This window comes from Thermopolyspora sp. NPDC052614 (genome assembly GCF_040678635.1).
Taxonomy (GTDB): domain Bacteria; phylum Actinomycetota; class Actinomycetes; order Streptosporangiales; family Streptosporangiaceae; genus Thermopolyspora.
This window is the reverse complement of record NZ_JBFATZ010000032.1, coordinates 1-54,733: the sequence shown is the minus strand read 5'-3', so window position 1 is coordinate 54,733 and position 54,733 is coordinate 1. Positions and strand designations below refer to the sequence as shown.

The 54,733-nt window shown below is 71.8% G+C and carries 39 protein-coding genes and 2 pseudogenes; 16 read left to right on the top strand and 25 right to left on the bottom strand.

Annotated features, from left to right (window positions below; translation table 11 throughout):
• A pseudogene (locus tag AB0K60_RS36650) lies at positions 1-438 on the top strand (hypothetical protein); the annotation flags it as partial.
• Between the two features lie 386 nt (positions 439-824).
• Here AB0K60_RS36650 and AB0K60_RS36645 read toward each other — a convergent pair.
• Positions 825-2,771 (bottom strand): serine/threonine-protein kinase, encoded by a 1,947-nt coding sequence (locus AB0K60_RS36645; protein WP_364066134.1) that lies wholly within the window; start codon positions 2,769-2,771, stop codon positions 825-827.
• A gap of 401 nt (positions 2,772-3,172) precedes the next feature.
• Between AB0K60_RS36645 and AB0K60_RS36640 the strand changes: the two genes are divergently transcribed.
• Positions 3,173-5,449 (top strand): CehA/McbA family metallohydrolase, encoded by a 2,277-nt coding sequence (locus tag AB0K60_RS36640; protein WP_364066132.1) that lies wholly within the window; start codon positions 3,173-3,175, stop codon positions 5,447-5,449.
• Between the two features lie 54 nt (positions 5,450-5,503).
• On the opposite strand, the gene AB0K60_RS36635 is transcribed toward AB0K60_RS36640, so the two are convergent.
• The 7 genes from AB0K60_RS36635 to efeU all read right to left on the bottom strand — a co-directional run bounded on the left by AB0K60_RS36635 (position 5,504) and on the right by efeU (position 14,098).
• On the bottom strand, positions 5,504-6,169 hold the full coding sequence (locus tag AB0K60_RS36635; protein ID WP_364066130.1) for a hypothetical protein: 666 nt from the start codon (positions 6,167-6,169) through the stop codon (positions 5,504-5,506).
• Between the two features lie 132 nt (positions 6,170-6,301).
• The gene (locus tag AB0K60_RS36630; protein ID WP_364066127.1) at positions 6,302-8,008 is read right to left on the bottom strand and encodes a VWA domain-containing protein; all 1,707 of its coding nucleotides are present in this window, start codon (positions 8,006-8,008) and stop codon (positions 6,302-6,304) included.
• Complete coding sequence (locus AB0K60_RS36625; protein ID WP_364066125.1) at positions 8,005-9,171, bottom strand: toxic anion resistance protein; 1,167 nt, start codon at positions 9,169-9,171, stop codon at positions 8,005-8,007. Before AB0K60_RS36625 ends, AB0K60_RS36630 begins: the two co-directional genes overlap by 4 nt.
• Before the next feature lie 109 nt (positions 9,172-9,280).
• Complete coding sequence (locus tag AB0K60_RS36620) at positions 9,281-10,372, bottom strand: hypothetical protein (RefSeq protein ID WP_364066123.1); 1,092 nt, start codon at positions 10,370-10,372, stop codon at positions 9,281-9,283.
• Positions 10,373-10,600: 228 nt separating this feature from the next.
• Positions 10,601-11,872, bottom strand: a complete 1,272-nt coding sequence (gene efeB / locus AB0K60_RS36615) for an iron uptake transporter deferrochelatase/peroxidase subunit (protein ID WP_364066121.1) — start codon at positions 11,870-11,872, stop codon at positions 10,601-10,603.
• Between the two features lie 107 nt (positions 11,873-11,979).
• Positions 11,980-13,143, bottom strand: coding sequence for an iron uptake system protein EfeO (efeO, locus tag AB0K60_RS36610; RefSeq protein WP_364066118.1), 1,164 nt, complete (start codon positions 13,141-13,143; stop codon positions 11,980-11,982).
• Positions 13,144-13,240: 97 nt separating this feature from the next.
• Positions 13,241-14,098 carry an iron uptake transporter permease EfeU gene (gene efeU, locus AB0K60_RS36605; protein ID WP_364066116.1) on the bottom strand — a complete coding sequence of 286 codons (858 nt, stop codon included), beginning with the start codon at positions 14,096-14,098 and terminating at the stop codon, positions 13,241-13,243.
• A 216-nt stretch (positions 14,099-14,314) separates the two neighbouring features.
• On the opposite strand from efeU, the gene AB0K60_RS36600 reads away from it, so the two are divergent.
• A complete protein-coding gene (locus AB0K60_RS36600) occupies positions 14,315-14,470 on the top strand; it encodes a hypothetical protein (protein WP_364066113.1) in 156 nt (51 codons plus the stop codon).
• A gap of 83 nt (positions 14,471-14,553) precedes the next feature.
• On the top strand, positions 14,554-15,498 hold the full coding sequence (locus AB0K60_RS36595; protein ID WP_364066111.1) for a hypothetical protein: 945 nt from the start codon (positions 14,554-14,556) through the stop codon (positions 15,496-15,498).
• 216 nt (positions 15,499-15,714) lie between these two features.
• Here AB0K60_RS36595 and AB0K60_RS36590 read toward each other — a convergent pair whose 3' ends face one another.
• Positions 15,715-15,972 carry a zf-TFIIB domain-containing protein gene (locus AB0K60_RS36590; RefSeq protein ID WP_364066109.1) on the bottom strand — a complete coding sequence of 86 codons (258 nt, stop codon included), beginning with the start codon at positions 15,970-15,972 and terminating at the stop codon, positions 15,715-15,717.
• Between the two features lie 38 nt (positions 15,973-16,010).
• The gene (locus tag AB0K60_RS36585; protein ID WP_364066106.1) at positions 16,011-16,898 is read right to left on the bottom strand and encodes a phosphotransferase; all 888 of its coding nucleotides are present in this window, start codon (positions 16,896-16,898) and stop codon (positions 16,011-16,013) included.
• 92 nt (positions 16,899-16,990) lie between these two features.
• On the opposite strand from AB0K60_RS36585, the gene AB0K60_RS36580 reads away from it, so the two are divergent.
• The gene (locus tag AB0K60_RS36580) at positions 16,991-17,896 is read left to right on the top strand and encodes a TIGR03619 family F420-dependent LLM class oxidoreductase (RefSeq protein ID WP_364066104.1); all 906 of its coding nucleotides are present in this window, start codon (positions 16,991-16,993) and stop codon (positions 17,894-17,896) included.
• A gap of 36 nt (positions 17,897-17,932) precedes the next feature.
• Here the strand turns inward: AB0K60_RS36580 and AB0K60_RS36575 are convergent, their stop codons facing one another.
• Positions 17,933-18,973 (bottom strand): zinc-binding alcohol dehydrogenase family protein, encoded by a 1,041-nt coding sequence (locus AB0K60_RS36575; RefSeq protein ID WP_364066102.1) that lies wholly within the window; start codon positions 18,971-18,973, stop codon positions 17,933-17,935.
• Between the two features lie 250 nt (positions 18,974-19,223).
• Here AB0K60_RS36575 and AB0K60_RS36570 point away from each other — a divergent pair, with 250 nt between their 5' ends.
• Positions 19,224-19,586 (top strand): cupin domain-containing protein, encoded by a 363-nt coding sequence (locus tag AB0K60_RS36570; RefSeq protein ID WP_364066099.1) that lies wholly within the window; start codon positions 19,224-19,226, stop codon positions 19,584-19,586.
• 126 nt (positions 19,587-19,712) lie between these two features.
• Here the strand turns inward: AB0K60_RS36570 and AB0K60_RS36565 are convergent, their stop codons facing one another.
• Positions 19,713-20,153: an NUDIX hydrolase gene (locus AB0K60_RS36565; RefSeq protein WP_364066139.1), complete on the bottom strand. Its 441-nt coding sequence runs from the start codon at positions 20,151-20,153 to the stop codon at positions 19,713-19,715.
• 165 nt (positions 20,154-20,318) lie between these two features.
• Positions 20,319-20,723, bottom strand: a pseudogene (arfB, locus tag AB0K60_RS36560) (alternative ribosome rescue aminoacyl-tRNA hydrolase ArfB); the annotation flags it as partial.
• A 253-nt stretch (positions 20,724-20,976) separates the two neighbouring features.
• On the opposite strand from arfB, the gene AB0K60_RS36555 reads away from it, so the two are divergent.
• Together AB0K60_RS36555 and AB0K60_RS36550 are read left to right on the top strand one after the other, a co-directional pair.
• On the top strand, positions 20,977-21,828 hold the full coding sequence (locus AB0K60_RS36555; protein ID WP_364066097.1) for a hypothetical protein: 852 nt from the start codon (positions 20,977-20,979) through the stop codon (positions 21,826-21,828).
• Positions 21,829-22,192: 364 nt separating this feature from the next.
• A complete protein-coding gene (locus AB0K60_RS36550; protein WP_364066095.1) occupies positions 22,193-23,761 on the top strand; it encodes an alkaline phosphatase D family protein in 1,569 nt (522 codons plus the stop codon).
• A gap of 192 nt (positions 23,762-23,953) precedes the next feature.
• Here the strand turns inward: AB0K60_RS36550 and AB0K60_RS36545 are convergent, their stop codons facing one another.
• The 3 genes from AB0K60_RS36545 to AB0K60_RS36535 form a co-directional block, all read right to left on the bottom strand.
• Positions 23,954-25,498: an FG-GAP and VCBS repeat-containing protein gene (locus tag AB0K60_RS36545; protein ID WP_364066093.1), complete on the bottom strand. Its 1,545-nt coding sequence runs from the start codon at positions 25,496-25,498 to the stop codon at positions 23,954-23,956.
• Between the two features lie 234 nt (positions 25,499-25,732).
• Positions 25,733-28,861, bottom strand: coding sequence for a M14 family zinc carboxypeptidase (locus AB0K60_RS36540; protein WP_364066090.1), 3,129 nt, complete (start codon positions 28,859-28,861; stop codon positions 25,733-25,735).
• 215 nt (positions 28,862-29,076) lie between these two features.
• Positions 29,077-30,186: a methyltransferase domain-containing protein gene (locus tag AB0K60_RS36535; protein ID WP_364066088.1), complete on the bottom strand. Its 1,110-nt coding sequence runs from the start codon at positions 30,184-30,186 to the stop codon at positions 29,077-29,079.
• Between the two features lie 279 nt (positions 30,187-30,465).
• Here AB0K60_RS36535 and AB0K60_RS36530 point away from each other — a divergent pair, with 279 nt between their 5' ends.
• Entirely contained in the window at positions 30,466-31,716 is a 1,251-nt protein-coding gene (locus AB0K60_RS36530) for a cytochrome P450 (protein WP_364066136.1), read from the top strand.
• A 66-nt stretch (positions 31,717-31,782) separates the two neighbouring features.
• Here AB0K60_RS36530 and AB0K60_RS36525 read toward each other — a convergent pair whose 3' ends face one another.
• From AB0K60_RS36525 to AB0K60_RS36490, 8 genes are all read right to left on the bottom strand, one after another.
• On the bottom strand, positions 31,783-33,252 hold the full coding sequence (locus AB0K60_RS36525; protein ID WP_364066086.1) for an MFS transporter: 1,470 nt from the start codon (positions 33,250-33,252) through the stop codon (positions 31,783-31,785).
• Between the two features lie 213 nt (positions 33,253-33,465).
• Positions 33,466-34,761, bottom strand: coding sequence for a trypsin-like peptidase domain-containing protein (locus tag AB0K60_RS36520; RefSeq protein ID WP_364066083.1), 1,296 nt, complete (start codon positions 34,759-34,761; stop codon positions 33,466-33,468).
• A gap of 302 nt (positions 34,762-35,063) precedes the next feature.
• The gene (locus AB0K60_RS36515) at positions 35,064-36,611 is read right to left on the bottom strand and encodes an AMP-binding protein (RefSeq protein ID WP_364066081.1); all 1,548 of its coding nucleotides are present in this window, start codon (positions 36,609-36,611) and stop codon (positions 35,064-35,066) included.
• 242 nt (positions 36,612-36,853) lie between these two features.
• Positions 36,854-37,444 (bottom strand): hypothetical protein, encoded by a 591-nt coding sequence (locus AB0K60_RS36510; protein WP_364066079.1) that lies wholly within the window; start codon positions 37,442-37,444, stop codon positions 36,854-36,856.
• Positions 37,445-37,683: 239 nt separating this feature from the next.
• Positions 37,684-40,071 carry an endopeptidase La gene (lon, locus tag AB0K60_RS36505; RefSeq protein WP_364066077.1) on the bottom strand — a complete coding sequence of 796 codons (2,388 nt, stop codon included), beginning with the start codon at positions 40,069-40,071 and terminating at the stop codon, positions 37,684-37,686.
• Between the two features lie 258 nt (positions 40,072-40,329).
• A complete protein-coding gene (cydC, locus tag AB0K60_RS36500) occupies positions 40,330-42,078 on the bottom strand; it encodes a thiol reductant ABC exporter subunit CydC (protein WP_364066075.1) in 1,749 nt (582 codons plus the stop codon).
• Positions 42,075-43,859: a thiol reductant ABC exporter subunit CydD gene (cydD, locus tag AB0K60_RS36495; protein WP_364066072.1), complete on the bottom strand. Its 1,785-nt coding sequence runs from the start codon at positions 43,857-43,859 to the stop codon at positions 42,075-42,077. Before cydD ends, cydC begins: the two co-directional genes overlap by 4 nt.
• A gap of 497 nt (positions 43,860-44,356) precedes the next feature.
• Entirely contained in the window at positions 44,357-45,151 is a 795-nt protein-coding gene (locus tag AB0K60_RS36490) for a maleylpyruvate isomerase family mycothiol-dependent enzyme (RefSeq protein WP_364066070.1), read from the bottom strand.
• A gap of 192 nt (positions 45,152-45,343) precedes the next feature.
• On the opposite strand from AB0K60_RS36490, the gene AB0K60_RS36485 reads away from it, so the two are divergent.
• Together AB0K60_RS36485 and trxA are read left to right on the top strand one after the other, a co-directional pair.
• Positions 45,344-46,093 carry an ABC transporter permease gene (locus AB0K60_RS36485; RefSeq protein WP_364066068.1) on the top strand — a complete coding sequence of 250 codons (750 nt, stop codon included), beginning with the start codon at positions 45,344-45,346 and terminating at the stop codon, positions 46,091-46,093.
• Positions 46,094-46,457: 364 nt separating this feature from the next.
• The gene (trxA, locus tag AB0K60_RS36480; protein ID WP_364066066.1) at positions 46,458-46,865 is read left to right on the top strand and encodes a thioredoxin; all 408 of its coding nucleotides are present in this window, start codon (positions 46,458-46,460) and stop codon (positions 46,863-46,865) included.
• Between the two features lie 163 nt (positions 46,866-47,028).
• On the opposite strand, the gene AB0K60_RS36475 is transcribed toward trxA, so the two are convergent.
• Positions 47,029-47,766: a GntR family transcriptional regulator gene (locus tag AB0K60_RS36475; protein ID WP_364066063.1), complete on the bottom strand. Its 738-nt coding sequence runs from the start codon at positions 47,764-47,766 to the stop codon at positions 47,029-47,031.
• A gap of 101 nt (positions 47,767-47,867) precedes the next feature.
• On the opposite strand from AB0K60_RS36475, the gene AB0K60_RS36470 reads away from it, so the two are divergent.
• The 5 genes from AB0K60_RS36470 (at position 47,868) to AB0K60_RS36450 (ending at position 52,770) form a co-directional block, all read left to right on the top strand.
• Complete coding sequence (locus AB0K60_RS36470; RefSeq protein ID WP_364066061.1) at positions 47,868-49,160, top strand: MFS transporter; 1,293 nt, start codon at positions 47,868-47,870, stop codon at positions 49,158-49,160.
• Positions 49,157-49,381, top strand: coding sequence for a hypothetical protein (locus tag AB0K60_RS36465; RefSeq protein WP_364066059.1), 225 nt, complete (start codon positions 49,157-49,159; stop codon positions 49,379-49,381). Before AB0K60_RS36470 ends, AB0K60_RS36465 begins: the two co-directional genes overlap by 4 nt.
• Positions 49,382-49,403: 22 nt before the next feature.
• Positions 49,404-50,807, top strand: coding sequence for an acyclic terpene utilization AtuA family protein (locus tag AB0K60_RS36460; protein WP_364066058.1), 1,404 nt, complete (start codon positions 49,404-49,406; stop codon positions 50,805-50,807).
• Positions 50,800-51,126 carry a DUF4387 domain-containing protein gene (locus tag AB0K60_RS36455; protein WP_364066056.1) on the top strand — a complete coding sequence of 109 codons (327 nt, stop codon included), beginning with the start codon at positions 50,800-50,802 and terminating at the stop codon, positions 51,124-51,126. The genes AB0K60_RS36460 and AB0K60_RS36455 overlap by 8 nt, the downstream gene beginning before the upstream one ends.
• A gap of 90 nt (positions 51,127-51,216) precedes the next feature.
• Positions 51,217-52,770 (top strand): choice-of-anchor I family protein, encoded by a 1,554-nt coding sequence (locus AB0K60_RS36450; RefSeq protein WP_364066054.1) that lies wholly within the window; start codon positions 51,217-51,219, stop codon positions 52,768-52,770.
• The last annotated feature ends 1,963 nt before the right edge of the window (positions 52,771-54,733 follow it).

Here is a 54,733-nt window from a genome sequence, read left to right as displayed (position 1 = left end):
CTGTCGGTGATGGCCCACGGCCACCGCCCGGACGTCGCCCGGGCCTTCGTCAAGCTCCTCGGCGACCTTCCCGCCGATGACGCAACGTCCCTGTTTAATTACACTATCGACATGGCCCCGCCGCCGACCCGCCAGCTTCTGGAGGAAACCGTGACCACCTACGTCACCGAGAACAGCCCCTGGGCACAAAACATCTACCGCAAAGGCCAAGCCGAGGCACGAGCCGAGGGACGGGCCGAGGGACGAGCCGAAGGAGAGGCGTCCTCCGTGCTCTCCGTCCTCCGCCTGCGCGGCATCGAGGTTCCCCCCGACCGGCAGCAGCAGATCAGCACCTGCACCGACCTCACCCTCCTGGGCCTGTGGCTGCAACGCGCCCTCGACGCCCGCCACATCGACGACCTCTTCGACGACACTCCAGGACCGCAGCCCCAGCCCTAGCGAGCGCCGACACGCCCCAAGACCGCCCAGCCCAGCCTTCGACTTCGACGGGTGCACCGCCCCGCCATGCTTGGAACCCGCAGGCGATCGCGGCGGCCGGCCATACCTGCCTCGAACGCCGCGCTCCGTGATGAAAATTTCTCAGTGAGGTGAACGCTCGCCCGGATCTGCCCACGCTCAATGCCTATGGTCCATCCGAGGCCACCATCGAGGTGACGTTCCATAGACTGCGCCAGGCGGACCCGCGGCCGGAGCGAGTACCCATCGGTTACCTCATTCAGGGCGCGGAATCAGGGCGTAGGCATGGTCGCAGCCTGCGGTCCCCGGTCGGACATCCCTCCCCGGCCGGGCGGTGTGCGGTCGGGCGCGGCCGGAGCTTGGGCGTTTCACCCGGTGGGGCGGAAAAGGGTGCCCGGGCTGTCCTCGCCGAGGATGGCGCCGAGGCAGCGGAAGGTGCGTACGCCGCGGCCGAAGGCCTCCTGCGAGGGGGGTACCAGGGCCAGGTGCCACTTCTCCGCGGGGACCTGGCGGGCGCGGCCGACGCGGGAGGCGAGCAGGACCTGGCGGGTGCACAGGCGCTTGACCATGGGGTGGCGTTCCAGTTCGTTGGCGTTCCAGGTGGTGCCGTCGATGGGCAGGGGGGCGATGGCGAACGTCTCCCAGACGTGCCGGTCGTCGCAGGCCGCCCGGTTGACCGTGACCGAGCCGAAGACCGAGAGGATGCCGCCCCAGCACTCGGGCTCCGCCACGCAGGCCGCGTTGGCGCCGGCCACCTTCGCCGCCGGGCAGGAGTCCGTCGTCGTACGGACCTGCTCCACCGGCGTCGTGGCCGGGGGTGTGCCGCCATCGGTCGTGGCCGGGTTGAGCCGCGGCTGACCGGTGGTGGTGCCAGTTGGTTGCCGGTGTTCCCCGAGCGTGAGCCCGACCCCGACGGCGAGCAGCACGGCGAAGACGACGGCGATGGCGACGAAGATCTTGGCGTTGCCGCCCTTCTCCGGAAGCGGAGGGAGCGTGGCGTGGGTGACCGCCCGCTTGGCCGCCGGGCCGGTCTCCTGCAGGTGCAGGTCCCGCCCGCCGGGTCCGTTTCGGTACGGCGGGTGCGTGGCGTACAGGTCGGGGCGTCCCGCGACGGGAGCGCCGGGAGGCGGACCGCCGGGCGGGCCTCCCGGACCCCGGCGGCCGGACGGTCCCGGCGCATATCCGTGGGGCACGGGGTGCGGACCCGGCGGTGGCGCGACGGCGTGCGGTCCGACGCCCTGCGATCCAGGGGGGCCGCTCGCGGGTCCGGCACTGGGACCGGGCGGCGGATACGGCGCGGAGCCCCGGCCGCTGCCCGGGTGGCCGCTCGCCGACGCCATCCGTGGGTCGTGCGGGGGGTCGTGCAGTGGGTTGTGCAGTGGGTCGTGCGGTGGGTACGGCGCGGGGCCCAAACCGCCGGGTCCGCTTCCGGGTCCGTGCTGCGACGCGGCGGCCGGGTCGGCCGACGGCCCCGGCCCGGCGGGCGGGTGGCCGGTCAGCGGCACCACGGCGAGCGCGTCGCGGAGGGCGGCGGCGCTGGGCAGCCGCTCGCGCACGTTGGTGGCCATGCCGAGGCGCAGCACGGCGGTCAGCTCCGGGGGCACGCCGTCGATGTCCGGGATCGGCAGCCGGTGCAGGGCCAGGATGACCGAGATGTTGACGACGCCGCCTTCGGGGAAGCGCGGCGGGCGGCCGTTGAGCAGCGCGTACAGGGTGGCGGCGAGCGAGTACACGTCGCCGGCCTCGGTGGGCTCGCCCAGCTCGAACGCCTCCGGCGGGGCGAAGGCGGGGGTCAGCGACTCCAGCGTCACCGACATCTCCCGGCCGGGCGCGGGCATCGCCGCCAGGCCGAAGTCCGACAGCGCGACCATGCCGAATCGGTTGATCAGGATGTTGCCCGGCTTGACGTCCCGGTGCAGCACGCCCTGGGCGTGCGCCGCCGCCAGCGCGTCGGCGATCTTGACGCCGATGTCGCGCACCTCCGCGGCGGGCAGCCGCCCCTCCTGCCGCAGCCGGTCGGCGAGCGACCCGCCGGGGCACAGCTCCAGCACCATGTACGGCCGGCCGTCCGCCAACGTGCCCGCGTCGTACACGTCGGCCACGTGCGGATGCCCCGACACCGACCCCGCCGCGGTGACCTCGCGCATGAACCGGCGGCGGTCACGCTCGGCGAGCAGCGGGCGGTTGTCGACCTTGACCGCGACCTCGCGGCCCACGGCGAGCTGCCTGGCGCGGTAGACGACCCCGAAGCCCCCCTGCCCGAGCACGTCGAGCACCTCGTAGCCCGGCAGGTCCAGCAGACCCGGCTCGCCCATCCGTCACCTCATATGCGATTCCGCCCAAGCCTTTCCCGCGGGCACGTTCGCGACCGTCCCCGCCCGGCCGGGCACGGAGGCGCGTGGGAGCGCTCCGTCAGGGCCTTCCGGCGGTGTCGGCCGTCCGGATCCCCTCCGCGTGTCACCGGGTCGCCGTCGGAGGACCCGCGGCGGTGACGCGGATCCTCGTGGGGCACCCTATCGCGGGCTCAGACGGGCATGCGCGGATGAAACCGTATTTCCTTCCGGAGTCAGATCTTGGTAACGCATAGGACAAAGACCCACCCACTGGTTGATCTGGTCAGCTAACTGATCGTGTACGGGCCGGTCCGGCATGTCACCATGACGCTCGTTCATCGCGGCAGATCGGGGGTGTCGATCGTGCATTGCGGGAGGAAAACGTGCGTGAGGATGCGGTCGTCGATCCCCAGGAGACGACCACGGACCAGGACGTGCCCGGCGTCCCGGCGACGAACGGGCGCGTGGTGGACGCGCCCGGAGAGCCGGACGAGCCGAACAGCCCGGACGAGCCGGATGTGCCGGATATGCCGGACGGTCCGGGCGACCCGCATGTGCCGGACGGCCCGGATGTGCCGGATGCGCCGGCCCCGGACGAGCCGGATGAGCCGGACGGCTCGGATGAGCCCGGGGAGATGACCCCGGCGGCCGTCGCCCGCATGCTGGAGGAGTACCGCGCGCTCGTCGCCGAACACGGCATCACCTGGGGCGACGGGCCGGGCGTCTACGTCAGCCAGATGCGCACCGACCCCTTCCTCATGGGCTACGACTTCTGGGGCGCGGCCTTCGCGCTGGTCGCCCGCGAGTATCCCGACGCCCTCCCGGACGAGTACGGGCGGCTCGTCGCCGAGCTCGACATGGACGTGGTCGTGCGCGACGCCCTCGCCGGGGACGTGCCCGACAACCTCGCCGTGCTGCGCCTCACCCCGGGCGGCGTGGAGTTCGCGGCCAGGACGCAGGCCGTGCTCGACGACGGCACGTCCTTCCGCACCCGGATGCTGCTCGACTCCTCCCGCGAGGACGAGGTCGTGGTCACCGTGGACGGCACGCCGTACCCGATCGCCCCCGGCGGGGCGCGCGTGGTGGACGTCACCGCCACGAGCGAGGTCCGGGTCGCGGGGGACGCGGTCGAGCTGACCGGGCTCGTACGCCGGGCCACCCGGGCGCGGCTGCGCCTGCGCGCCGGGATGCCGTGCCGCTGGAGCGTGTGGGGCGAGGACGGCCAGGGCTGGTACCCCGACGGCGCCCCGCACAAGCGGGACTACCACCTCCTGCCCTACTTCCACGGCGACGACCTCGTCCTCGATGTCCCGGCCGAGCCGCTCACCGTCCGGGCCGCCCGGGGCATGGAGTACGGCGTGGCCGAAACCTCGATCATCCCCGAGGCCGGCGCCGAGACCCTGGTGGAGCTGTGCCCCCGCCGCCTGCGCGACCCGGCCGCCCGCGGCTGGTACGGCGGCGACATGCACGTGCACATGAACTGGGCCGGGGACATCGTCGGCACCCCCGAGCTCGCCGCCGCCATGCAGCACGGCGAGGACCTGCACGTGCTCAACCTCGTCGCGGGCAACGTGGCGACCGGCCGCGTCTACGACAAGGCCGCGCTCGAACACTGGGCGGGCCGCGACCTGCCCTGGTCGGACGCCACGCACATCGCCCGCATGGGCGTGGAGTACCGCAACGACCTGCTCGGCCACTTCTACGCCTTCGGCGCCGACGGGGTGCCCGCCCGCTTCCACAGCGGCTTCGCCGGCGACGAGGACTGGCCGCCGAACGCCGAGGCGTGCCGGGAACTGCGCGGCATGGGCGCGGTCATCGGCTACAGCCACCCCTACCACGTGCCGCTGTCCGCCGACGCCCCGCCGAGCGAGGTCGTCGGCGTGCTCATGCGCGACTGCGCCGCCCGCGAGAACGTCGTGGACGCCGCGCTCGGCCTCGTCGACGCCCTCGACGTCGTCAACCACTCCTCCATCGAGGCCACGGCCACGGTGTACCGGCACCTGATCGGGGCGGGTAACCGGCTCGCCGTGACCGCCGGGACCGACGCCATGGTGTCGTTCACCCGGCGCGGCAACCAGTCGAATCCGCCCGGCTGGGGGCGCGTCTACGCGAAGGTGGACGGGCCGCTCACCGCCGCCTCGTTCGCCGAGGCGATCCGGCGCGGCCGTACGTTCGCCACCACCGGGCCGTGGCTGGAGCTGTCGGTGAACGGCCGCGGGCCCGGCGACGCCCTCGACCTGCTGCCCGGCGACCGGGTCACGATCACGGCGAAGGTCGTGGGGGAGGAGGCCGAGCGGCTGGAGATCCGCACCGCCGGCGGCGTGCTCGCCTGCGCCGAGGTGCCCGGCGAGGAGACCGTTTTGGAGACCGAGCTCGTCGTCGGCGAGCCCACGTACGTCGTCGCCGTCGCCACCGGCGGCCCGCACCCGCGCGTCCTGCGCGACGGGACCCACGTCCACACCAGCCCCGTCTACCTCGACGTGGGCGGCCGGCACGTGGCCCGCGAGGAGGACGTGCGCTGGTGCCTGGAGTGGCTCGACCTGCTCGCCGTGGCCATCCCCGCGTACGCCCGCCTGACCTCGCCCGAGCACCTCGCCGATTACCTCGGCCTCATCGAACGCGCCCGCGCCGTGTACCGCTCCCGCCTGGGCGGGCGGTGAGGCGGCGTGCGTCGGTGGGCGTCGATAAGCGTCGGTGGGCGTCGGTGGGCGGCGTCACAGGTCCAGACGGGAGGGGCCGAAACGGTCGCGGAGGAAGCGGCCCTGGTCGCGCAGCGACTGCTCGTCGCCGCGGTACACGGCCTCGGCGATCTTGTCGAGTTCGGTGGCGAGGAGGTCGAGCTGGGACAGGAGCTCCTCGTGCGCGCTGCGTTCGCGTTCGCTTCGGCGGGTGAGGGCGTAGGTGCGGGGGAGGTTGGCGTAGGCCTCCAGGCCGGAGGGGAGGTAGTCGCGGATCATCTGGGAGACCACGTGCAGATGGTCCGGGGAGGTGGTGAGGGTCTCGGCGCGGGCGAGGACGGCGCGCAGGGCGTCGGCGAGGGCGTTCACCTTCGCCAGCACGTCCTCGGGGAAGCGGCGGCTGGCGCGCACGTCGTCGAGCAGGGCGTCCAGGTCGGCGGTGAGCTGCTTGGTCTCCACCTCGGCGTGGGAGACGGCCAGGTGGATCCGTTCGGGCGGTGCCAGCAGGGCGCCCACGCCGTACAAACCGGCGACCACGACCGGCCAGAACCGCCCGGCCAGCCCCAGCAGGACGAGCCCCGCGCCGGCGAGCGCGAAGCAGCAGCCCCAGATGTTGCGCCGTGAGCCCAGGTAGTCGAGCGTGGCCGCGCCGATGTTTCCCGGCCTCCGGTCCGCAGGCCGCCTCCTCCGGGGTTCGGTCATCTTCCGGTCCTTTCGGCGCGACCGGCCGCTGATTCGCCGCACGGTTCCGGCCCGCGGGTCGCGGCTGCGAGCGGCCGCGGGGCCGGGCGGCCGCCGATCGGGCATCGGTTTCCGGCGAGGGATCGGGCGGACTCACTGGTAGCCACGGATCTCCTTGAAGGCTGCGGCGAGCGAGCCGGAGCGGGCGTCGAACACGGCTCCGCCGGTGAGGGCGGCGACCTGCCGCATCTCCTCCACGTCGCTGTCGCCGAAGAGGATCACGAAGGTGGGGATGTCGGTCTGGCCCAGGCTCCGGTAGTAATCCTCGAAGTCCAGGTAGTCCGAGCCGTTGGTGTTCGCCCCGTCGGTCATCAGCACGACCGAGGTGTGGACCGCGTCGGCGGCGCGTTGCCGGGTCGCCTCCTCGTACGCCTGACGCAGGCTGTCGTAGATCGCGGTGCCGCCCTCGGCGTTCAGGCCGTCGCCGAAGCGGCGGATCTCCGCCAGCGTGCCCTCGGGGGCGCGTTCCGGCACCGTGAAGGTGACCGGCGTGCTCGGGCGCCCGTTGAACGGGATCATCGTGACCCGTTCCCGGTTGTGGAACCGGGAGAACGTGCCGGTGACCGAGGTGTCGGCGCCGGTGAGCGCGGCCAGCGAGGCGCGCAGCGACGCGATGCGGTCCCCTTCCATCGACCCGCTGACGTCCAGCACGAACACCGTCTGGGAGGGGCGGCGCACCTCGTTGAGGTAGGCCCCGATCAGCTGGTCGGCGGCGGAGCGCCGGTTGGGGAAGGGCAGCTCCAGCAGTTCGGCGGCGCCGAAGCGCTGGTCGGGGCGGACCTCGGGCACGATCGGCCGCCGGTTCGTGGTCGTCATGATCTCCCGCTGTACGTCGGGCGTGCGCAGCCAGGCGGTCAGCTTGCCGTACAGGTCGCGTTTGCCGTCGGCGGCCGAGGCGAGCAGCGTGAGCGGGTAGTCGGCGGTGACCACGCCGTCGGAGGGGCGGATCACGGTGAGGTCGGCGCCGGACTGCTTCAGGCCCAGCAGCACCGACTCATAGTTGATCAGGCCGTCCACGTCGTCGCGTCTGCGGTAGGCGTCGGCCAGCCAGCCCGAGGAGCCCGCGGTGAGCGTCTGCGCCGCGAAGAACGTCTTCAGCCGCGGCGTCACCCTGGCGATCTGGGCGGCGTCCAGCGCCTCGCCCGAGTCGGCGAGCGCGGCGGTGACGCCGACCAGGGCCGAGAATCCGGAGTTGGACGACGCCGGGTTGGTCATGCCGAAGGTGAACTTCTTCTCCTGAGCCGCGGCGGCGATGTCCGACCAGGTCACCGGCTTGGCGTCCCAGCCGAGTTCGCGGGCCTTGGCGGTCTTCAAGCCGAGCACGACCGGGGAGGACATCACCTTGGTCTGGGTGGACAGCCGCGCCGAGGCGCCCTCGATCAGGGACAGGTAGCGGTTGGAGGAGAACCAGATCGCGTCGTGTTTGCCGTCCGCGCGGCCCCCGGCCACCTGCTCGGCGCCGTCCAGGGTGCCGGTGTAGGTGAGGGCGACCTTGACGCCGGTGGCCTGCTCGGCCTTGCGTAGCAACGGCTCCAGGTCCTCGATCTCGCTGCCGGCCAGGACGCGCAGCACGTTCGGCCCGTCCTCGACGGCCTCGTCCCCGGCGCCGCCGGAGCACGCGGCGGGCAGCAACGCGACCACGACCAGGGCGAACGCGGTGGCCCACCGCCGTGACGAGCGGGTTCCCTCCCGTCGGCCGTCGCCCGGACGCGGGTGCCGGGTCGCGACGGGCCGCGGGGAGCGGCTGGTGGCGAGGAGCCTCCGCAGATGCCCGGAGGGTCGCCGCGTGGACGGATTCACGGGGTGATCGCCCTTTCGTCGGCGCGCCGGGCGCGCTCCAGATACGTGTTGGCGTGGTCCAGCTCGGTGCTGAGGGCGTCCACGGTGAGGGCCATGTTCTCGACGGCCTTGGCCTTGAAGGCGTCGATCGTGTCCATGGTGGCGTAGATGTTGTCGAACGCCTGGCGCAGCGCGTCCATGCCGACGGTGGTGGAGGCGGCCTGCGTCTGGATCTCGCCGGCCTGGGTGCGCAGCATTTCGCTGGTCGCCACGATCAGGTCCGAGGTGGTGGAGTTCAGCTCGGCGATCTGGGTGAGGACCAGTTTCTGGTTGGCGAGCGCCTGGGCGACGGTGACGGCGGTGCGCAGGGCGGCGACCGTGGTCGTCGTCGCCCGGTCCACGCCCTTGATCAGCTCCAGGTTGTTCTTGCGGATCAGGTCGAGGGCGAGGTAGCCCTGCGCCGACACCGCGAGCTGGGTGAGCAGGTCCTGGTGCTTCTGGCGCACCGCGTACAGGGCGTCCGAGCGCAGCGCGGTCGCCTTCTCCGGGTCGGTCGCCTCGACGCGGGCGATCTGCTCCTCGATGGCCTTGTCGAGCGCGGCGGCCATCACCGCGTACTCCTGCAGGCGGGTCATCGACTCCCACAGGTTCGTCTTCTCGCCCTCGATGGCGGCGTTGTCCTTGCGCAGCTCGTCCTGCCCGGACTTCAATGCCCGGATGATGTCGTCGATGTGCTTTTGCGCGCTGTGGTACTTGGCGAAGTAGTCGCGCAGCCTGTCGCCGAACGGGATGAGGCCGAGCAGTTTCCTCGCCGCGGCGTTCGCCTGCTTGGGGTCGAGGTCCACCACGGTACGGCGCAGCGCCACCAGTTGCCCGGCCACCCGGGAGGAGGCGTCGCCGCCCTCGCCCTTGGCGGCGTTGAGCGCGGCCACCGGACGTTTGAGCATGCGGTTGGCCACCTGCGAGGAGGCGCGGATCTCCGAGTCGCCCATCGAGGCGATGTCGTGCACGCGGCTGGAGAACTCCGGCGCGCGGGGGTCCATGGCGCTCAGCTCCTCGGCGAAGGCCGCCGCCTTGGCGGCCAGCTCGGCGCCGCGCTCGTCCGGGATGGGCAGCATGGTCGCCGCCTTCTCCGCGGGGATCGCCCGCACGGGCTCCGGCGGGGTCAGGACAAGGTCGGTCAAGGTCTCACTCTCCAGGTGGGTCCGTGTGACGTCGGTCCGGGTGCCCGGCGACGCACCGGGAGGGGGTGCGCCACGGGGCCTTGGCTGGGCGCGTGGGGCGGCGGGCCGGTCAGGACGCGTTGAGGTAGCGCCGCTCGACGGTGGCGATCAGGTCTTCCAGGTAGTCGTAGGCCGGCGGTTCGACGACGTCGACCAGGCTGCGGGCGAGCGGCGCCCTGGTCTTGGCGACCAGTTCCGCGAAGCCCTTGGTGTCGGAGGTGCGGAAGCCGTACCGGGCGGCGAGCGCGCCCAGTTCGGGGTCCTTCTGCAGCAGCCGCCCCACGTCCGCGCCCCGGCCCCGCAGCGGCACGAGGGTGTGCTTGCTGTATACGGTGGGCGAGGGGTACAGCAGCCGCATCTCCGGAGTGATCGAGCCGTCGCCGGCGAACAGGCGCGCGGCGTACTGCGCCTCGTAGATCATCACCATCGGCGTCTTGCCGGCGCCCATCACCAGGTAGTCCTCGAACGGGGCCTCGGTGGAGGCGGCGGAGTAGCCCTGATCGAGAAAGAGCGGCGACACCCGCTCGGCCACCTTGGCGACCTCGTCTCGCGAGGCGACGACGTCCTCGCCGTTGGCGACATATCCGGCGATGGCGAGGTACATGGCGGCGGAGTTGGAGGTGCGGATGTCGGTGGTCGTCATCAGCACCCGTTTACGAGCGGGATAAGCGGTGTTTCCCGGAAGGGCGTCCCACCGGGTTTTCTTCGCCACCAAGTCCATATATTTCCGGATGTCGAAAATCTGGTATCCCTGCCCGGAGTCGCGAACGACGCCCGCCTTCTCCAGCACTCCCGCGATCGACCCGTACGTGGCGATCGCCATCGGCGAGTAGAACGGCGAGAACACCTCGGTGGCCTTGTGCGCCTGCCTGATTCTCTCGGCGGCCGGTGCGCTCGACGGGAACGCGAAGTCGTACGCGGACAGGTCGACCGAGGACGCGATCTGCCGCGAGCCCGCCGTGTCCACCTGCACCCGCAGGCCGTGCCGCGCGAAGGCCGCCCCCACCTTCGGATCGTCGAAGAACGGCTGCTTCTCCGACCCGATCACGCCGCGCACCAAGGCGAGACCCCCCGTCTCGCCGTCGTCGTTGCCCGCGACCACGGCCGCCACCACGGCCGCTCCCAGGAGCAGCGCCAGCCCCACGCCAATCCAGCGCTTCATTCTGTGCCTCCCCCCGGTTCCGCCGAAATTGCGGCCCCGTAATCCGGATTATCGGAGATAAGCGCATTTACCGGGCACCGGGGAGGGGGTTGTCTGGGAAATTCAGCGATCGTTCATGTGGGCTTCACCGGGGTCGCCGTCCGGACACGTCGCCTTGACGTGTGGAGCGTATTGCCGTTGTCCTGAGCGCGCGCAATTGCGCTGGTGAGAGGGCGTTCGCGGCACGCCTCAGGTGAAAAGCGCACGTCCCCAGTAGTCCCCGGCGTCGCGTACCCCGGGCGGGCAGGCGAACAGTCCGCTGGAGACGTGCTTGATGTACTCGTTGAGAGCATCCTGCCGCGCCAGCGCGAGCTGGATCGGCACGAACTGACGGTGCGGGTCGCGCTGGAAGGCGATGAAGAACAGCCCCGCGTCCAGCCGCCCCAGCCCGTCGGAGCCGTCCACGAAGTTGTAGCCGCGCCGCAGCAGCCGGGCGCCGTCGTGCATGGTGTGGTGGGCGAGCCGGATGTGCGCGTCGGCCGGGACCTTCGGCTCGCCGTCCGGGCCCTTGGCGTCGAAGTCGATCTCGTCGAACTCCTTCTCGCGCCCGAGCGGCGCCCCCTCGCCCTTGCTCCGCCCGAAGATCGCCTCCTGCTCGGCGAGGGAGGTGCGGTCCCACGTCTCGATGTTCATCCGGATCTTGCGCGTGACCAGGTAGCTGCCGCCGGTCATCCACTCCGGGCCGTCGCCCGGCGCCACCCAGAGCTGCTCGCGCAGCATCGCGGCGTCCTCCAGCTTCAGGTTGTTGGTGCCGTCCTTGAAGCCGAACAGGTTGCGGGGGGTCGCCTGCGCGGTGGAGGTCGAGGAGGTACGGCCGAAGCCGAGCTGCGACCAGCGCACCGACACCCGGCCGAAGCCGATGCGCGCGAGGTTGCGCACGGCGTGCACGGCCACCTGGGGGTCGTTCGCGCACGCCTGCACGCAGATGTCACCGCCGGAGATCGCCGGGTCGAGGTCCTCGGCCGGGAACTTCGGCAGCGGCTTGAGCGCGGCCGGTTTGCGCGCCGCGAGCCCGAATCTCTCGTCGAACAGCGACGCGCCGAACCCCACCGTCAGCGTGAGCGCCGACGGAGGCAGGCCGAGCGCCTCGCCGGTGTCCTCGGGCGGGGCCTCGGGCACGCCGCCGACCGCGCCGAGCGCCCCGGCCTCCTTGCCCTGGGTCATGCGCGCCGCCGCGGCCGTCCACTCCTGCAGCAGCTCGACGAGCTCCGCGCGGTCGGAGGTGATCACGTCGAACGCCACGAAGTGCAGCCGGTCCTGCGCCGGGGTGACGATGCCCGCCTGGTGCTCGCCGTAGAAAGGCACCTCGCCGCTGATCGACACGGCCGACACGGGAATCGTCGCCCCGGGGGCGGGGGCGGCCGGGCCCGCCGTCGACCGGCCGACCAGCGCGCCCGCCCCCGCCGCGGCCACTCCGGCGGCGCCCAGGCCCAGCAGTCTTCTGCGGTTGATGCGCGTCATCGCCCTTCTCCTCCACGGTCACGCCGTGCCGCGCTCATCCGGCCACGGCTCACGGTCGGCGCCGATCGGGCCACCACATATCGGGCCACCGCTCATCGAGACACCACTTATCGGGACACCACGGCCGAGACCTTGCTGACCGGCTCGGCGAGCGCGTTGATCACGTCGGACAGCTCCTTGAGCTCGGCCTTCGACAGCTCGTTGTGCAGCTTCCAGCCGTCGCCGTCGCGGTGCTTGCCGAGGGTCTCCTCGACCTTGGCGAAGTTCTCGTCCAGCGCCTTGACCAGCTCGGGGTCGCGTTCCTCCAGCACCGGGCGCAGCGCCGCGACGGCGGCCTTGGAGCCCTCCACGTTGGCCGCGAAGTCCCACAGGTCGGTGTGCGAGTAGCGGTCCTCCTCGCCGGTGATCTTCCCGGTGGCGACCTCGTCGAGCAGCTCCTTCGCGCCGTTGCCGAGCTGTACGGGGGAGAGCTTCTCGGCGTTCGCCTTCTCCACGATGAGCTTCACGTCGGACATGAGCCGGTCGGCGATCGGGCCGGACTCGCTCACGTCCTTGGCCACCCACAGGTCCTTCTCCAGGCGGTGGAAGCCGGTGAACTCCATGCCCTCCTCGATCACCTCCTCACGGCCGTCGATCTTCGGGTCGAGGTCGCCGAAGATCTCCGCCACCGGCTCGATGCGCTCCCAGTACGTGCGGGCGACCGGGAACAGCGCCTTGGCCTTGTCGATGTCGCCGTCCTTCACCGCGTCGACGAACTCCTGGGTCTTGGTCAGCAGGGCGTCGGTCTGGCTGCGGACGTAGCGCTGGTAGCTCGTGGTGGCCTCGGCGAGCTTGGCGTTGTCGGTGAGGGGCTTGGCCTCGCCGGTCACCTTCAGCGGGCCGCGTACGCCCTTGCCGATCATGCCGGGCTTGCAGGCCGTCTCGTACGTGCCCGCGGGCAGCTCCACGATCAACTCACGGGTGAGGCCGGGCACGATGTTCTCGACCTCGCCCATGATCCGGTCGCCGGGGGCGTACACGTAGAACTCGGTGACCTTGGTGCCGTTGTTGGTCACGGCGAACGTGGCGGTGCCGGCGGGCAGGTCGGTCCTGGCCACCTGGCACGCGGTGTCGGTGGCCGCCACGGTGATCTTTCCGTTCGCGGCGCCGCCGCTCGCGGGCGCGGCCTGGCCGGTGGCGCCGCCGCCGTCGCCGGAGCACGCGGTGAGGGCGGCGAGGGCCAGCACGCCTGCCGCGATCAGGGACGGCGCGGTGGTGGGGGTGGTACGCATGATTCTCCTAGCCGGACGTGCGGGGGGAAGCGGTGGTTTGCAGGACCGGTCGAGGGGCCGATCGAGGTGCCAACCGAGGGGCCAATCGAGGAACCGGTCAGGATGTCGTCCCGGCGTCGGCGGCGGTGCCGGCCGGGGCGGGGGACGCGGGCGGCCGGGCACGGCCGGGCAGCAGGAACAGCACCAGCACCGGTACGGCATAGGCCGCCCAGGCGACCACCTCAAGCACGCTGGGCTGCGCGGTGATGTTGAACATGCCGGTCAGCAGCGCCGAGTACCAGGCGTCCGGGGGCAGCGCGCCGCTGATGTCGAAGGCGAGGGTGTTCAACCCGGGAAGCACGCCGGCCTCCTGGAAGTCGTGCGCGGCGTACTTGAGGATGCCCGCCGCCACCAGGATCAGCAGCAGGCCCGTCCAGGTGAAGAACACCGTCAGGTTGATCCGGATGGCGCTGGCGTAGAGGCCCCAGCCGAGCACGATCGCGGTGAGCACGCCCAGGCCGATGCCGATCAGAGGGGCCGCGGTCGTCGTGGCGCCCTGCGCGGAGGCGAAGAACAGCAGCGCCGTCTCCAACCCCTCGCGGGCGACGGCGAGGAACGCCATCACCACGACCGCCACCGAGCCGAGCCCGAGCGCCTCGCCGAGCCGGGCCCGCAGATCGCCGGAGATGCGCCGGGCGGCCCCGCGCATCCAGAAGATCATCCAGGTGACGAACACGGTCGCCAGCACCGAGGTGATCGCCTCGAACAACTCCTGGTGCTCGTACTCCAGATGCGCGGCGGTGAAGGTGAGCAGCGCGCCGAACCCGACGGACAGCGCCGCGGCGACGCCCACACCCGTCCACACCGCCGGTAGGCGGTCCCGCCGGTCGCTCTTGACGAGGAAGGCGACGAGAATGGACACGACGAGGGCCGCCTCCAAACCCTCGCGGAGGCCGATGAGGAAGCTGGCGAACACGGGCGGCTCCGAGGTTTGTTACGCTCCCCTTACTAAGGGCAGGTTTACCTTACCTCTGCCGGGCCGCTCTGTCTGCGTCGGGGCCCGTCCTCGCGGGGTCGGGCGGGGTCGGGAAAACCCTTTGCCCCGATGTCGGCCCCGCGTCTACGGTTGGGGGCGGTTCTGTCGCCGTCCCTGGGGGTGCCAGCGTGGAGAACTGAGGTCGGACACCGCGACATGGCCGGGGTGGACCGTCTCGCCGAGGCCCTGGCCGCGTACCGGGGCGCGCTCATCGTCGCGGGTCACGACCTGTCGTTTCTCACCTCGATCGGCATCACCCGCTGGCTGCGGCTGGACCGGGAGGAGGGCCTGACCGAGATCGACGCACCCTGACGACCAGGACGATCTCGGCCGTCACGATCATGTAATATCCCGAATTATTGACACAAGTTGACAGGGCGGCGAACGCTGTTGGTGTGAATCTTCCTCGCTGGGCCCCGATCGCGTTGGCCGGCGTGTGCGTGCTCTGCGCGTGCAGCGCCGGCGGAGAGGAACCCGCACCCGCCAAAACCCTCGCCTCCGCGACGCCGACCGCCTCTCCGAGCCCGACCGGTCTCGCGCCGGAGACGTACCGCGTGGAGCTGAAGTCGGCGATGGACCCCGTCGAGTCGAGCTTCAAGAGCCTGAGCAAGGCCAAGTCGCTCGGGTCGCTGGACGGCCGGCTGGAGCGCGCGGAAGAGGCGCTCGCCGACGCGATCGACAGGCTGGGCGGCATCGACCCGCCGCCGGACATCGCCGCCGAGCACGCCGACTACGTGGAGGCCCTGCGCGACGTGCACAGCGGCGTCGGCGACATGCGGGACCGCGTCGCCAATCAGTCGCTGTGCTCGTCGTCGGCGGTGCTGGCCGGCATGGGCCGGACGGACGTGTTCACCGGCCTCAAGGACGCCGCCAACGATCTGAACGCCCGGGGCGACTACCCCGCCGACGTGATCGACGTAAAGGTGCCCGAGCGGCAGACCCGCCGGCTGAAGAACGGCGCCTTCATCCGCGACGGCGGGCGGGGCGGACGCGCCTACCTGCGGATCCGCAACGGCCTGTCCGACGACGCGGTGGTCACCCTGGTCCGGGGCAAGTCCAAGGTGATGAGCGTCTACGTCCGCAAGCACAAGTCCTACCGGATCAACAACGTCAGGGACGGCCTGTACAAGATCTACTACACCACGGGCGAGGACTGGGACCGCAAGGCCCGCGCCTTCACCCGCGACTGCGACTTCAAGCGCTTCGAGAAGCCACTGCGTTTCCGGACCACCTACACCGCCACGCTGATCCGCTGGAACAACTGGACGCTCAGCCTGCATGCCGTTCCCGGGGGCAACGCCCGCACCAAGAGGGTCAAGCCGAGCGACTTCCCCAGGTGACGATCCGGATTTGCCGGACCTGGGTCCACTGACCTGCCGGGTTCGCCGTGGTTCCGCCCGGCATCGAAAAACGGGCCATCCCCTCGGGGTGATGGCCCGTTCGCCGCGGCGGGCGGATGGCGACCGGCCCTGCGTGCGGGTGAACGCGGACGCAGGGCGTCTGATCGCGGCCCGGCCCGGTGAAGATCGGCCGGGCCGGGGTGATCAGGAACGCCGTCAGCTTGAGAACAGCATTCCCATGAGGCCGCGGTGGCGGTGGCCGTGGTAGCCGTAGTGGCCGCCGCCCCAGGCGGGACCGTGGGCGGGCGGCGGCGGGGCGGCGTAGTGCTGCTGCGCGTACTGGCCTTCCAGGCGGGTCAGCGTCTCCAGCTCGCCGTAGTCGAGGAAGATCCCCCGGCAGGTCTCGCACTGGTCGATGTGTACGCCATTACGGTCATAAGTGCGCATGTGACCGTGGCACTTGGGGCACTGCATCGCGCTGATCTCCTTCGTCGGCCTATCTGCTGATCACTCTATGTCGTCGTGCGGCCGGACACGCGGAGAATCCTCTCGCAGGAGGAGATCAGGGCCTCCTCCGCCTCGTCGAGAGGACGGCCCTGCTCCTGCGCCCGGACTACCCCGAGGGCGGCCAACTGGATCGTCAACGCCCGGGCGGGCACGTCCAGTTCCCGCCACGGATCCTCGCGGGAGACGGCCGTGCCGCCGCTGTCGTGATAGGCGGCGAGAAAACGGCCCCACACCTCCGGGTCGAGCATCCCGGCCGCGTACCAGGCCGCGGGCCGGGCCAGATCCCAGGCGGGATCCCCGACCCCCAGATCGTCCACGTCGATGAGGCTCCAGCGCCCGTCGCGCAGGACCATCTGGCCCAGGTGCCAGTCGCCGTGCGTCAGCCCTCGGGGCCCTCCCGGCTCGGCCGGGCCGTACTCGTCCGCGGGCAGCCCCGCGTAGGCGGCGCGGACCACCGCCCCCTCCACGCCGCCGTCCACCCGGTCCAGCCGCGCGATCGCCTCGGCCACCCGCCGGGGACCGCCCGCCGGGGGCAGGTGCCCGGTCACCGGTACGGCGTGCAGCAGGGCGAGCAGCCGCCCGCCGTCCTCCCAGGGCGCCGCGTCCGGATCCTCCGGATCCACCGGCCGCCCGGCGGGCCAGAAGGTGACCAGGCGGCCATCGACCGGCTCGGCGGCCTCCCGCAGCGGCGGGAGCATGACCTCCCCGAGCCGCGCCGCCGTCTTCAGCCGCGCGTTCAGCTCGTCGGGATCGGCGCCCGGCTCGTGCGCCTTGACCACGACGTCGCCCACGCGCACGACCACGACCCGGGCGTCCTTGAGCACCGTGACCGGCCCGGGACGACCGCCGAGCGCGGCGAGCGTGCGGGCCAGAGGGGAATGCGCGTCGAGCACTCCCACAATCTAAACCGCCGGCGCGCCGGGCGGCATCGCGGATCGGGGACCGGTTTCGAGGCCGTGGCCGTCGCGGTGCGTAAGGTTGCCCCATGAGGATCGGCTTTGGGGTGCCGGTGTCGGGCTCGTGGGCGACGCCGGACAACATGATCAGGATCGCGCGGCGGGCCGAGGAACTCGGCTACCACTCGCTGTGGACGTTCCAGCGGCTGCTGTTCCCGGCCGGGCACGCGATGGCGCCCGTCTACCGCAGCGTGACCGACCCGATCGTCACCCTCTCCTATCTGGCGGGCGTGACGAGCACGATCCGGCTCGGCGTCGCGGTCCTCAACATGCCGTTCTTCTCGCCCGCGCTGCTCGCCAAGCAACTGGCCACCCTGCAAATCGTCAGCCGGGGCCGGCTGGACGTCGGGCTCGGGCTGGGCTGGATGCCCGAGGAGTTCGCCGCCTCGGGCGTCCCGATCGAGCACCGCGGACGCAGGGCCGAGGAGTACATCACGGTGCTGCGCACCCTGTGGTCGCCCGGCATCGCCGAGCACGGCGGCGAGTTCTACCAGGTGCCCCCGTCCCACTCCGACCCCAAGCCCGGCCCGCCGCCCTCGATCATCATGGGCGGTACGGCGGAGCCCGCGCTGCGGCGGGCGGGTCGGCTGGCGGACGGCTGGGTGAGCTCCAGCCGCGTGGACCTCACCGCCATCCAACAGCAGATCTACATAGTAAAGGAGGCGGCTCGGGAGGCCGGACGAGACCCCGACGCCCTCCGCATCATCGTCCGCGGCGTCACCCGCCCCGGCAAACCGGGCGCGTCCGACCGCAAGCCGCTGTCCGGCTCCTACGAGGAGATCCGCCGCGACCTCGCCGTACTGGAGGAACACGGCGTCACCGAGGTCTTCCACGACCTCAACTTCAACCCCGAGGCGGGCTCCCCCGACGCCGACGCCGTCGAGGCCATGCGCCTGGCCGAGGAGGCCCTCGAAGCGCTCCGCCCCGACTCCTGACGCGTCCATAAGCGTCCATAAGCGATCGCGAGCGGGTCAGGAACGCATGATCAGGACGGCCGCGCCGTTGACGCGGTCGGCGGCCAGGTCGGTGAGGGCCTGGGCGGCTTCGCCGAAGGGATAGGGGACGGTCGTCACGCGCAGGGGGTTGCGGGCCGCGAAGTCGAGGAAGGCGCGGCCGTCCGCGCGGGTGTTGGCCGTGACGCTGCGCAGTACCCGCTCCTGGAACAGGTGACGCTGGTAGTCGAGCGTGGGGATGTCGGTCAGATGGATGCCCGCGACCGCGAGCGTGCCGCCGCGGTCCAGGGCCTCCAGGCAGGCCGGGACCAGGTCGCCGACGGGGGCGAACAGGATGGCGGAGTCCAGCGGCTCGGGCGGGGCGTCGTAGGCGCCGCCGACGGAGGCCGCCCCCAGTTCGCGTGCGAGTTCCCGCGCCTGCTCCGACCGGGTCATCACGTGTACGGTCGCCCCCTGCGCGATCGCGACCTGGGCCGTCAGGTGGGCGGACGCCCCGAACCCGTAGATGCCGAGCCGGCCGCCCTCCGGCAGCCGCGACTGGAGCAGCGCACGGTAGCCGATGATCCCCGCGCACAGCAGCGGGGCCAGGCGCTCCGGCTCCTGGTCCTCCGGCAGGGTGTAGACGTAGTCGGCGGGCGCGACGAGGTACCGGGCGTAGCCGCCGTCGGCGTCCCAGCCGGTGTAGGTGGAGGCCGGGCAGAGGTTCTCCGACCCGCGCCGGCAGTAGCGGCACACGCCGCAGGTGGATCGCAGCCAGGCCACGCCCACCCGGGTCCCGATCGCCGGCGCGGCCTCCGGCGAGCCGCCGGGATGCGGCCCGTGGGCGACGACGCGGCCCACCGCCTCGTGCCCGGGCACGGTTCCCGGCCGCCTCGGCGCCAGGTCCCCCTCGGCCAGGTGCAGGTCGGTACGGCACACCGCGCACACCTCGACCTCGACCAGCACCTCACCGGGGCCCGGCTTCGGCACCGGTCTCCGTACGAGCCGAAGCGGCCCGCTCGCCATCGGCCCCGGCCGCTCGACCACCCACGCGTCCATCTCGTCAGGCACCGTGCTCATGCCACCGACGATATTGGCCGTGCGGGGATCTGTCGGCACTTGTCGGTGGACGGCGCGTCGTCACCCGGCACCGGTGGGAGATGAGGTCGGCGCAGTGCGCTCGCCGCGCGCTGCGGGCCGTCAACCGCTCGCCCGGCCCGCCGGTTCGCGCAGGAAACTGACGATGCTTTGGCACGCATTGGCGCCGTGACGGTCTTGTGTGCCCTGCCCTGGTGAAAAGCTGGACATTAGGGACGGAAGGGGGACCGTCGTGATTGAGATCAAGAGTATTGAGAAGCCTGACGAACGCCGCGACTTCCCGCTGGGGCACGTGGAGGTCACGCGGCTGAGCGGGCTGACCTTCGGGGTGTTCACGCTGGAGCCCGGGTGGCGCTGGTCGGAGTCGGTCAAGGACCTCGCCGGCACCGATTCGTGCCAGGTCCGGCACACCGCGTACACGGTGCAGGGCAGGCTCAGGGTCCGCATGGACGACGGCACGGAGAGCGAGCTCGGCCCCGGCGACATCTGCGTGCTGCCGCCGGGCCACGACGCCTGGGTCGTCGGCGACGAGCCGTACATCGCCTACGACTTCTCCAGCGACGTCGAACAGTACGCCCAGAGCGTCGGCCGCTGATCACGGCATGGCCCCGCCTCCGTCGGGAGGCGGGGCCGTTTCGCGTTCCGGGTCCTGGTCTCCGCTACGCCGTGCGCCGCATCGCCCGGCACGTCATCGACCACCCGTGGGAGATGGAGGACCGCCTCAGGCGATCAGCTCGGGCAGGCGGGTGATGTGCTCGGCGAGGTAGACGCCGAGTTCCTCCGGGACCAGGGGAATCGAGGTGATCTCCTCGGGGCGGAGGGGGACGCGGACCAGCTCGTAGACGCCGCGCGCGGGGTCGTCGAACTCGGGGCCGCAGCGCAGGTCGGGGTCGAGGGACAGCAGGCGGCAGCCGTACACGTGCTGGGTCTTGACGCCGTCCTCGCGGGGGCAGGTCAGGGTGGTGAGCGGGGTCACCGAGCCGACGGTGGCGCCCAGCTCCTCCAGCACCTCGCGGTGCAGGGTGTGCTCCAGGGTGGCGTCCTCGGGCTCGACGTGCCCGCCGGGGACGCTCCAGTACAGCGGGCGACCGGGGACGGTGCGGCGAAACAGCAGCAGGCGGTCGCCGTCGAGGACGATGGCGCGCACGCTGGGAGGCAGCATCACGGCTCTCATTATTCACGGCCCGATCAGAGCCGACCGGTGGTTCCGGCGCGGCGGGCGGCCTCGTGCGGTCGCTCGCGCAGGTCCTGCCCGTGGCGGCGCGGGGGCGCGACCGGGCGATCTCGATCGAGGCGCGGGGTCGCGCGTTCGCGATCGGCGGCCGTCTCAGTCGTGAACGTCGCGGCGGAGGCGTTTGACGTCGGAGCGGTGCCGCTTGGCCGACAGGCGGCGTTCGACGGCGCCGCGGGAGGGCTTGGTGGGGCGGCGTGTCTTCGGAGGCGGGGCGATGGCCTCGCGCAGCGATCGGGCGAGGCGGGTCTCGGCGGCCTCGCGGTTACGCAGCTGGGAGCGGTGCTCGGAGGCGGCGACGGTCAGGACGCCGTCGGTGAGGCGAGGGGCCAGGCGCCGCAGGGCGCGGGCCTTCAGCGCGGGGTCGAGGGCCGTGGTGGCGGAGACGTCGAAGCTGAGCTCGACGCGGCTGTCGGTGGTGTTCACGCCCTGGCCGCCGGGTCCCGAGGCGCGCGAGAAGCGCCACCCCAGCTCGTTCTCCGGGATGACGATCGACGCGGTCACCGCGATGGGGCCGGGCATGATGCTGTTCCTCCTGATCTGTCGCTTCCAGCGTAGCCAGGTGGGGCAAACGGTTATTCCCCGCCTTGCCCCCGCCTGCCGGGCGTGGGATCGTCAACGCGGGTTCCCGCCGCGTCTCCGGCCGCCCGGCGCGGCCGGTCGTGCGCGTGGTCGTCCCGCGCCGGCACGCAGGCCCGCGACCGGGGCTCCGGCGGAGAACCCGGACCGGTGGATGCGAGGGAGGGAACGGGCGGTGACGATCGTCGGCGTGCACGGCATCGGCAAGTATCGGTACTTCGCCGAGACCGGGTCGGTGGGCGGGGCCGCGGAGCTGATGCGGATCCGCTGGGACCGCTACCTCCACGCGGGCCTGTACGGCCCCGCCGCCCCGTACTCCGGCGAGCACTACGTGACCGAGATCGCCTACTACGCCCACCTGCTGCGCGAGGACCGGCGCAGCGAGCCGACCCGTGAGCTGCGCCGGATGGAACCCGAGGAGAAACTGGTCGCCGCCGCCTGGCTCAAGCAGCTCGACGGGGTACGCGGCGTGGCGGGCGAGTCGCTCACCGGGATGCTCCGGCGGGTCGCCGGGTGGGCGGTGGAGCGCCTGGGGGAGCGGGCCGAGGAGATCGCCGAGACGTTCGTCCCGGAGGTGGCGGCCTACTTCGCGAGCGGCCAGGCCGCCGCCCGGGTCAAGGCGTGCGAGGCGCTGGCCGACACCATCCGCAGGCGGCAGCCGCAGGTGCTGATCGCGCACTCGCTGGGCAGCGTGGTCGCCTACGAGACGATGTGGGCGAACCCGGAGCTCGACATCGAACTGCTGATCACCCTCGGCAGCCCGCTCGGCATGCACAACGTCGTCTTCGAGCGCCTGATCCCCACCCCGCTCGGCGGGCGCGGCCAACGTCCCCCGAACGTCGCCCGCTGGGTGAACATCGCCGACAAGGACGACATCGTCGCCACCCCGCCCGCCCTGGGCGGCTGCTTCACCGGCGTCGACCTCGACCTCTCGGTCAACCTGGACTGGATCGACTTCCACACGGTGGAGAAGTACCTGGGCTCCGGCGCGCTCAACGAGCACCTGAAGAAGTACCTCGCCATCTGACCCGCCCGCCGCGCGGGGGGATGTCGAAGTCGAGGCCGGCCACCATCCAGGTGGCGCCGGGCTTCCGCCGGGACGCCTGCACGGTAGGGAGCGGGACCGCTATATCGCCGCGAGGTTTTCTGTCGGCCTTCCACCGGCCTTCGTCGCTTTTCGTCGGCGAAATCCGTCCGGCCGCCGACGGCCGCCGTACCTCGGCGTCGCCGGAAATACGCGAACGCCTTGTCCGGATTTCGACGCCCGTTCAGCTACGGTGGGTAGTGGCGACGGCGTCGCGCCGCTTGTTCATTCGAGGTTGACGCGCAGGTCACGATGGTCATGCGCGCCTGTCAGGTCGCTCGCCTGCACTGGAGGTATGCAGCCGAGATTGTCACGCAGAGTGTTCCTGTCCGGAGCCGTCGCGGGAGCGGGCGGCCTTCTGCTCCCCGGCGATCTCCCCGCCAGGGCGGGGGCGTCGTCCGCGGGGGTGGCGGCATCGCGCGGCGTGGCGCTGAAAGAGCCGTTCACGCTCGGGGTGGCGTCGGGGGATCCGGCCGCCGACGGGTTCGTGTTGTGGACCCGGCTGGCGCGCAGCCCGCTGGACCCGAGCGGCATGGGGGGCATGCCGAACCGGGCCGTGGAGGTGGAGTGGCAACTCGCCACGGACGAGCGCTTCCGGACGATCGTGCGGAAGGGGACCGAGACGGCCCGCCCCGAGGCCGCGCACAGCGTGCACGTCGAGCTTGAGGGGCTGGACCCGGGGCGGGAGTACTTCTACCGGTTCCGCGCGGCGAACCAGGTGTCGCCGGCGGGCCGTACCCGGACCGCCCCCGCGCCGGGGACGCTCGGCGCGCTCACCTTCACCACCGCGGCCTGCGCGCACTACGAGCACGGCTACTACACCGCCTACCGGCGGCTGTCGCAGGAGGAGCCCGACCTGGTGGTGCACCTGGGCGACTACATGTACGAGTACGAGCGCAGCGGCTACACCGCCCTCAACGGCCCGGTACGGCGGCACCTGGGCGACAAGTGCCGGACGCTGGCCGACTACCGCGCCCGGTACGCCCAGTACAAGAGCGACCCCGACCTGCAGGCCGCGCACGCCGTCGCGCCGTGGCTGGTGGTCTTCGACGACCACGAGGTGGAGAACAACTGGGCCGGGCCGATCTCAAGCACCGGCGCGGAGGACTTCGAGGCGCGCAGGCGCGCCGCCCTGCGCGCCTACTACGAGAACATGCCGCTGCGCCGCTCCAGCATCCCCCAGGGCACCACGCTGCGCCTGAACCGGCGCATCGACTGGGGGTCGCTGGCGAGCTTCCACATGCTCGACACGCGGCAGTTCCGCGACGACCAGGCGTGCCTGGACGGGGTGCGGGCCGGCTGCGACGAGGCGCTCGACCCCGGCCGCACCGTGCTCGGCCCCGACCAGCGCGAGTGGCTGCTCTCCGGCCTGCGCGGCTCGGCCGCCCGCTGGAACCTCATCGGCCAGCAGATCATCCTGGCCCAGCACGACGACAAGCTCGGCCCTGGCCGCGAGGTCAACATGGACAGCTGGGACGGCTACCCGGCCGAGCGCACCCGCCTGCTCACCGGCATCCGCGACTCGGGCGCCGCCAACCCGGTGGTGCTCACCGGCGACGCGCACATCCACCACGCCGCCGACCTGCGCCTCGACTTCGACGACCCGGACTCGCCCACGGTGGCGGTGGAACTGGTCACCTCCTCGATCTCCAGCGACGGCGACGGCTACCGCGACGCCAACCGCATGGCCGCCCTGCGCGCCGAGAACCCGCACATCGCCTACGTCGATCAGCGCCGCGGCTACATCGTCTGCCGCGTCAGCCCCGACGAACTGCACGCCGACTTCCGCACCCTCGACTACATCAGCCGCCGCGGCGCCCCGGCCAAGACCTCCGCCCGCTTCACCGTCCCCTCCGGCGAGAACACCCTCGCCTGAACCTTCCGGCGTCGGCGATGAGGCCGACGCCGGAACGCACCCGGCCGCACGCGCGATCGCGCCACGCGATCCGCTGCGGCCGAGGTGTTTCCGCGGGGTGTTTCCGCGGGGTGTTTCCGCGGGGTGTTTCCTGCGGGGTGTTTCCTGCGGGGGTGTTTGCGCAGGTACGTCGCGCCCGGTGGGGAGAGCCGGTCAGGGGGCCAGGGTGTAGCCCACGAGGGCGGTCTTCGGCCGGCGGGTGACGAGGTGGGCGCCGGATCGCCGGACGCCGGGGTAGGAGCCCTTGCGCACGCTGCCCGGGTAGAGGGTGAGGCGACCGGCGACGGGGGCGGCGACGACCAGGTCGCGGGGGCCGCGGCCGGTGAAGGCGCCCGTGGCGACGGCGGCGCCGAAGCCGCTGACGCGGGGACCGGTGATGAGGATGTTGTGGTTGCGGGTGAGGCCGCCCGAGCGGGTTCCGGCGAGGACCTGTACGGCGGACTCGCCGGGGACGCCGATGATCAGTTCGTCGTCGCCGTCGCCGTTGAGGTCGCCGGTGGCGAGGGCGGCGCCGAAACGGTCGTAGTAGCGGGCCTTGCCCTGGATGGCGCCGACGTCCTGCGTCCACAGCTCGTCGCGGGCGGCGGTGAGGCCGCGGCGGGAGCCGTACAGGACGGCGACGGCGCCGTCGCCGTAGTCCATGGCCCTCTGGAACGGGGTGACGCCCTCGCCGGGCACGCCGATCGCGAGGTCGTCGCGGCCGTCGGCGTCGAAGTCGCCGGTGGCGAGGGCCGCGCCGAAGGCGTCCCAGCGTTCGGCCGCGCCGCGTACGCCCTTGGTGCCCTGGTCGATGTGGGTCGCGCGCCTGGCGACGGGGGAGACGACGGTGACGCCGCCCGCGCCGTACAGCGGATCGCCCTCGCCCGGGGCGCCGATCGCGAGGTCGTCGCGGCCGTCGGCGTCGAAGTCGCCGGTCGCGAGCGCCGCTCCGAACTGGTCGGTGTCCAGGGCCTTGCGCCGCACCCACGCGGTGCCCTTGGTGATCAGCATCCCCTTGGCGTCGATGCTCCGGCGGGACAGGCCGAAGATCGCGACGCCGCCGCCGCCCGTGAGGCCGGGCGCGCCCACGGCCAGTTCGTCGTCGCCGCCGCCGTCCAGGTCGCCCGCGGCGAGCGCGGCCCCGAACCGGTCGGTGCCGCGGCGTCTGCCGAGGTCGCGCACGTCCAGGGTGCGGACGCGGCCCAGGCCCCGGCGGGAGCCGTACAGGACGTGGACGACGCCGTGGCCGTCGGCGGTGTGCCGGGGCCGCCCGGCGAACTCCTCCGAGACGCCCACCGCCAGGTCGGCGCATCCGTCGCCGTCGAAGTCGCCCGTGGCGAGCGCGGAGCCGAAGGCGTCGCCCGTCTCGGGCTCGCCGGGGACGCCCCCCTCGCCCTGAGCGAGGGTGGCGGCCTTGGTCAGGCCGGTCGGGGATCCGTGGAACACCGCGACGGTGCCGGCCCGGTGCTCGCCGTTCACCGTGTCGTACGGCGCGGCCACCGCGAGGTCGCTGAATCCGTCGCCGTTGAAGTCGGAGGGCGCCTTGGTACGGCAGGCGCTGGCCGGAAAGGCGGCCGGAGAGGTGCCGGGAGAGGTGCCGGGAAGAGCGCTGGGAAAGGCGGCGGCGAGGGGGGAGGCGAGGGGGGAGGCGAGGGGGGAGACGAGGGGGGAGACGAGGGTGAGGGCGGCGGCGGTGAGGAGCGCACGCGGGATGCTCATGGACCGGATCGTTCCCAGATAACCGGACATACGGCCCACCATGGGATGACACGTGCGCGTCAAGAACCTGAACTCGCGGGCCGACCCCCGCCCGGCGCGGGACGTCCGCGGACGAGAGCCTCGTCCGCGGACGCCGGTCGCGCCGTGGTCCCAAACGATGCCCGCGCTTCACCGGGTCGTGCGCCGCCGCGGCGCCCGGCGGGACGGACCCGGTGAAGCGATGGCGTTATCGCACTAGCCGATCAGGTGCTTCATGGCCTTCTTGATGACGTCGGCACGTTCGGCGGCGCCGTCCACCTGCTCCAGGCCGAAGCCGAGGAGCACGGTGTCCTCCGTCGAGACCGCGGCCGTGGTGTCGGCCTGGTCGCGGACGAAGTCGCCTCCGCCGGTGGGGCTGCCGGCGGGCGGGCCGGGGGTGGACCAGGCGCCGAGGCCGGACTCGAAGCCCTCGGCGTTGGAGGTGCCGCCGGTGGTGGTCAGCTTGGTGTCGTCGATGAACGCGCCGACGCCGCCCGTGGCCGGGTCGGTCACGTAGCTGATCGACACCTCGACCTGCTTGCCCGCGTACGCGGACAGATCGACGGCCACCTGCTTCCAGCCGCCGGAGTTGCCGGTGAAGCGGTTCCACGAGCCGCTGGTGCCGGTCGCCGTGCACGGGTTGCCCGGCGTCAGGTAGCGCAGCAGCCAGGGGTGCTCGTCCAGCAGGAAGTCGGCCTCGCACTCGGTCGGAACCGTGGTGTCGCTGCCGCCGTTGGCGTCCGGCAGCGTGGTCCAGTCGTCCTGGCCGACCGTGTGCGCCTCGACGATGATGTTGTCGTAGCCCGGCTCCGTGTCGAAGGACAGCTGGAACTCCAGCTTCGGCTGCTGGGCCGCGGTGACCGACGACAGGTCGATCGTGCGGGTCAGCCGCATGTAGGAGTCGTCGGCGTGCCGTCCGGCCATGAACCAGGAGCCCTGGACGGGGTCGAACGGGCCCGTCGCGCCCTGGTAGTCGCCCGCGGCCCAGCTCTTGAACTGCGGGAAGTCCTTCTTGGGCAGCACGTCGCTGGTGACCTGCAGGGTGCCGGCCTCGTCCAGCGGGTTGTCCGCGACCGCCGGGCCGCCGAAGGTCGCGCTCTCGCCGCCGAGCGCGCCCGCGCCGGTGAACCCGGTCGGGCCCTCGCGCGGCGTGCGGCCGTAGACGCCCAGGTAGTACTGGGTGAAGTCGTCGGCGAGCAGCAGGCAGTCGCTGAAGAAGTCGGCCGTCACCACGCAGTCGGCGTCGGGGTCTCCGTCCAGACCGTAGTAGATGCCGCCGAGCGTGGCGCCGAGCAGGCCGTAGTACGCGGTCGTCTCACCGGTGTGCAGGAGCTTGCCGCCCTCGTTCAGGTAGTCGCGGACGGCGATGGTGAGGTCCTGTTGCGAGCGGCGGACGTCCAGGTCGGGCAGCGGGCCGAACAGGTAGGTGTCGGTCGCCACGTCCTGCTGCTCCTGGGACAGCCGGTTGTCGCCCAGGTACCAGACCACGGCCTTGAAGTGGTTCAGCACCCCCAGATGGTGCGGTACGCCCTGCTTGTCGACGTCCCACACCAGCGAGTCGTAGCCGGCGGCGTCCAGCGCCTGCTGGTACTGCTCGGCGTACTTGGGCGCGGTGACCGAGCCGGGCGTGCCGGGGTTGAAGCCGGTGTAGTCCTCGTTGGCGAGCACCAGCACCTCGGCCCCCTTGTCGTCGGCGCGGGTGTAGGTGAAGTGCTCGCTCTCCAGGTAGCCGGGTCGCCCCTGCTTGCCGGAGGAGAACCAGACCTCGACCTCGTCGCCGGGCTTGGCGCCGCGCACCTCGGCCCGGTATTCGGCGAAGTAGATGTCGCCCTCGTCGCCGTAGCGGTCGCCGCCGCGCCACTCGCGCACCTTGCGCTCGTCCGGCTCGCCGCCGTTGATCCGGTACCACATGCGCTTGTCGGGCAGCGACCGGCGGGCGACGACGGCGACCTGCTGCGTGTCGCCGTAGGAGACGTCGAACTTGTCGACCTGGAAGTCCGGCACGGTGCGGCCGACGACCGAGACCGGCTTGTCGGGGGTGTGCACCGACTTGGCCGCCGCCAGCGCGAGCGGGATGTTCTTGGCGAACTCCGCCTGGATCAGCGGCTCGCTGTCGGGGAAGGTGAAGCCGAGGCCGCCGGCGCAGTCCGCGAGCGTCCACTCGTCGTCCGGCACGCTCTGCGCGGCGGTCTCGCAGGTGGACATCTCCGGCGTGATCGCCATCGTGCCGTACGCCTTCGTCACGTGGCCGTCGGTCTCGCCGTTGGTGGTGTAGAGCTCGGCGCCGATGTCGGGGTCGTAGCCGGGCACCGCCGGGTGGGCGTCGTCGCCGAGCATCGCCTCGAAGATCAGGTCGTCGGGGGTGGGGGTGGCCTGCTGCCAGCCCACGCCGTACAGCAGCAGCTCGGCCGCCGAGTGGTAGTTGATCATGTAGACGGGCTTGATCTTCTTGACCAGGCCGTCCATCGCCTGGGTCTCCGGCTCCGACTGCGGGGACGGGCCGCGGTAGGTTTCGCTGAACGGGTTGGACGAGGACCCCTCCTCGTCGTAGCCCCACTTGTAGGCGAAGTTGCGGTTGGGGTCGACGCCGTCGGCAGACGTGATCTCCCCGTCGCCGTCGTTGTCGCGCAGGTTCTTACGCCACAGCCGGTCCTCGGCGAAGGTGTAGTCGTAGCCGTCGGGGTTCGACACCGGGACGAACCACAGCTCGGTGGTGTCCACGATCTGGCGGATCTCGGCGTTGGTCGCGTAGCCGTCCAGGTAGTGGTTGATCAGCCGGCGGACCGTCTCGGGGGTGATCCACTCGCGGGCGTGCTGGGCGGCGATGTACAGCATGGCCTTGCGCGAGCCGTCCGGGGTGGTGCGCGCGTCCTTGGTGACCTTGACGGCGATGATGTCCTGGCCCTTGTGGGTCTTGCCGATGGTCACGACCTTGGCGAGGTCCGGTTTGGCGTTGGCCGCGGCCTCGATCCGCTCGCGCAGGCCGTCCGCGCCGGAGTACGGCTTGAACACCCCGTCGCCCTTGGCCGCCGTCCGCGCGCTCGTGCTCGCGGCCTGCTGCCGGGTGAGGTTGACGCCGCTGCTCTTGAGCCGTTCGGCCAGCGCGGAGCCGAGGATCACCTCCACCGAGAACCGGTCCCGGCGGCCGCCGGAGATGCGCACCTCCTCGCGGTCGACGCCGGCGGCGATCAGGGCCGCGAGCTGGCGGGCGTCGAGTTCGCCGGTGTAGACGAACGTGCCGTCCTCGGTCGCCGGGGGGCGGGGTACCGCCGCGGCGGGTTGTGCCGCGGCCGCGCCTAACAGCACGGCCGCGGCGGCGGTCACGAGCCATTTCCTGCGCTTCATCGCGCTCCTTCGTGAGCCCAAATAGCGGACATTGGAGGAAATTTGCGGCGATCGTCAGGTTGCTGTCAATGTCATATGTTGCCTATTTGGCTAAATGTGTCCACATGTGGTCATTCTGCGGGTAGAGGCTTGTGGGACGGGGTGTTATGTGCTGGGAAATCTCACCGCCGACGTCGGCGGATGGTGATATGGATTGTGGCGTTTAGGGCGGTTTATCACTTTTTCCCGGCCGGGTGTTTCGCGCGGGCGCGAGCCGTACGCAGGACCACCACGTGGGGGTGGGCGCCAGAGATGGCCAGATGCCGGAGATGAGAAGGCAGCAGACCGTGCCGGATCGCCACGGCCAGGCCGGCGGTGTCCGGCACCAGCACGACGGCCCGGCCCTCCGGGCACAGCACCCGCGCCAGCTCGGCCCACCACCGCTCCGGCGCCGCCGCCAGCGCGCCGCCGGGAGCCACCTGGCCGCCCCACGGGGGATTGGCCAGCACCACGTCGACGCTCGCGTCCGGCAGCGGCAGCCGGGCGGCGTCCGCGCGCCGCAGCGCGATCCGCGGATCGCCTCCCGCGTTCGCCCGCGCGGCGGCGAGCGCGCCCGGATCCAGGTCGTAGCCCTGCAGCCGGGCCAGCGGCTGCGTCAGGCGCGCCTCGATGAGCAGCGTGCCCGCGCCGCAGCACGGGTCCACGACCAGCTCGCCCGGCCGGGGCGCGGCGAGCCGCGCCATCGCCGCCGCCACCGGGGGATGCAGCGTCCCCGGCACGGTCCGCCGCTTGTAGTCGCGCCGGTGCAGCGGGCGCGCGGCCACCCGCGCCATCAGGGTCGCGTGCGCGCCGTCCAGCACCAGCCGCCACCCGGCGCACCCCTCCGGCGGGGCCGCGCCGCCGCGCCGCGAGTGGTACGGCACGCCGAGCCGCTCGGCCAGCACCGCGCCCACCGCGTCCTCGGCGTCGTACCGGTTGAAGTTGCGCCTGCCCAGGAACGACGCCGACACCTCGACCCCCGAGACCCCGGCGACCCCCGAGAACCCGGCGATCCCGCCGCCCGGACGACTCCACGCCGGACGCCCGAGGTCGGCCGCACGGGCGAGCCCGCCCAGCGCGCCGAGCCCGTCCCTGGTATGCCCCACGTCGGGCGCCCGCCCGGCGACCAGGAACACGTCGTCGGCGGTCCGCAGCCCGAGCACCCCGGCGTCGAGCCGATCGGTCGCGAACTCGACCGAACGACGCCCGACCCGGGTGACGACGCCGAGCCCGCCCGCGAGGATCTCCTCGATCACGTCGGTCTCAAGCCCGCTCACACACCGCGCCACCAGGCGCGCCGCCGTCACGACGGTACGGCGACGCCGGGACGGGGGCGACCGGAAACACGCGCGCGATCACGCGCCGCGATGTCCATGATTCTGTCTTCTCCCACGTCACGACCCGGGACGGCGCCACGCCGTCCCGCCTCGCCGGCGACGGGATCGCCTCGACTCGCCGACGGGGAGTCAGACTCGGAAGAAGAACCTCATGGCCCGGCATCGTACCTGATCGGACCGGAACAACGATTTCTTCGCGATCCCCTCCGGCGGACCGACGGGAACACGTGCCAGGATTGGACGGTGGCGATGGTGGTAGAGCCGGGATTCGACCTGGCAGATCTGACGTTTTGGAAGAAGCCGCTTGACGAGCGGAACGCGGCCTTGGCGCGGTTACGCGCGATGGAGCGCCCGGTGTACTTCGCCGAGCCCAAGGTCCCCATGCTGCGCTCGGGCAAGGGCTTCTACGCGATCGTGCGGCACGCCGACGTGGTCGAGATAAGCCGCAACCCCAAGGTGTTCAGCAGCGAGCCGGCGGTGACGAGCCCGCCGCCGCCGGGCTGGGTGAAGAACGTGTTCGGCGAGTCGATCGTGAACATGGACGACCCGCGGCACGCGCGGCTGCGGCGCATCGTCTCGCGCGCCTTCTCCCCGAAGATGCTCGCCGACCTGAACGACGACATCCAGCGGGCGTGCGAGCGCATCGTGGACGACGTCATCGCGGAGGGCCCGCGTGACTTCGTCGCCCAGGTGGCCGCCCGGCTGCCCATCACCGTCATCTGCGACATGATGGGCATTCCGCAGGAGCTGCGGGAGAAGGTGCACCGGCACGTGGACATCTCCACGGCGTACACCGGCGTGCGGTCGAGCGTCGGCCGCACCCTGCGCATGGCCGCGAGCAACGTGCACGCGCTGTTCGAACTGCAGCGCATGGTGATCAAACTGGGCAGGGAGCGCGTCGAGAACCCGCGCAAGGACCTGGTCTCGGCGCTGGTGAACGCCAACGTGGACGGCGAGAAGCTCACCGACAAGGAGCTCGGCTCGTTCTTCGCGATGCTGCTGGTGGCCGGCAACGAGACCGCCCGCAACACGATGGCGCACGGCATCCGCCTGCTCACCGTCAACCCCGAGCAGCGCGAGCTGCTGCTGAGCGACTTCGACGCGCACATCGGCGGCACCATCGAGGAGATGGTCCGCTACGTCTCGCCGATCATCCAGTTCCGCCGCAACGTGACCCAGGAGTACGAGCTGCGCGGCGTGACGCTCAAGCCCGGCGACCAGGTGGCGCTGATGTACGGCTCGGCGAACCGGGACGAGGAGGTCTTCACCGACCCCGACCGGTTCGACATCACCCGCACGCCCAACCCGCACGTCGGCTTCGGCGGCCCCGGCCCGCACTTCTGCCTCGGCGCGAACCTCGCCCGCCAGGAAATCAAGATCATGTTCAAGGAGCTGTTCACCCGGCTCCCGGACATCCGCTCCGTGGGCGAGCCGGAACTGCTGCTGTCCAACTTCGACAACAGCGTCCGCAGCCAGGCCTTCACCTTCGGAGAGGGCTGACCGGGCACCTTCGAAAGGCCCGGCCGAGGGCTGAAGGAGGGCTGAACCCCGCCGCGCCCGCGCCGCTCAGGCGGTGTCGCGGTGTTCCAGCGGCGGGGCGTCGACGTCGCAGTGCAGGTGGCGTTCCGGCTCGGGTTCGCCCAGGACGTCGCCTCTGATGGCGAGGAAGGCGATCAGGGCGGCGATCGCCATCATGACGGCGCAGATCAGCATCGCCTGGTGGAAGCCGGCGGTGAAGCCGGACGCCGAGGCGTACGCGGCGCCGGTGAGCCCGACCAGGGGCGGCACGGCGGCGACCGCGAGCAGCCCGCCGGAACGGGCGACGGCGTTGTTGACGCCGCTCGCCACCCCCGCGTGCCGGTCCTCCACCGCCGCGAGCACGGTCGCGGTGAGCGGCGCGACGGCGCACGCGATGCCCAGGCCGAACAGCACCACGCCCGGCAGCACGTCGGCCAGGTACGACGAGCCGGGGCCGATGCGGCTCATCACCACGAAGCCGGCGGCGGCCAGCAGGATGCCGACGGTCATCGGCAGCCGGGGGCCGATCCGCTTGGCCAGCTCGCCCGCGGGGGCCGACAGCAGCAGCATGAGCAGCGTCACCGGCAGCATCGACGACCCGGCGGCGATCGGGGAGAACCCGGCCGACACCTGCAGTTGGAGGACGAGCAGGAAGAACACCACCCCCATCGCCGCGTACATGATCAGGGTCACCACGTTCACGGAGGTGAACACGCGGGACCGGAACACCTGCACCGGCACCAGCGCCCCGACCCTGCCGCCCTCCCGCGAGCGCCGGACCTCCAGGGCCGCGAACGCCGCCATCAGCGCCAGCCCGGCGGCCACCGCGATCAGGCCCCGGCCGGTCTCGATCAGCCCGTAGGTGAGCGCGGCCAGCGCCAGCGCCGCCACGACCGCCCCCAGCACGTCGAACCGGCCGGCCGCGGAGGCGTCCCTGGTCTCGGGCACGTGCCGTACGGCCGTCGCGATCACCAGCGCGGCGATCGGCACGTTGATCCAGAACACCCAGCGCCACCCCACCGATCCGACCAGCCACCCCCCGAGCAGCGGCCCGACCGCCGCGGCGACGCCGCCGAAGCCCGACCACGCCCCCACCGCCCGGGGCCGGTCCGCGCGGGCGAACGACGCCTGGATGATCGCGAGCGAGCCGGGGGTGAGCAGCGCCCCGCCGACGCCCTGCAGCGCCCGCGCCGCCACCAGGACCTCGATGTTCCGGGCGAGCCCGCACAGCGCCGACGCCGCGGCGAACCAGGCCACCCCGATCAGGAACACCCGGCGGCGGCCGTACCGGTCGCCGAGCGAGCCGCCGAGCAGGATCAGCCCGGCGAGGGTGAGCGTGTAGGCGTTGACGGTCCACTGCAGGCCGGCCATGTCGGCGCCCAGATCCCGGCCCAGCCGGGGAAGGGCCACGTTGACGACCGTGCCGTCCAGCAGGGCCATGCCCGACCCGAGGACGGTGGTGAGCACGACCCATCGGCCGCTCGCGGACGACAGGGCGATGTGGCCATTGTGGTCCATATCGGACATCATGCCTTGTCCCGGGCCGCGCGCCGTCGGCGGCCTGGCGGAGTGGGGAGTGGCGGCGTAGCGGAGTGGGAGGGGGAGGCAGAAGGAAGGCGGCGTCCGGGATGGTGGTTCCGGACGCCGCCGAGGAGTGACGGATGTGACAGACGAGCGCCGAATGGTGCGCGAACGGTGCGCGACTGGTGCGCGCCGGACGGACCGTCGCCGTCAGTCGGCGGTGCGTTCGGCCAGGGTGACGGTGACGGTGGCGGTCTTGCCGTCGCGGACGTAGGTCAGGGTGACCTTGTCGCCGGGCTTGAAGCCGCGGATCGCGGCGATCACGGTGTCCGAGCCGGTCACCGTCGTCTCGTTGATCTTGGTGATGCGGTCGCCCTCGCGCAGGCCGGCCTGCGCGGCGGGGCTGTCGGCCTCGACCGTGCCGACCACGGCGCCCGGGGCGCCCATGGCGTCGGCGAGGCCGACGCCCAGGAAGGCGTGGGTGGCCTTGCCGGTGCTGATGAGCTGGTCGGCGACCTGCCGGGCGGTGTTGATCGGGATGGAGAAGCCGACGCCGATGTTGCCCTCGCCGCCGTTGGTGGCGATCGCGGCGTTGATGCCGATCACCTGGCCGGAGGCGTTGACGAGAGCGCCGCCGGAGTTTCCGGGGTTGATCGGCGCGTCCGTCTGGATCGCTCCGGTGATCGTCGTCGACGAACTCTGATCGGCGCCGCCGGGGAAGCGGGGCCCCTCGTCGCCGCCGACGGGGACGGTCCGGTTGAGGGCGCTGATGATGCCCGCGGTGACCGAGCCCTGCAGGCCAAGCGGGCTGCCGATGGCGAGCACGGTGTCGCCCACCTGCAGCTTGTCGCTGTCGCCGAGGGCGGCGGGGGTCAGGTTCGAGACGTTCTCGGCGCGGATGACCGCCAGGTCGGTGACCGGGTCGGTTCCGACGATGCTCCCCCTGGCCGTCCGGCCGTCGCTGAAGGTGACGGTGATCTCGCCGCCCTGGCCGCCGGCCTCGACCACGTGGTTGTTGGTGAGGATCCGGCCGTCGGCGCTGAGGATCACGCCCGATCCCTCGCCGCCGCCGCTCCCGGTGCGCACGGCGATCGACACCACCGACGGCTGCACGGCCTTGGCGACGGCGGCGAGGCTCGTCGTGCCGGAGCCCGCGGGCACATTGACGATGGGGCTGGTGGCGACGGTCGTCTGCGGCGTGGCGAAGGAGGTGGCGACGAAGGCTCCGGCCACGCCGCCGCCGAGCGCCATCGCGACGAGGGCGAGGCCGACCGCCACCTTCTGCCCGCGGCTCCACATCCCTCCGGTGCGCGGCGCGGGGGGCAGGATCTCGCTGCCGGAGAAGTCGAGGCGCCGGGTGTCGCCCGGGTTCTCCGGCCCGTACGAGGCGAACTCCGGCGGCCTTTGCTCCGGCATGCTCCAGCCCGACGGGTTGGCGGGAAGCACCGAGGTCCTGCCGGACGGGTCGTCGTCCGAAATACGCCCTCTCGGGTCATTGGTGGTCATGTCTTCCCCCAGTAATGCTCACGCGTTCGCCGGTTGCCGTCCGACGGGCGCACCGGCATTTGCCGGTACTACAAAGATGTCACATCGGGGATAAGGCGGGACTAAACGTCCATAACGCCCGCCGGTCAATTGGGGATGCGTATCCGTGAGGTGTTTCCGGCGGATGGGGGCGCGCCGTACCGCCTCTCCGCGAGTGAACATCATCAGCCTGAGAACAAGCTGGAAACCACCCATGGCAACGCTGGGAATGCGCGGCCGATTCCCGGGACGGCCGAAAAGGACTCGGTCGCCGGCGCGGGATACTAGGACGCGGGCAGGGACGGCCAGTACTCGTCCTTGAGCAGCCTTTTGTAGAGCTTGCCCGTGGGGTGGCGGGGAAGCCGCTCGCGGAAGTCGACCGAGCGCGGGCATTTGTAGTGGGCGAGACGGGAGCGGCAGTAGTCGATGAGCTCGGCCTCGAGTTCCGGGCCCGCGTCGGCCATGGACATGGGCTCGACGACGGCCTTGACCGCCTCGCCCATCTCGGGGTCCGGCACCCCGATCACGGCCACGTCGGCCACCTTCGGGTGCACGGACAGGACGTTCTCCGCCTCCTGCGGGTAGATGTTCACCCCGCCAGAGATGATCATGTACGAGCGCCGGTCGGTGAGGTAGAGGAAGCCCTCCTCGTCCAGGTAGCCGATGTCGCCGAGGGTGGTCCAGCCCCGGCCCTTCGGGTCGCGGGAGGAGCGGGTCTTCTCGGGATCGCCGTGGTACTCGAAGGAGGGCCCGTCGGAGAAGTACACGATGCCGTGCTCGCCCGGGGGCAGCTCCTCGCCCTCCTCGTCGCAGATGTGCACGACGCCGAGGAGCGACCGGCCGACGGTGCCCTTGTGGGCCAGCCAGTCCTGCGGCCCGGCGTAGAGGAAGCCGTTGCCCTCGGTGCCCGCGTAGTACTCGTGGATGATCGGCCCCCACCACTCGAACATCTGCTCCTTCACCTGCACGGGGCAGGGGGCGGCGGCGTGGATCGCGGCGGTCATCGACGACAGGTCGTACGTGGCGCGGACCTCCGGCGGGAGCTTGAGCATCCTGATGAACATGGTCGGCACCCACTGGGAGTGGGTGACGCGGTACCGCTCGATGAGGGCCAGCGCCTGCTCGGGGTCGAACCGCTCCATCACCACGACGGTCGCGCCGAGGCGCTGGAAGCTCAGGCAGTAGCGCAGCGGGGCGGCGTGGTAGAGCGGCGCGGGCGACAGGTAGACCGAGTCCTGGGACGGCGCGAACAGGAACTGGATGAGCTGCAGCAGCGCGCCGGGGTGGTCCAGCGGCACGGCCTTGTCCGGGGCGCTGGCCTTGACGCCCTTGGGGCGGCCGGTGGTGCCGGAGGAGTAGAGCATGTCGATGCCCTGGCACTCGTCGGCGATCGGGGTGACCGGTTGCCCGGCGACCGCCTCCTCGTAGGAGGCGAAGCCGGGGGCGACGCCGTCGAGCATCAGCCGCAGCTCGACCTTCGGGGTGGCCTCGGCGATCGAGGAGGCGACGTCGGCGAGCGCGGCCGAGCTGATGAAGACGCGGGCGCCGCAGTTGTCGACGATGTAGGCGAGCTCGTCGGTCCGCAGGCGTGAGCTGATCGCGGTGTAGTAGAGGCCCGAGCGGTGCGCGGCCCAGGCGACGACGAGGAACAGGGGGTGGTTCTCCAGCATGAAGGCGACGTGGTCGCCCGGCTTGAGGCCCGCGGACCGGAAGACGTGGGCGAGCCGATTCGATTCCTCGTCCAGTTCGCGGTAGGTGACGACGCGCCCGGAGCCGCCCATGATGATGGCGGGCTTGTCCGGAGTGACTGCTGCGATCGCGCCCGGGTACATAACCGAACGGTACTCGGTTTCGGGGTGGAAGTGAACCGGTAAACGGTCGGCCCAATCGTGCGGAGCACCTGCCCCGGCCCCAGCGGTGCGGGGGCCGCGCGCCGCCGCGCCGGCGGGCTCCTCGGCGCTCCCGGCGGGGCGCATCGTACACGAGGACGGGCCGCGGCCCGATCCGGAGGGGATCGGGCCGCGGCCCGGTGCGGCGATCAGCTGCTCAATGATCGCGAGGTGCGGGTGGTTGATCAGACGATCTCGGTCCAGCCGGAGTGCTGCGCCACCGGCTTGAAGTGGTTGCCCCGGGCCACGTTCACCCAGATCTTGTCGACGTGCTTGACGTCGAAGCTGAAGTCCTGGGGACCCTTGTGGCAGTTGTTGAAGCTGTGGAAGGTGACCTTGCCGTCGGTGTGCAGCACCTTGAAGGTCTCCCAGGCGCAGCGCTGCTTCCACTTGGTCGGGTACCACTTGAAGTTCCACAGCGTGGAGTGAACGGTGTAGTTCTTAACCGTCACCCAGGTGAAGACCCACTTCTTGTGGGGCTGCTTGTACTTTTCGCAGAACTTCTTGCCGTCGTGCTTCCAGCACTTCAGCTCCCAGGTGTACCACGTCTTCCAGTGGCCGACCTTGATCTTTTCGTAGCTGACGACGACCTCGCCGGCCGCCTTGGCCTTGTGGTCGGCGGAGAAGTAGGGCCCCCACTCGGCGGTGGTGCTGGTCTGCGCCTTGACGGGGGCGCCGGCCGTCGCGGCGTTGGCCGCGCCGGCGGTGGCGGCGACGCCGGCCGTGAGCACTGCTGCCGTGCCCAGGCCCGCCGCCATCCGCGTGACGAATCGCATTGTGGTTCCTCTCGGAAGTTCGAGGGCTTCGAGACGTGAGTAGTAGACTCCGCCTCGCTTTCCGAGCGGCTGCAATTCGCTGACGGAAACGATCTCGGCGCTTGCAGATGATTTACAACAACAATACAAGCGCAGGTCGGACGATATGTGGATCACAAAATGATCGTGATCGGATAAGCGCGCTTTCCCGGGGCCGGGCGGGTTCGGGCGGTCGCCCGGCTCCCCGGGGGCGCGTCCGGCTACGCGGCGGCGGGCTCGGCCACCGTGGCCGGGGTCAGCGCGATCTCGAGGACCTCGCGGACGTCGCTGACGGTGTGGACGGTCAGCTCCTGGCGTACCGCCTCGGGCACGTCGTCCAGGTCGGGCTCGTTGCGCGCCGGGATGAGCACGGTGGTGATGCCCGCCCGGTGGGCGGCGAGCAGCTTCTGCTTGACCCCGCCGATCGGCAGCACCCGGCCGGTGAGGGAGACCTCCCCGGTCATCGCCACGTCCGCGCGGACCGGGCGGCCCGACAGCAGCGAGGCGAGCGCGGTCGTCATCGTGACGCCCGCCGACGGCCCGTCCTTGGGGATCGCGCCCGCCGGGACGTGGATGTGCACCGACCGGTCCTTCAGCGAGCCGACCGGCAGCTCCAGCTCCGCGCCGCGCGAGCGCAGGTAGGACAGCGCGATCTGCGCCGACTCCTTCATCACGTCGCCGAGTTGACCGGTGAGGGTCACGCCGGTGGAGCCCGTCTCGGGGTCGGCGAGCGACGCCTCCACGTAGAGCACGTCGCCGCCCGCGCCGGTCACGGCGAGGCCGGTGGCCACGCCCGGCACCGCCGTACGCTGCGCCGACTCCGGCAGGGACGACTCGGGCACGAACCTCGGGCGGCCGAGGTAGCCGACCAGGTCGCCCTCCCCGACCGTCACCGGCGGCTTCGCCTCGCCGAGGGCGTCGGCGGCGGCGATCTTGCGCAGGATGCGCGCGATCGCGCGCTCCAGGGAGCGCACGCCGGCCTCGCGGGTGTACTCCGAGGCGATGCGGCGCAGCGCGCCCTCCTCGATGGTGACGTCGTCCGCGGTCATGCCGGCCTTCTCCAGCTGGCGCGGCACCAGGTGGTCGCGGGCGATCGCGATCTTCTCGTCCTCGGTGTAGCCGTCGAGGGTGACGACCTCCATGCGGTCCAGCAGCGGGCCGGGGATCGACTCCAGCGCGTTCGCCGTGGCGAGGAACAGCACGTCGGACAGGTCGAGCTCGACCTCCAGGTAGTGGTCCCTGAAGGTGTGGTTCTGCGCCGGGTCGAGGACCTCAAGCAGCGCCGCGGTGGGGTCGCCCCGGTAGTCGGCGCCGACCTTGTCGACCTCGTCGAGCAGCACGACCGGGTTCATGCTCCCGGCCTCGCGGATCGCCCGGACGATCCGGCCGGGCAGCGCCCCCACATAGGTACGGCGGTGCCCGCGGATCTCGGCCTCGTCCCGGACGCCGCCGAGCGCGACGCGCACGAACCTGCGCCCCATCGCGCGGGCCACCGACTCGCCGAGCGAGGTCTTGCCGACGCCGGGCGGACCGGCCAGGGCCAGCACCGCGCCGCTGCGACGGCCGCCGACGACGCCCAGGCCCTTCTGCGCGCGGCGGGAGCGGACCGCCAGGTACTCGATGATGCGGTCCTTGACGTCGTCGAGCCCGGTGTGATCGGCGTCGAGCACCTCGCGGGCGGCGGCGATGTCATAGGAGTCGTCGGTGCGGACGTTCCACGGCATGTCGAGGACGGTGTCGAGCCAGGTGCGGATCCAGCCGCCCTCGGGGGACTGGTCGGAGGTCCGCTCCAGCTTGTCGACCTCCTTGAGCGCGGCCTCGCGCACCTTCTCCGGCAGGTCGGCGGCCTCGACGCGGGCCCGGTAGTCCTCCTCCTCGGAGGCGGCCGAGTCGCCGTTGAGCTCGGCCAGCTCCTTGCGCACCGCGGCGAGCTGCTGGCGCAGCAGGAACTCGCGCTGCTGCTTCTCCATGCCCTCCTGGACGTCCTTGCGAATCGTCTCGGCGACGTCCAGCTCGGCCAGGTGCTCGCGCGCCCAGGCGACCAGGCGCTCCAGCCGGGCGGCGGGGTCGGGGTCCTCCAGCAGCTCCACCTTCTGGGCCGTGGTCAGCCAGGGGGCGTAGCCGGAGCTGTCGGCGAGGACGGAGGGGTCCTCGATCTGGTTGATGGCGTCGACGACCTGCCAGGCGCCGCGCTTCTGCATGATCGTGGTGGCGAGGGCCTTGTACTCCTTGGCGTACTCCTCGGCCTTCTCGCCCGCCGGGACGGAACGCATCGGCGTCGCCTCGACCCACAGCGCGGCGCCCGGGCCGGTCGTCCCGGCCCCGACGCGGACGCGCTCGGCGCCGCGCACCACCGCGGCGGGCTCGCCGCCGGGCAGCCGGCCGACCTGTTCCACGGTGCCCCGCACGCCGATTCCGCCGTACTTGCCGTCGATGCGGGGGACGAGCAGCACCTGGGGCTTGGCCTGGCCGAGGACTCGGTCCCCGGCGCGGGCGGCGTCCACCGCGGCGCGCACCTCGGCGTCGGACAGGTCTACGGGGACGACCATGCCGGGCAGCACGACGGCGTCGTCGAGCGGCAGGACCGGCAGGACAAGGCTTTCAGTCATGTGCGCTCCCAAAGTCTGAGTGTGTCTGGCTCAAGTCTTGAGAGTCGAGGATTGTTCCCAAATCTGAGCCTGTTCGCCGTAAGCGATCGTCGCCGCCCGGTTCCCTCGGCCCCACAGGGCATCCCGCAGGGGGATACACGGTGCAACCGGCGCACAGACCCCCGTCTTCCCCCGGCCCGTACGACCCGGACCCGGCGGACAGCTCGGACGGCTACGGCGGGATCACACCGTCGTGGGCGGCCGGGACCGAGCGTCCCGTCAGCGGGCGCGGCGGGAGGTCAGGGCCTCCGACCGCCACAGGTCGCGGTAGTAGCCGGGTTGGGCGAGCAGGTCCTCGTGGCGGCCCCGCTGGACGACGCGGCCGTTCTCCAGGACCACGATCTCGTCCACCTGGTCCAGGCCGAGCAGGCGGTGGGTGACCAGCAGGGTCGTGCGGCCGTGGGTGACGTCGAGGAGGTCGGCCATGAGGGCGTCGGCGGTGATCTCGTCCAGGGCCTCGGCGGGCTCGTCGAGCAGGAGCACCGGCGGGTCGTAGAGCAGGGCGCGGGCCAGGGCGAGGCGCTGGAGTTGGCCGCCGGACACGGTCCTGGCGTCCTCGCCGAGCTCGGTGTCCCAGCCGGTGCGCGCCACCCACTCGCCGAGCCTGGCCCGCCGTACGGCCTCGGCGAGTTCGTCGTCGTCGGCCTCGGGGCCGGCCAGGCGGAGGTTGTCGCGGAGCGTGGCCTGGAAGACGTACGGGTCCTGGGTGAGGCCGGTGACGCGTTCGCGCACGTCCTCGGGGGTGAGGTCGCGGATGTCCACGCCGTTGATCCGGATCGTGCCGGACTCGGGCTCGACCAGGCGCATCAGCGCCGCGAGCAGCGTGCTCTTGCCGGCGCCGCTCGGGCCGACCAGGGCCATCCGCCTGCCCGGCGTCAGCGTCAGGCTCACCCCGTCGAGGGCGGGCTCGCGGCCGGGGGCGTGCCGTACCACCAGGTCCTCCACCTCCACGGTGAGCGGCGGCTCCGGGGGCGGCGCGGGCGACGGCGGCGCGGCGACGGCGGGCGGGGCCGACCGTACGTCGCGGAGCCGGGTCAGGGCGGCGAGGATCCCGGCCATGCGCTCGCCCGCGGCGGCGAGCGGCAGCACCGGCTCGAACGCCACCAGCGCGGTCAGCGCGAGCACCGCCGTCGCCACCGTGTCCACGCCCGAGGACTGGGCGAGCAGCGTGACGACGACCACGGTGAGGCCCTGGATCAGCATGCCCGCGCCCGCGGTGGCGGCGTTGACGCGGGACTGGCCGCGTTCCAGCCGGGCCAGCCGGGCGTCGGCCTCGTCGGCGGCGGCCAGCGCAGGGGCGTTCCCGCCGTAGGCGGCCAGGTCGGCGGCGCCGTGCACGATGTCGGCCACGCGGGCGGCCAGATCGGCCCGCGCGGGCGCGATCCGGGCCGACCAGCGGCGGGCGGCGGCCGTCGCGGCGGCGGGCAGCAGCACCCCGGCCGCCACCAGCCCGGCCAGCAGCGTCAGCGCCGCCGCCGGCAGCAGGAACGCGCCGATCACGATCGCGGCCACGCCGGTGACGAGCGCGGCGAGCGCCGGGAGCAGGCAGCGCACCAGCAGGTCCTGCACGGCGTCGGTGTCGTCGACCATGCGGCTGAGCAGGTCCGCGCCGCGGTGGGACGGCGGCGTGCCCGGCACCAGCGCCCGGTAGAGGCGCTCGCGGGTGGTGGCCTGGGCGCGCAGCGCCACGTCGTGGCCGGCCAGGCGCTCGCCATACCGGAACACGCCGCGGCCGGTCGCGAACGCGCGCACCCCGACGATCGCCAGGCTCAGCGCGGTCAGCGGCGGCTGCTCCGCCGCCCGCGTGATCATCCACGCCGAGGTTCCGATGAGGCCCAGCGAGGCCAGGTCCGCGGCGGTGGCGGCGAGCCCGGCCAGGATCATGCGCCGGTTCATCCCCGCCATGTCGGCGAGGGCGTCAAGCAGAGGGCGCAGCCGTCCGGTGCCTGCGTGTGCGCTGTCGTTCATCGGGCCTCACCTGCGGGGTCGGCGGCCGTGCGGGCCCGCTCGCGCGCCGGGCGGTCGGAGACGATCCGCCCGGACTCGATGCGGATCACCCGGTCGGCCAGGTCGATCATCGCGGGGCGGTGCGCCACGATCACGGCGGTACGGCCCCGCGCCAGCCGGTCGGTCGCCGCGACGATCGCGGCCTCGCTGCGCCCGTCGAGGCGGGCGGTCGGCTCGTCGAGCAGCAGGACCCGGGCGTCGGGGCGGCAGAAGGCGCGGGCCAGGGCGACGCGCTGCCGCTGCCCGGCCGACAGGTCCGCGCCGCGCTCGCCGATCACCGTGTCGTACCCCTGCGGGAGCGCCTCGATGAACTCGGCCGCCTGCGCCTCGGCCGCCGCCGCGCGTACCCTTCCGAAGGCGTCGCCGGGACCCGCGCCGCCGCCGGAGCCGAGCAGGATGTTGTCGGTGACCGAGGCGGCGAACAGGTGCGGGCGCTGCGGGACGAAGGCCAGCCTCGCCCGCCATCGATCGAGGTCAAGCGTTCGCAGGTCGATCCCGTCGATCAGCACCCGGCCGCTCTCGGGCGTCACGAAGCCGAGCAGCAGGTTCAGCACGGTGCTCTTGCCCGCGCCGCTCTGCCCGACCAGCGCCACCCGCTCCCCGGGCGCGATGGTGAGCGACACGTCCTCCAGCGCCGCGTCCTCACGGCCGGGGTAGCGCACCGTCACGGCCTCCAGCCGGATCTCCGGCACATCCGCCTCCTCGGTGGAGGCCCAGTCCTCGATGGCCGGTGCCGCTTCGCCGGTCTCCGATGTGGCGCGGCCGGCCGCTCCCCGCCGCCCCTCCTCCGTACGGTCGGCGTCGCGGTCGAGTTCCTCGTTGAGGACGGCGAAGGCCTGGTCGGCGGCGGCGACGCCCTCCATCGCGGCGTGGAAGCGCACCCCCACCATGCGGATCGGCAGGTACGCCTCCGGGGCGAGCAGCAGCACGAGCAGCCCGACGTGCAACTCCATCGCCCCGGACAGCAGGCGCAGGCCGATCGGCACCGCGACCAGCGCGATCGACAGCGACGCGACCAGCTCCAGCGCGAGCGCCGAAAGGAACGCCACCCGCAGCGTGCGCATCGTCGCCGACCGGTGCGCGTCGGCGACCGAGCGGATGACCGTCGCCTGGTACCGCGCCCGGCCGAACGCCCGCAGGGTCGGCAGGCCGCGCACCACGTCGAGGAAATGCCCGCCCAGGCGGGACAGGGCGCGCCACTGCCGCTCGGTCACCGCCTTGGTGTGCATGCCGATCAGCGCGCCGAACAGCGGCAGCAGCGGCAACGTGATCAGCACGATCAGCGCGCTGCCGAGATCGGCGGCGAACAGCCGCACCAGTACGGCCAGCGGCACGACCCCGGCCACCGCCACCGCTGGCAGATATCCGGTGACGTACGGGTCGAGCCCGTCCAGGCCGCGTCCCGTCAGCGTGATCAGCTCGCCGGAGCGGTGCGAGCTCAGCCGGGCGGGCCCGAGATCCTGCAGCCTGCCGAGCAGCCGGTGCCGCAGCGTCGACTTCAGCGCCGTGGCGGTGCGCCCGGCGGCCACCCCCTGCAGCCACACCAGCAGCCCGCGCAGCGCGATCACCACGGCGAGCGGGAACAGCACGGCGGTGGCGAACCGGCCCGACAGCACCCCGGCCAGCAGCTCGGCCTGGACCAGGACCAGCAGCCCGGCCAGCACGGCGGCCCCCAGGCAGACGGCCAGGTGGCGGCGGACCGCCCGCTCGGCCCGCGCGAGCCGTACCAGATCTTTGTGCATCGCCCCTCGAAAGCAGCGCTCGGCGGCGTGCACGCCGCCTGGCCTCGGAGAACCAAGGCTCGGAAAATGACGGTATACGGGCGGTATGCCCGTCCCTATTTCGGGTCTCAGGCCCGAAAGTACGTCACACCCACACTTGCGCGCGAATGCCGGACAGGGGTGAAGGACGGAACCGTGAGCGTGAGCACTGACAGCGGTCGAGTGGGATGGGTGCCGGTGGCGGTGTTGGTGGCCGGTCGGCGCGCGGTGACCTCGGGCGGGAGTCCTCGCCTGGGCGCGCTTCGGCAGGCCGGGCGGGAGGGGAGGCGTCGGGAGCCGGGGGAGGCGTGGCGCAGGTCGTCGAGGGAGATCGTGTCGCCGGTGAACCAGATGTCCCGGTCGAGTGGGATGGGCCCGGGTGGCGGTGTTGGTGGCCGGTCGGCGCGCGGTGACGTCGGGACCTCGGGCGGGAGTCCCCGCCCGGACGCGCTTCGGCACGCCGGGCGGGGCGGGAGGCGTCAGAAGCCGGGGAAGACGCGGCGCAGATCGTCCAGCGAGATCGTGCCGCCGGTGAACTCGACCGACGCCGGGGTGTGCTCGGGCGAGTGGCGGCCGTAGAGAAGGCGCAGCCACCACTCGGCGGGAGCCGTGAGGGTCGCGTCCGGTTCGGCGGGCGTGTCGACGATGGACACCTTCTCACCGATGTCGAGGCCGAAGGCGCGCTCGGGCTCGGTGAGGCGTACGGCCACGGTCGCCTGGCGTCCGCCGAGCCCCTCGGGCTTGCCGACGAAGCCGACCATGACATGGACCAGGTCGATCAGCGGTTCGACGACGGCCGGCGAGAGCGTCGCCGACGGGTCGAACGCGGCCTTGACGTCCCAGGTGTGGAAGGCGAACTCCCGCAGGCGCATACCGGCGAATCCGGCCACGTCCTGCGGCGGCGCCGGGAACCACAACTCGATCCTGAGCTCCCGCTTGGCAGCCTCGTCCAGGCTCTCAAGGCCGCTCACCAGGGCCGCGTTCGCGGTGGGGTAGTTCTCCGCCCGCTCGGCACGGGACCTGCCGTCCCATCGCGCCCACACGCCGCGGATGAAGTCCATCGAGGGGGTTCCGGTGCCGTTCACCGCCCCGTTCAGGCCCTCCAGGTTGATCTCCGCGCCGCTGCCCAGGTGGCTGAGCACCTGCGAGACGTCCCACTCCGCGGCTCCCGACTCGCGGGCGAGGTCGTCGGCGGTGAAGCCGCGTACCAGCGAGGCGAGCTCGTCGCCCTCCGTCCGCAGCAACTTGATCAACTCATCCGCTCGGTCGCTCATGACAACTCTCCTGTCCGGCCCAGTGTTTTCGGTGTGATTTTGGTGACTCGCAACACCGGTGGGCGGAGGGATCATCCCACGCGGATCCGGTGAAACGCGGCAGCGGGTCACCGTCGCCGGGCGAGCGCCGCCCGCGCCCCGGCACATGTCTCCTCGCGGAGCGCGGACGCCGCGTTGGCAGACTTACGTGCCATGCGATCCTCTTCGCTGATCTCGGTGACGCCGCTGCTGCCCGTGGCCCTGCTCGTGTTGGTCGCGGCGGGGGCGCTGGTGGCCCTGCTCGGCGGGCTGGGGCACGGCAGGGCGGTCGTGACGGCGTGCCTGCGGGCGGCGCTGCAACTCGGCGTCGTGTCCGCGGTGATCACATGGGTGATCGAGGTCGGCGTGGCGGTGGCCGGTTTCATCCTGGTCATGTACGGCGTCGCCGCTTACACGGCCGGGCGGCGCGTCACCCGCTCCGCCCGGTCGGCCTGGTGGGCGGGGGTGCCCATCGCGGCCGGGGCCGCGCCGGTGCTGGCCGTGCTGACGGTGAGCGGCACGGTCTCCACCGACGGAATCGTGATCATCCCGGTCGCCGGGATCCTGCTGGGCGGCTGCCTGACGGCGACCGCGCTGTCGGGCCGGCGCGCGCTGGACGAACTGGCCCAGCGCAGGGGAGAGGTCGAGGCCGCGCTCGCGCTCGGTTTCATGCCCCGGGCCGCCGCCCTGGAGATCTGCAGGCCCGCCGCCGCCCAGGCGCTCGTGCCCGCCCTCGACCAGACCCGCACGGTGGGGCTCGTCACCCTGCCGGGCGCGTTCGTGGGCATGCTGCTGGGCGGGGCGAGCCCGATCCAGGCGGGCGTCGTGCAGCTTGTGGTCCTCGTCGCGCTGCTGGCCGCCGAGGCGGCGACCATTCTGGTGACCGTCGAACTCGTCGTACGCGGCCGGTTCGGCACGGCCTGATCCGCGTACCGGCGAATTCTCAGGCGGCGCCGCGTTCGCCCGCGAGATTCCCGGCTGGCGCGCGGTGGCGCGCGGGCGGCGAAGCGCGCTGCTGATTCGCCAGGCGTACAGCAGGAAACCGATCAGGGTGACCGTTTGGCCGGGACGGTAGCGCTCGAAGCCGTCAAGGGACGGGGACGCGGCGAGCGACAGGGCGTTGGCGGCCAGGCTGATTTTCGCGCCGACCCCGCACGCACTGAGCTGCGCGGATTCTCAATTCGCGCGGGCGGGGCGCGTCGTGCGCGGCGCGTCGGATTTCGGTGTGCGCAAGGATGGAATGAGCGCGTACGGGTAAGGGTTATGACTTCGAGCGCAGAACACTCGAATGCAAGACGCAGACAGACAGGAGTCGCTGGTGGCGACCATCCAGGTAACCGAGACGAACTTCAACGAGATCGCCGACGACGGCATCGTGCTGCTGGACTTCTGGGCCTCATGGTGCGGACCGTGCCGGTCCTTCGCGCCCATTTTTGAGAAGGCTTCGGAGAAGCACAGCGACATCAAGTTCGGGAAGATCGACACTGAGGCGGAGCCGGGTCTGGCCGAAGGGTTCGACATCACCGCCATCCCCACCATCATGGCGATCCGCGACGGCATCGTCGTCTTCGCCCAGCCGGGGGCCCTTCCCGCCACCGCCCTCGAAGACCTCATCAGCCAGGTCCGCGCCCTCGACATGGACGAGATCCGCGCCGAGATCGCCGCCGAGCTGGACGGCGAGGCCAAGGAGGTTTGATCACCTCAGGGCACCCCGCCCACTGAAGCCGAACCGCGACGGGGCATGGCCTATTCGCCATGCCCCTGTTCGCTATGACCCTCGCCGCCGTGCCCCTGTTCGCGATGCCCCGACTTGGTGTTCGTCCGGCCGTTTCCCAGCCGACGCACGGCCCGCGCCGGTGTCACCCGTTCCGCTCGCCGGGCCGGGCGCGCAGCGCGTCCAGCCCGCCCTGGGCGTCCTCGATGACCAGCCGTTCCGCCGTCGCCGCGTCGCGCTCCCGGAGGGCGCGGACCAGGGCGCGGTGGCTCCCGTAGCGGTTCAGCCCGCCGAAGTCGTCGTCGGAGGCGATCCTCTCCAGGCGTAGGGCGCGGCGTTCGGGCGGCGAGAAGACCTGGGACTGTTCGAGCAGCCGGATCAGCACCGGGTTGGCCGCGCACGCGTTCACCGTGTCGTTGAACTCCTGCATCCGGTCGAGCAGCGCGGCGATGTGCCGGTCGACGTTCTCGCCGTCGCGTCGCCTGGTGACGATGACGATCAGCAGGTCGTCGGCGGCGTCGAGGATCGCGTCGAGACGGTCCAGCTGCTCCGGCGTGGCGTTGCGGGCCGCGAACCGGGCCACCAGCCCCCGCAGCGCGACCTCGACCTCGGCGAGGTCGTCGATGGCGCGCTCGGCGATGTCGGCCACGACGACCGTCCGCGGTCCCGTGCGCTCGATGAGCCCGTCCTGTTCGAGCCGCCGCAGCGCCTCGCGTACCGGCGTCGGGCTCACCGCGAGCCGCTCGGCCAGGCCCCGCTCGGTCACCTTCTGGCCGGGACGCAGCGCGCCGCTCCCGATCGCCTCCCGGATCGCCTGGTAGGCGTGGTCGGCCCGGGTCTCGCCGCCCGTGCCGGGGCGATCCGCCGTCGACTCGATCACCATGACTCCACGATAACAGCACTCAATGGCATGCCCTCGATGCTATGTGTTGACAATTTTGCTATGGCAACTACTGTGATTCTCGCCACACCGAGGAGGACGCCATGGCCAGCGCACTACGAGCGGGCAGCCGTACGACCGACACCGGGAGGATCACGTTCTACGTGGCCCTGGCGGTGTTCGCGCAGGAGTCGACCTGGAACTTCTACGACAACCGCGTGCCCGAGCTGCTGCGAGACCACGTCGCGAGCGCCGCCGTGATCGGCCTGATCATGGGCATGGACAACCTGCTGGGCATCTTCATCCAGCCGTACATGGGCAACCGGTCGGACAACACCCGGACCTCCTGGGGACGCCGCATCCCGTACCTGGCGGTCATGATGCCGCTGGGCGCGGCGCTGTTCCTGCTCATCCCGCTCATGACGTCGCTCGCCTGGCTGATCCTGGTGATCTTCCTGTACGCGCTGGTGATGAACAGCTTCAGACCGATCAGCGAGTCGCTCATGCCCGACTTCATCGAGCCAGAGCGCCGCAGCCGCGCCAACGCCGCCGTGAAGATCGCCTCAGGGCTGACCGTCATCGTGGCCGCGCTGATCAGCCTGCTGCTCGTCGACGACCACCCGAAGCTGGCCTTCGCCGTACCGTCCGCGCTCATGCTGGTGGCGGCGGCGGTGCTCGTCTGGCGGGTACGCGACAGCCGCTCGCCGGCCTATCGGTCGGCCCTCGTCGAGGACGCGGCGGCGGCGGCCGGGGCGCCGCGCCACACCCCCGCCAAGATCAAGATGAGGACCGTCATCGGCGACCTGGTGCTCGACCGCGACCGCAGCAGGCTGCTGCTGATCGCCGCCGTGTTCGTCTTCGGCTGCGCGTGGTTCGCCTCGCGCTCCCTGATGACCCCGTACGGCGTGACGGTCCTCGGCCTGTCCGACGGCGAGGCGGGCGGCCTGACGCTGCCGAGCGGCGTCGCCTTCCTCCTCGCCGCCTTCCCCGCCGCGCTGCTCGCCGAGCGCTTCGGGCGGCCCCGGATCATGGCCGTGGGCATGACGGTCTTCTGCGCGGGCACGCTCCTCGGCGCCGCCGTCCAGACCCCGGCGGGCACCGTCGTGGCGATGTGCCTCGCGGCGGCCGGCGCCGCCGGATTCGTGATCAACGCGGTCGTCGTGCTGTGGAATCTGGCCCCGTCGAGCCGCGTCTTGGGCGCCTATAGCGGCCTGTACACGGTCGGCTGGGCCGGCGGGGGAATCGGCGGCCCGGCACTCGTCGGCCTGGCCGTCGACTTCACCGGGTGGCACCTGATGTTCCTGCACCTCGCCGCCCTGACCGTCGTCGCGATCCTGCTGGTGCTGCGCATCCACCGACGGCTGCGCGCGAGCTCCGCCCGGGAGCACGCCGCATGAGCACCCCGGCCACGGCCACCGGCGCTCCCGGCGCGTCCAGCGCGTTCGGCGCGTTGGGCGACGAGGCGACCGGCCTGGTACGCGGGCACACTGATCGCCGCGGGAGCCGGCCGCCGGGCTCGGCGGCCTTCCGGCGCCGGGAGGCGATGCGGGCGCCGCCCCGGTTCTCGCACCACGCGTCCGCTTCCGGCGTACGGGCGGGAACACGACACCACAAGTGATCACTACGGAGACGAGGACAAGATGACGAGCACGCCTTCGACGGGGAATCCCGATCCGAAGGAGGTCAAGGTCCTGACCCCCAGCGGAATGCTCGGGGCCGGGTTCCCGGCGGAGACGGTCGACCGGGGGATCGCGCTCGGGGCCGACGTGATCGCCCTCGACGGGGGCTCCACCGACTCCGGGCCGTACTATCTCGGCTCGGGCAGGCCGAAGACGACCGCCGCGGCCGTCGCCCGCGACCTGCGGATCCTGCTGCGGGCCGCGGCGGGCGCGGGCATTCCGCTGATCGTCGGCTCGTGCGGCACGAGCGGCACCGACTCCGGCGTCGACTGGGTCGCCGCGATCACCGCCCAGGTCCTGCGGGAGGAGGGCCTGAACCTGCGGGTCGCCCGCGTCTACAGCGAGCAAACCGCCGCCGCCCTGAAGGAGCGGCTCAACGAGGGCCGCATCCACCCGTTGCCGCCGATGGGCGACCTGGACGCCGCCACGCTGGACGACTGCACCCACATCGTCGGCATGATGGGCCACGAACCCATCGCGGCGGCGCTGCGGGCCGGGGCCGACGTGGTCCTCGCCGGCCGCGCCACCGACACCGCCCTCGCCGCGACGTACCCGCTGATGAAGGGCATGCCGCCGGGCCCGGTCTGGCACGCGTCCAAGATCGTAGAGTGCGGTGGGCAGTGCACCACCAACCCGCGCGCGGGCGGCGTCCTCGCCACCATCGACCACGGCGGCTTCACCATCGAGCCCCTGGACCCGGCCGTCGCCTGCACGCCGACGTCGGTGGCGGCACACATGCTCTACGAGACCGTCAACCCGTTCCGGATGCGCGAGCCCGCGGGCACGCTGGACGTCACCGACGCCGCCTACACCGCCCTGGACGACCGCCGGGTACGCGTCGAGGGGTCGCGTTTCGAGTTCGCCGAGCAGTACACGATCAAACTCGAAGGGGCCCGCGTCACGGGCTACGAGACCATGTCCTTCAGCGCCATCCGCGACCCGCACATTCTCGCCCGGATCGACACGTGGATCGCGTTGATGCACGAGGTCCTCGCCGACCGCGTACGGCAGACGCTCAACCTCGACCCCTCCGCGTACGCCGTGGACCTCCGCCCGTACGGCCACAACGCCGTCCTGGGCACCATCGACCCGTCATCCGCCCCGCCTCGGGAGGTCGGCGTGATGATGCTGGTCAACGCCCCCGACCAGGCCACCGCCACCGCCATCGCCAAGATCGCGAACCCGCTCATGCTCCACCTCCCGACCCCCGACATGGACCACCTGCCCAGCCTCGCCTTCGCCACCTCCCCGGCCGAGACCGAGCGCGGCCCCGCCTACGAATTCGTCCTCAACCACGTCGTCGACATCGACGACCCCACCGAACTGTTCCGCGTCGAGCTCCCCGAAGGTGCCCCCCGTGACTGACGACCGCCGCAAGCCCACCCTGGGCGAACTGGCCCTGGAGGTCCGCTCCAAGAACGCCGGCCCGTTCTGGATCACCATGGAGCTCTTCATGCGCACCCCCGAGGACTACGCGATCGTCGCCGACGAGACCTTCATCAACGAGGACGTGGTCGCCCGCCTCTACGACCTCGACCCGGCCGACGTCCAGATCTTCCGCATCCCGTCCCTCAACGTCGTGAAGATCTCCTACCCCCGCCCGGTCGCCCAGGGCAGCCTCCGCGACCGAGACGTCCACGCAGGCCAGCACCACGTCCCCTTGGCGGCGCTCGTGCCCCCGTGAGGCGTGACGTGTGACCGCAACGCCGGGCGTTCACCGGGCGGCCATCGTCGCTTCAGGGACCGGTCACGGCGGTTCGTGAAGATCCTGCACATGCGTCACACAATCTCATCGCGGCTGACCGCGATCAGCGCGGTCGCCGCGTTGTCGTTCACCTTCGCCACCCCGGCCGAGGCCAAGCCCCACCACGACATCGAACTGGCCTTCCTCGGCCGGTTCACCACCGGGTCGGTCGGCACCGGAGCCTCGGAGATCACCGCATATGACCCCGCCACCAGGCGGGCGTTCGTCGTCAACGCGCAGGCCGGCACCATCGACGTACTCGACATCCGCGATCCGCGCACCCCCAAGCGGGCGGCCACACTGACGGCCCCCGGGGCCAACAGCGTCGCCGTCCACGGGGGCCTGGTGGCGGTCGCCCAGGAGGCGGCGAAGAAGACCGATCCCGGAAAGGTGACGCTCTTCCAGGCCCGCGTCGGCAGAAAGCTCAAGGAGTACCCCGTCGGCGCGCTCCCCGACATGATCACCTTCACCGACGACGGCCGCCGCCTCGTCGTGGCCAACGAGGGCGAGCCCGCCTCCTACTGCCAGGGCGCCGTCGACGACCCCGAAGGCTCGGTCAGCGTCATCGACCTGCGGCGCGACAAAGTGCGCACCGCCGGATTCACCCGCTTCAACGACGACGCCGAATGGCTGCGCAGGGCAGGGGTACGGCTCAGCGGCCCCGGTGCGAGCGTCGCCCAGGACCTCGAACCGGAGTACATCACCACCGAAGGCGACACCGCCTGGGTGACCCTCCAGGAGAACAACGCGATCGCGGTCGTGGACCTCGACCGCGCCGCCGTGACCCGCATCGCCCCGCTGGGCCTGAAGGACTTCTCCCGCAGCGGCCTCGACGCCTCCGACCGTGACGGAAAAATCGACATCCGCCCGCACCCCGTCAAGGGCCTGTACATGCCCGACGCCATCGCCCACTTCCGCTCGCGGGGCCGTACGCACCTGGTCACCGCGAACGAGGGCGACGGCCGAGACTGGGACTGCCACGCCGACGAAAAACGCGTCAAAGACCTCAAGCTGTCCACGACGGCCTTCCCCAACGCCGCCGACCTGCAGAAGGACACCGAACTGGGACGCCTCACCGTGGCCGCCGACTCCCCGACGGACGCGTCCGGCGCGTACACCGCCCTGCACACCTTCGGCGCCCGCTCCATCTCGATATGGTCCGCAAAGGGCGAACTACTCTGGGACTCCGGCGACGAACTCGAACGCCTGATCGCCCGCGAACTCCCCGCCCACTTCAACGCCGACAACGAGGAGAACGACTCCTTCGACAGCCGCAGCGACAACAAGGGCCCCGAGCCCGAAGGCGTCACCGTCGGCGAGGTCCACGCCCGCCCCTACGCCTTCGTCGGCCTAGAACGCGTCAGCGGCATCGTCGCCTACGACCTCACCGACCCGCGCCACCCCCGCCAGGCCGCCTACCTCACCACCCGAGACTTCACCGGCTCCGTCGAAGACGGCACCGCCGGCGACGTCGGCCCCGAGGGCGTCCTGTTCGTCCCCGCCCACCACAGCCCCACCCACCGCCCCCTACTGATCGTCGGCCACGAGATCAGCGGCACCACCGCCATATACGAAGTCCGCTAAACCCCCAAACCTCCCCATCGGGACGCAAGAACGACGCAAGAACACCGAACACCTGGGCCGCCATCATCCGCAGGGCCGTCATGAGCCGTCTCCTGCGGGACCTCTGCGCCAAACCGAAGTTGTCAACACAGAGAGGCCTTTTCGTGCGCCCAGCAGAGCAGGAGGTCAGCCGTGACGTAGCGGTGGGTCCTGCTGTTCGTAAGCTCGTCGTCGCTTGCCGGTGGAAGTCCGGCCTGGGTAGCCGCCAGGAGGCCCGGTGGCAGGCCGGCGATCCGGTCTGTAAACGGATGAGGTCGAAGCCCGGCGTCAAAGGCCCTGTGAAGGGGAGGCGACGATGCGGTCCGTAGCATGAAGCGAAACCTGCGGCGTCGTTACTCAGCCGTCTTTCGGAGCGGGCCAAGGGAGAGCCGAGCCCTTCGAAATCGAAGGGCATGGACGCGGTGAAGAGCCTGGGAGCATTTCTGTTACGGACACTCGACCCGGCACCTCAGCAGGATCAGGCGACATGCGCAGTGGCGATTGGCGCATTTCATCCGCCGTCGCCACCGTCGCCACCGTCGCAGCACGGCGTTCGGCTGATGGGCGCCGGCGCGCTCGCGGCCGGTCGACCTCGGACTGATTGGCTTGTATGGAATCACCGTCCCGCCCAGGGCGGGCAAGCCCTGGCGGGTGAGGCCGAATGCCGCCGGTGAACGGCGTCGGTGAGCCGGGTGCGGGAGAACGCATGCCCGGTTCGATGCGGCGGGAGCTGGAAACGGAGCAATACACCCGGTCATGGTCACTGGGGTGGAACACCCGTCCGGGAAACCGGCGGAGCCGAAGGCCCCAGGCCCTACCGCCAGGAGACGCCACCGCGCCGGCTCTCGACCCTACATCCTGAGTGGCGATCTTCCTGGATGGCCTGCAGGACGAAGATGGCCTGAACCGGCGCGGTGGCGCGGCAGGGCGGCAGCGCAGCTTGACCGGTACCTTCCAGGCTTTCGGGGGCGCGACGGCATGTTCGCCGGCCGCTCGGATACGCCGTGGGTCTGGCAGGCGTTGCCCTGTTGAGCGCACGGCCTGACCGTGGCGTGTGTCACCGGCCTGATCGACATGTTGACCGCCGCCGGGGTGATCATTCCTGCTGGTGATGGCGGTCAAGGCGCGGGCGTCGGCATCCGCACGCCGTTCGAGGGTCGTCGGCTGCGGGTGTGTGGCGAGCCCTCTGCCGACTCAGGCCTCCACCAATTCGAAAAAATCTTCCCTTAGTCTTTCCGATCTGCTTAGCCATTTCCATCTATGTCGCAAATGCTTCGTTCGCATGTTCGACCTGAACGCGAGAGAATAGAAGCCGGTCAGCCGACAAAGCGAAAGGAAGGTGACCCATGGCCGCCGTCAACGGCCCCGCCACCCCTTCCTCTCGCTCCTCGTCGCACTCCACCTCACCGCACTCCGCATCACCGGGCTCCCCTTCTCCTCACTCCACGTCACCGGGCTGCCCTTCCTCTGGCTCCACGTCACCGGGCTCTTCGGCACCGCAGTCCTCGTCGCCGGGCCTCGCCCCGGCCTCGCCTCCCACGCCGGGCGTGCCTTCGGCTCGGCCTGCAGCAGGCGCAACCGCCCACCCTTGCGATACCGGCACCCAGGCCACCTCCGAGCCCACGCCCCCAGACGACGCCCCCGCCTCCGCCTGCTCGGACGCAGCCGGCCCGGACCCCAGCCCGTCCTCTGGGCCGTCTGGCGGCCCGTCCGGCGGACCGTCCGCCGAGTCGTCTGCCGGTCCGGGCCCCGCGACCGGCGCTGCGGGGGACGTCTGCGCCACGCCCGGCCCTGCGGAGGATGCCGAGTTCATGTCGCCGGGTGCGGGGCTGGCGGTGCTGCTGGAGCGGCTGGCCGGGACCGGCGCCGCGATGGGCACGCTGAAGAACCATGAGCTGATCTCGGTGATGATCGGCTGGCGGCGGCTGACCTCCTGGGCGCAGGC

Bases quoted from the DNA above. Each gene is read 5' to 3' on its own strand.
- AB0K60_RS36490 (WP_364066070.1), bottom strand. From the start codon at position 45,151: ATGAGCGACCGAGCGGATGAGTTGATCAAGTTGCTGCGGACGGAGGGC.
- cydD (WP_364066072.1), bottom strand. From the start codon at position 43,859: ATGCACAAAGATCTGGTACGGCTCGCGCGGGCCGAGCGGGCGGTCCGC.
- AB0K60_RS36510 (WP_364066079.1), bottom strand. From the start codon at position 37,444: ATGCGATTCGTCACGCGGATGGCGGCGGGCCTGGGCACGGCAGCAGTG.
- AB0K60_RS36520 (WP_364066083.1), bottom strand. From the start codon at position 34,761: ATGACCACCAATGACCCGAGAGGGCGTATTTCGGACGACGACCCGTCC.
- trxA (WP_364066066.1), top strand. From the start codon at position 46,458: ATGCAAGACGCAGACAGACAGGAGTCGCTGGTGGCGACCATCCAGGTA.
- AB0K60_RS36515 (WP_364066081.1), bottom strand. From the start codon at position 36,611: ATGTACCCGGGCGCGATCGCAGCAGTCACTCCGGACAAGCCCGCCATC.
- AB0K60_RS36645 (WP_364066134.1), bottom strand. From the start codon at position 2,771: ATGGGCGAGCCGGGTCTGCTGGACCTGCCGGGCTACGAGGTGCTCGAC.
- AB0K60_RS36485 (WP_364066068.1), top strand. From the start codon at position 45,344: ATGCGATCCTCTTCGCTGATCTCGGTGACGCCGCTGCTGCCCGTGGCC.
- efeO (WP_364066118.1), bottom strand. From the start codon at position 13,143: ATGCGTACCACCCCCACCACCGCGCCGTCCCTGATCGCGGCAGGCGTG.
- AB0K60_RS36470 (WP_364066061.1), top strand. From the start codon at position 47,868: ATGGCCAGCGCACTACGAGCGGGCAGCCGTACGACCGACACCGGGAGG.
- AB0K60_RS36525 (WP_364066086.1), bottom strand. From the start codon at position 33,252: ATGGACCACAATGGCCACATCGCCCTGTCGTCCGCGAGCGGCCGATGG.
- AB0K60_RS36545 (WP_364066093.1), bottom strand. From the start codon at position 25,498: ATGAGCATCCCGCGTGCGCTCCTCACCGCCGCCGCCCTCACCCTCGTC.
- AB0K60_RS36565 (WP_364066139.1), bottom strand. From the start codon at position 20,153: ATGCTGCCTCCCAGCGTGCGCGCCATCGTCCTCGACGGCGACCGCCTG.
- AB0K60_RS36580 (WP_364066104.1), top strand. From the start codon at position 16,991: ATGAGGATCGGCTTTGGGGTGCCGGTGTCGGGCTCGTGGGCGACGCCG.
- AB0K60_RS36465 (WP_364066059.1), top strand. From the start codon at position 49,157: ATGAGCACCCCGGCCACGGCCACCGGCGCTCCCGGCGCGTCCAGCGCG.
- AB0K60_RS36635 (WP_364066130.1), bottom strand. From the start codon at position 6,169: ATGACCGAACCCCGGAGGAGGCGGCCTGCGGACCGGAGGCCGGGAAAC.
- AB0K60_RS36460 (WP_364066058.1), top strand. From the start codon at position 49,404: ATGACGAGCACGCCTTCGACGGGGAATCCCGATCCGAAGGAGGTCAAG.
- AB0K60_RS36575 (WP_364066102.1), bottom strand. From the start codon at position 18,973: ATGAGCACGGTGCCTGACGAGATGGACGCGTGGGTGGTCGAGCGGCCG.
- AB0K60_RS36540 (WP_364066090.1), bottom strand. From the start codon at position 28,861: ATGAAGCGCAGGAAATGGCTCGTGACCGCCGCCGCGGCCGTGCTGTTA.
- AB0K60_RS36475 (WP_364066063.1), bottom strand. From the start codon at position 47,766: ATGGTGATCGAGTCGACGGCGGATCGCCCCGGCACGGGCGGCGAGACC.
- AB0K60_RS36600 (WP_364066113.1), top strand. From the start codon at position 14,315: ATGGCCGGGGTGGACCGTCTCGCCGAGGCCCTGGCCGCGTACCGGGGC.
- AB0K60_RS36590 (WP_364066109.1), bottom strand. From the start codon at position 15,972: ATGCAGTGCCCCAAGTGCCACGGTCACATGCGCACTTATGACCGTAAT.
- AB0K60_RS36620 (WP_364066123.1), bottom strand. From the start codon at position 10,372: ATGAAGCGCTGGATTGGCGTGGGGCTGGCGCTGCTCCTGGGAGCGGCC.
- AB0K60_RS36530 (WP_364066136.1), top strand. From the start codon at position 30,466: ATGGTGGTAGAGCCGGGATTCGACCTGGCAGATCTGACGTTTTGGAAG.
- cydC (WP_364066075.1), bottom strand. From the start codon at position 42,078: ATGAACGACAGCGCACACGCAGGCACCGGACGGCTGCGCCCTCTGCTT.
- AB0K60_RS36450 (WP_364066054.1), top strand. From the start codon at position 51,217: ATGCGTCACACAATCTCATCGCGGCTGACCGCGATCAGCGCGGTCGCC.
- lon (WP_364066077.1), bottom strand. From the start codon at position 40,071: ATGACTGAAAGCCTTGTCCTGCCGGTCCTGCCGCTCGACGACGCCGTC.
- efeB (WP_364066121.1), bottom strand. From the start codon at position 11,872: ATGACGCGCATCAACCGCAGAAGACTGCTGGGCCTGGGCGCCGCCGGA.